Origin of the sequence: Streptomyces sp. NBC_00554, assembly GCF_041431135.1 — a bacterium.
GTDB lineage: Bacteria > Actinomycetota > Actinomycetes > Streptomycetales > Streptomycetaceae > Streptomyces.
This window is the reverse complement of record NZ_CP107799.1, coordinates 8,572,501-8,630,171: the sequence shown is the minus strand read 5'-3', so window position 1 is coordinate 8,630,171 and position 57,671 is coordinate 8,572,501. Positions and strand designations below refer to the sequence as shown.

Annotated in this window: 49 protein-coding genes, 2 rRNA genes, 1 pseudogene and 1 riboswitch (2 of these 53 only partly in view); of the genes and pseudogenes, 15 read left to right on the top strand and 37 right to left on the bottom strand. The window is 69.1% G+C overall.

The genetic code is table 11. From position 1 onward, the window contains the following. Positions 1–278 (top strand): annotated as a pseudogene (locus OG266_RS38105) (MFS transporter); its annotated part reaches 751 nt to the left of the window's first position; the annotation flags it as partial. 107 nt (positions 279–385) lie between these two features. Here OG266_RS38105 and OG266_RS38100 read toward each other — a convergent pair. The 5 genes from OG266_RS38100 to OG266_RS38080 all read right to left on the bottom strand — a co-directional run bounded on the left by OG266_RS38100 (position 386) and on the right by OG266_RS38080 (position 5,375). Then, positions 386–1,738, bottom strand: coding sequence for a hypothetical protein (locus OG266_RS38100; RefSeq protein WP_371551296.1), 1,353 nt, complete (start codon positions 1,736–1,738; stop codon positions 386–388). A 186-nt stretch (positions 1,739–1,924) separates the two neighbouring features. Further along, a complete protein-coding gene (locus tag OG266_RS38095) occupies positions 1,925–3,124 on the bottom strand; it encodes a sensor histidine kinase (RefSeq protein ID WP_371551294.1) in 1,200 nt (399 codons plus the stop codon). A 19-nt stretch (positions 3,125–3,143) separates the two neighbouring features. Continuing rightward, positions 3,144–3,821: a response regulator transcription factor gene (locus OG266_RS38090; protein ID WP_371551292.1), complete on the bottom strand. Its 678-nt coding sequence runs from the start codon at positions 3,819–3,821 to the stop codon at positions 3,144–3,146. 544 nt (positions 3,822–4,365) lie between these two features. Beyond that, the gene (locus OG266_RS38085; protein ID WP_371551290.1) at positions 4,366–4,692 is read right to left on the bottom strand and encodes a hypothetical protein; all 327 of its coding nucleotides are present in this window, start codon (positions 4,690–4,692) and stop codon (positions 4,366–4,368) included. A gap of 467 nt (positions 4,693–5,159) precedes the next feature. Further along, positions 5,160–5,375 (bottom strand): hypothetical protein, encoded by a 216-nt coding sequence (locus OG266_RS38080; protein ID WP_371551288.1) that lies wholly within the window; start codon positions 5,373–5,375, stop codon positions 5,160–5,162. A 262-nt stretch (positions 5,376–5,637) separates the two neighbouring features. Between OG266_RS38080 and OG266_RS38075 the strand changes: the two genes are divergently transcribed. Further along, a complete protein-coding gene (locus OG266_RS38075) occupies positions 5,638–7,038 on the top strand; it encodes a hypothetical protein (RefSeq protein WP_371551287.1) in 1,401 nt (466 codons plus the stop codon). A gap of 385 nt (positions 7,039–7,423) precedes the next feature. Here OG266_RS38075 and OG266_RS38070 read toward each other — a convergent pair whose 3' ends face one another. Further along, positions 7,424–7,549: a hypothetical protein gene (locus OG266_RS38070; protein ID WP_371553191.1), complete on the bottom strand. Its 126-nt coding sequence runs from the start codon at positions 7,547–7,549 to the stop codon at positions 7,424–7,426. 118 nt (positions 7,550–7,667) lie between these two features. On the opposite strand from OG266_RS38070, the gene OG266_RS38065 reads away from it, so the two are divergent. After that, on the top strand, positions 7,668–8,153 hold the full coding sequence (locus OG266_RS38065) for a Rieske (2Fe-2S) protein (protein ID WP_371551285.1): 486 nt from the start codon (positions 7,668–7,670) through the stop codon (positions 8,151–8,153). Positions 8,154–8,165: 12 nt separating this feature from the next. On the opposite strand, the gene OG266_RS38060 is transcribed toward OG266_RS38065, so the two are convergent. Further along, the gene (locus tag OG266_RS38060) at positions 8,166–8,816 is read right to left on the bottom strand and encodes a cysteine hydrolase (RefSeq protein ID WP_371551283.1); all 651 of its coding nucleotides are present in this window, start codon (positions 8,814–8,816) and stop codon (positions 8,166–8,168) included. Positions 8,817–8,944: 128 nt separating this feature from the next. Between OG266_RS38060 and OG266_RS38055 the strand changes: the two genes are divergently transcribed. After that, positions 8,945–9,409, top strand: a complete 465-nt coding sequence (locus tag OG266_RS38055) for a pyridoxamine 5'-phosphate oxidase family protein (RefSeq protein ID WP_371551281.1) — start codon at positions 8,945–8,947, stop codon at positions 9,407–9,409. Between the two features lie 14 nt (positions 9,410–9,423). Here the strand turns inward: OG266_RS38055 and OG266_RS38050 are convergent, their stop codons facing one another. Further along, entirely contained in the window at positions 9,424–10,326 is a 903-nt protein-coding gene (locus OG266_RS38050; RefSeq protein ID WP_266468058.1) for a LysR family transcriptional regulator, read from the bottom strand. Positions 10,327–10,400: 74 nt separating this feature from the next. Here OG266_RS38050 and OG266_RS38045 point away from each other — a divergent pair, with 74 nt between their 5' ends. Then, positions 10,401–11,342: a DMT family transporter gene (locus tag OG266_RS38045; RefSeq protein WP_329548870.1), complete on the top strand. Its 942-nt coding sequence runs from the start codon at positions 10,401–10,403 to the stop codon at positions 11,340–11,342. 29 nt (positions 11,343–11,371) lie between these two features. Here the strand turns inward: OG266_RS38045 and OG266_RS38040 are convergent, their stop codons facing one another. Further along, complete coding sequence (locus tag OG266_RS38040) at positions 11,372–12,703, bottom strand: aminotransferase class I/II-fold pyridoxal phosphate-dependent enzyme (protein WP_371551278.1); 1,332 nt, start codon at positions 12,701–12,703, stop codon at positions 11,372–11,374. A gap of 23 nt (positions 12,704–12,726) precedes the next feature. Here OG266_RS38040 and OG266_RS38035 point away from each other — a divergent pair, with 23 nt between their 5' ends. Continuing rightward, positions 12,727–13,428, top strand: coding sequence for a pyridoxamine 5'-phosphate oxidase family protein (locus tag OG266_RS38035; protein ID WP_371551276.1), 702 nt, complete (start codon positions 12,727–12,729; stop codon positions 13,426–13,428). A gap of 158 nt (positions 13,429–13,586) precedes the next feature. Here the strand turns inward: OG266_RS38035 and OG266_RS38030 are convergent, their stop codons facing one another. The 3 genes from OG266_RS38030 to OG266_RS38020 all read right to left on the bottom strand — a co-directional run bounded on the left by OG266_RS38030 (position 13,587) and on the right by OG266_RS38020 (position 16,470). Then, entirely contained in the window at positions 13,587–14,558 is a 972-nt protein-coding gene (locus OG266_RS38030; protein ID WP_371551274.1) for a DMT family transporter, read from the bottom strand. 206 nt (positions 14,559–14,764) lie between these two features. Continuing rightward, a complete protein-coding gene (locus OG266_RS38025; protein ID WP_371551273.1) occupies positions 14,765–15,790 on the bottom strand; it encodes a DMT family transporter in 1,026 nt (341 codons plus the stop codon). A gap of 131 nt (positions 15,791–15,921) precedes the next feature. Continuing rightward, complete coding sequence (locus tag OG266_RS38020; protein ID WP_371551270.1) at positions 15,922–16,470, bottom strand: Clp protease N-terminal domain-containing protein; 549 nt, start codon at positions 16,468–16,470, stop codon at positions 15,922–15,924. Positions 16,471–16,668: 198 nt separating this feature from the next. Here OG266_RS38020 and OG266_RS38015 point away from each other — a divergent pair, with 198 nt between their 5' ends. Both OG266_RS38015 and OG266_RS38010 read left to right on the top strand, forming a co-directional pair. Further along, complete coding sequence (locus OG266_RS38015) at positions 16,669–16,857, top strand: hypothetical protein (protein ID WP_266468038.1); 189 nt, start codon at positions 16,669–16,671, stop codon at positions 16,855–16,857. Between the two features lie 211 nt (positions 16,858–17,068). Continuing rightward, a complete protein-coding gene (locus OG266_RS38010) occupies positions 17,069–17,497 on the top strand; it encodes an SRPBCC family protein (protein WP_266468035.1) in 429 nt (142 codons plus the stop codon). A gap of 91 nt (positions 17,498–17,588) precedes the next feature. On the opposite strand, the gene OG266_RS38005 is transcribed toward OG266_RS38010, so the two are convergent. The 5 genes from OG266_RS38005 to OG266_RS37985 all read right to left on the bottom strand — a co-directional run bounded on the left by OG266_RS38005 (position 17,589) and on the right by OG266_RS37985 (position 21,757). After that, a complete protein-coding gene (locus OG266_RS38005; protein ID WP_266468033.1) occupies positions 17,589–18,233 on the bottom strand; it encodes a PadR family transcriptional regulator in 645 nt (214 codons plus the stop codon). 199 nt (positions 18,234–18,432) lie between these two features. Beyond that, the gene (locus tag OG266_RS38000; protein WP_371551268.1) at positions 18,433–19,812 is read right to left on the bottom strand and encodes a diacylglycerol kinase family protein; all 1,380 of its coding nucleotides are present in this window, start codon (positions 19,810–19,812) and stop codon (positions 18,433–18,435) included. 115 nt (positions 19,813–19,927) lie between these two features. Next, positions 19,928–20,374, bottom strand: a complete 447-nt coding sequence (locus tag OG266_RS37995; RefSeq protein ID WP_371551266.1) for a hypothetical protein — start codon at positions 20,372–20,374, stop codon at positions 19,928–19,930. Positions 20,375–20,407: 33 nt separating this feature from the next. Then, positions 20,408–20,881 (bottom strand): SHOCT domain-containing protein, encoded by a 474-nt coding sequence (locus tag OG266_RS37990; RefSeq protein ID WP_371551264.1) that lies wholly within the window; start codon positions 20,879–20,881, stop codon positions 20,408–20,410. 213 nt (positions 20,882–21,094) lie between these two features. Further along, the gene (locus OG266_RS37985; RefSeq protein ID WP_266468025.1) at positions 21,095–21,757 is read right to left on the bottom strand and encodes an HdeD family acid-resistance protein; all 663 of its coding nucleotides are present in this window, start codon (positions 21,755–21,757) and stop codon (positions 21,095–21,097) included. Positions 21,758–22,030: 273 nt separating this feature from the next. On the opposite strand from OG266_RS37985, the gene OG266_RS37980 reads away from it, so the two are divergent. Further along, positions 22,031–23,440, top strand: coding sequence for a DUF2252 domain-containing protein (locus OG266_RS37980; RefSeq protein WP_266468022.1), 1,410 nt, complete (start codon positions 22,031–22,033; stop codon positions 23,438–23,440). 40 nt (positions 23,441–23,480) lie between these two features. Here OG266_RS37980 and OG266_RS37975 read toward each other — a convergent pair whose 3' ends face one another. The 5 genes from OG266_RS37975 to OG266_RS37955 form a co-directional block, all read right to left on the bottom strand. Then, complete coding sequence (locus OG266_RS37975; protein ID WP_266468019.1) at positions 23,481–23,678, bottom strand: hypothetical protein; 198 nt, start codon at positions 23,676–23,678, stop codon at positions 23,481–23,483. A 211-nt stretch (positions 23,679–23,889) separates the two neighbouring features. Then, the gene (locus tag OG266_RS37970; RefSeq protein WP_266824487.1) at positions 23,890–24,411 is read right to left on the bottom strand and encodes a hypothetical protein; all 522 of its coding nucleotides are present in this window, start codon (positions 24,409–24,411) and stop codon (positions 23,890–23,892) included. Between the two features lie 16 nt (positions 24,412–24,427). Next, positions 24,428–26,056 (bottom strand): MFS transporter, encoded by a 1,629-nt coding sequence (locus tag OG266_RS37965; RefSeq protein WP_371553099.1) that lies wholly within the window; start codon positions 26,054–26,056, stop codon positions 24,428–24,430. A 190-nt stretch (positions 26,057–26,246) separates the two neighbouring features. Beyond that, complete coding sequence (locus tag OG266_RS37960; RefSeq protein ID WP_371551260.1) at positions 26,247–28,934, bottom strand: LuxR C-terminal-related transcriptional regulator; 2,688 nt, start codon at positions 28,932–28,934, stop codon at positions 26,247–26,249. A 151-nt stretch (positions 28,935–29,085) separates the two neighbouring features. After that, on the bottom strand, positions 29,086–30,906 hold the full coding sequence (locus OG266_RS37955) for a glycoside hydrolase family 15 protein (RefSeq protein WP_371551259.1): 1,821 nt from the start codon (positions 30,904–30,906) through the stop codon (positions 29,086–29,088). 279 nt (positions 30,907–31,185) lie between these two features. On the opposite strand from OG266_RS37955, the gene OG266_RS37950 reads away from it, so the two are divergent. Continuing rightward, positions 31,186–33,282, top strand: a complete 2,097-nt coding sequence (locus OG266_RS37950; protein ID WP_371551257.1) for a SpoIIE family protein phosphatase — start codon at positions 31,186–31,188, stop codon at positions 33,280–33,282. Between the two features lie 104 nt (positions 33,283–33,386). Beyond that, the gene (locus tag OG266_RS37945; protein ID WP_371551254.1) at positions 33,387–34,220 is read left to right on the top strand and encodes a PhzF family phenazine biosynthesis protein; all 834 of its coding nucleotides are present in this window, start codon (positions 33,387–33,389) and stop codon (positions 34,218–34,220) included. Between the two features lie 67 nt (positions 34,221–34,287). Here OG266_RS37945 and OG266_RS37940 read toward each other — a convergent pair whose 3' ends face one another. Continuing rightward, positions 34,288–35,088, bottom strand: a complete 801-nt coding sequence (locus tag OG266_RS37940) for a CPBP family intramembrane glutamic endopeptidase (RefSeq protein WP_266468002.1) — start codon at positions 35,086–35,088, stop codon at positions 34,288–34,290. Positions 35,089–35,273: 185 nt separating this feature from the next. On the opposite strand from OG266_RS37940, the gene OG266_RS37935 reads away from it, so the two are divergent. Further along, positions 35,274–37,037, top strand: coding sequence for a substrate-binding and VWA domain-containing protein (locus OG266_RS37935; RefSeq protein WP_266467998.1), 1,764 nt, complete (start codon positions 35,274–35,276; stop codon positions 37,035–37,037). Positions 37,038–37,086: 49 nt separating this feature from the next. On the opposite strand, the gene OG266_RS37930 is transcribed toward OG266_RS37935, so the two are convergent. Next, the gene (locus OG266_RS37930) at positions 37,087–38,604 is read right to left on the bottom strand and encodes a glutamate-cysteine ligase family protein (protein WP_266467995.1); all 1,518 of its coding nucleotides are present in this window, start codon (positions 38,602–38,604) and stop codon (positions 37,087–37,089) included. Positions 38,605–39,148: 544 nt separating this feature from the next. Between OG266_RS37930 and OG266_RS37925 the strand changes: the two genes are divergently transcribed. Beyond that, positions 39,149–39,733 carry a hypothetical protein gene (locus OG266_RS37925; protein ID WP_266467992.1) on the top strand — a complete coding sequence of 195 codons (585 nt, stop codon included), beginning with the start codon at positions 39,149–39,151 and terminating at the stop codon, positions 39,731–39,733. Between the two features lie 360 nt (positions 39,734–40,093). Next, positions 40,094–40,300 carry a DUF5999 family protein gene (locus OG266_RS37920; protein WP_266467988.1) on the top strand — a complete coding sequence of 69 codons (207 nt, stop codon included), beginning with the start codon at positions 40,094–40,096 and terminating at the stop codon, positions 40,298–40,300. A gap of 135 nt (positions 40,301–40,435) precedes the next feature. Here OG266_RS37920 and gcvP read toward each other — a convergent pair whose 3' ends face one another. Continuing rightward, the gene (gcvP, locus tag OG266_RS37915; RefSeq protein ID WP_371551252.1) at positions 40,436–43,321 is read right to left on the bottom strand and encodes an aminomethyl-transferring glycine dehydrogenase; all 2,886 of its coding nucleotides are present in this window, start codon (positions 43,319–43,321) and stop codon (positions 40,436–40,438) included. A gap of 183 nt (positions 43,322–43,504) precedes the next feature. Continuing rightward, positions 43,505–43,601, bottom strand: a riboswitch (glycine riboswitch). Between the two features lie 115 nt (positions 43,602–43,716). On the opposite strand from gcvP, the gene OG266_RS37910 reads away from it, so the two are divergent. Then, a complete protein-coding gene (locus tag OG266_RS37910) occupies positions 43,717–44,088 on the top strand; it encodes a PRC-barrel domain-containing protein (protein ID WP_266467979.1) in 372 nt (123 codons plus the stop codon). Positions 44,089–44,178: 90 nt separating this feature from the next. On the opposite strand, the gene OG266_RS37905 is transcribed toward OG266_RS37910, so the two are convergent. From OG266_RS37905 to OG266_RS37850, 12 genes are all read right to left on the bottom strand, one after another. Next, complete coding sequence (locus tag OG266_RS37905; protein ID WP_371551250.1) at positions 44,179–45,549, bottom strand: DNA polymerase IV; 1,371 nt, start codon at positions 45,547–45,549, stop codon at positions 44,179–44,181. A gap of 90 nt (positions 45,550–45,639) precedes the next feature. Continuing rightward, positions 45,640–46,278 (bottom strand): MerR family transcriptional regulator, encoded by a 639-nt coding sequence (locus OG266_RS37900; protein WP_266467973.1) that lies wholly within the window; start codon positions 46,276–46,278, stop codon positions 45,640–45,642. A gap of 218 nt (positions 46,279–46,496) precedes the next feature. Further along, positions 46,497–46,970 carry a bifunctional nuclease family protein gene (locus tag OG266_RS37895; RefSeq protein ID WP_006123076.1) on the bottom strand — a complete coding sequence of 158 codons (474 nt, stop codon included), beginning with the start codon at positions 46,968–46,970 and terminating at the stop codon, positions 46,497–46,499. A gap of 85 nt (positions 46,971–47,055) precedes the next feature. Next, positions 47,056–47,799: a MerR family transcriptional regulator gene (locus OG266_RS37890; protein WP_266467968.1), complete on the bottom strand. Its 744-nt coding sequence runs from the start codon at positions 47,797–47,799 to the stop codon at positions 47,056–47,058. 42 nt (positions 47,800–47,841) lie between these two features. Then, the gene (locus OG266_RS37885; RefSeq protein ID WP_266467964.1) at positions 47,842–48,810 is read right to left on the bottom strand and encodes an FHA domain-containing protein; all 969 of its coding nucleotides are present in this window, start codon (positions 48,808–48,810) and stop codon (positions 47,842–47,844) included. Positions 48,811–48,871: 61 nt separating this feature from the next. After that, complete coding sequence (locus tag OG266_RS37880) at positions 48,872–49,729, bottom strand: DUF881 domain-containing protein (protein ID WP_371551248.1); 858 nt, start codon at positions 49,727–49,729, stop codon at positions 48,872–48,874. 5 nt (positions 49,730–49,734) lie between these two features. Then, positions 49,735–50,067 carry a small basic family protein gene (locus tag OG266_RS37875; RefSeq protein ID WP_003988855.1) on the bottom strand — a complete coding sequence of 111 codons (333 nt, stop codon included), beginning with the start codon at positions 50,065–50,067 and terminating at the stop codon, positions 49,735–49,737. Further along, positions 50,064–50,969 carry a DUF881 domain-containing protein gene (locus tag OG266_RS37870; RefSeq protein WP_371551240.1) on the bottom strand — a complete coding sequence of 302 codons (906 nt, stop codon included), beginning with the start codon at positions 50,967–50,969 and terminating at the stop codon, positions 50,064–50,066. Before OG266_RS37870 ends, OG266_RS37875 begins: the two co-directional genes overlap by 4 nt. A 98-nt stretch (positions 50,970–51,067) precedes the next feature. Continuing rightward, complete coding sequence (locus OG266_RS37865) at positions 51,068–53,563, bottom strand: mannose-1-phosphate guanyltransferase (RefSeq protein WP_266467956.1); 2,496 nt, start codon at positions 53,561–53,563, stop codon at positions 51,068–51,070. A 114-nt stretch (positions 53,564–53,677) separates the two neighbouring features. Then, on the bottom strand, positions 53,678–54,286 hold the full coding sequence (locus OG266_RS37860) for a CDP-alcohol phosphatidyltransferase family protein (RefSeq protein WP_266467953.1): 609 nt from the start codon (positions 54,284–54,286) through the stop codon (positions 53,678–53,680). 151 nt (positions 54,287–54,437) lie between these two features. Next, positions 54,438–54,554 (bottom strand): 5S ribosomal RNA (gene rrf, locus OG266_RS37855). Between the two features lie 87 nt (positions 54,555–54,641). Then, positions 54,642–57,671 (bottom strand): 23S ribosomal RNA (locus OG266_RS37850) (it continues 94 nt past the right edge of the window).

The following is a 57,671-nucleotide window of genomic DNA, read 5'->3' as shown; positions in this document are numbered from 1 at the left end:
CCCTGGCGGCCTCCACCCCCCAGGAGCGTCTCGGTCAGACCATGGGTTCCGCCGAGCTCGGACGTGAACTCGGCGACGCGGGCGGTCCGTTGCTGGTGGCCGCGGTCGCCACCTTGGCCACCCTCACCTACGGCTACGCGGCTCTCGCCCTGCTCCTGGCAACAGGCCCGGCCATCATGCTCGTTCACAGTCGCCGAGCCGGGCACCGCCGCACGGCACCCGCGCGCTCGAGCGAGGCCGAGAGGCAGCCGCGGGGCGAACACGGACACGGGGCTTGACCGAAGGCCGGGTCGGTCTGCCTGCAGGGTAACTGCGCTGCACCCGGCAGGACCGGGGCAAACGAGGCACTTGGACTGCGGCCCCGCACAAGCCCCCCTGCAGGCGGCTACTTACCCTCCAACTCCGCGATGTGCTCGGTGAGTTCGGGCACGAGCCGCTGTATCTCGGCCGTGTCCTTGCCATCGGCTGCCGCGCGGAGCTTCTTCAGGTCCGCGTCCACCGGTACGGCGTCCAGGACCGGGTGCCGCATGCGCTCCCATGCGAGCTCCAGGGCCGTCACGTCGCCCGCGACGGCGCCCTCGTTCCCTGCTTTCGCGTCGATCGTCAACTGGCGCGTCCAGAGGGCGAGTCGGTCCCGGTCGACCGTCGGCACGGGCTCGTAGCGGAGCCGCAGGTCCGTCACGTTCTGGGCGACGCGGAGGGCCGGGTCCACCGCCTGCGCACCGTCCCCGGCCTTCTCCAGGGCGACGAGGTCACGCTCCATCTGCCGCTCCAGCAGCTGCGCTACGGCGTCGGAGGCACGGTACGCGTCCCACGCGGCGCGGACCTGCCGGACGGCGGCGGCCCCGGGCGACTCGTGGGCAGCAACGGCAGCACGGTCCAGGGCGGTCAGCCGGGCCGGCAGCGGCCCGGGCGTCGCGTCGGTGGGCACCGCGAGCGACACCGCCTCCAGGTCGCCGCCCTCGGCGCCGGTCGAGAACTCCCCGTACCCCGGCGCGAACACCTTGTCCTCGGTCGAGCCGTCCATGTGCAGTTCACGGACGGTCATCGCGCCCTCGACCTCGCCGTACGGCCCGTCGACCGTCTGGTCCACGGCTCGTACGGTGACTTCCTCGAAGACGATCTCCGGGAGGTTCTCGGGACAGTAGACGTCACCCTTCTCCGGGTCCGCGGGCATGATCATCGCTGCCGGTGCGTTGTCGCGGCCCGCCTGCCAGGTGCCTTCGGTGTCGGCGACGACCCCGTTGTCGTAGTTGAAGACGTCCTCGCCGAGGTACCAGACGGAACCGTCGTCGGCCTGTGCGTACCAGTCGAGGGCGACCTCCTGGATCCGGCCGTCGGAGAAGGCCGCGTACTGGCTGATGCGAGCCTCGACCGGCTTGCCGTTCACGTCGATGGTCTTCGTGCCGGGCAGCAGGCTGACCTCGGTACGGAAGGGTTTGCCGTCCACCTGGCCGCCGTAGATCGTCTGGGTGACCTCGCTGGTGGGGTGGAGCGGGTTCGTGATCCGGGTGGGGTGCGTGAAGCGGGGCTCGGTGAGGTCGGCCCGGTCCGCTGCGGGCGCCGTGGGCAGGCAGGCGTCGCCCGTCTTGCCCGATCCTTCCTCGACGACGTGAACGCAGGCGCTCGGCTCCGTTTGGCGGTCAGCGGTGTCGGCGGCTCCCGAGCACGCACCGGCCAGGAGTACGGCGGCGGTTACGGATGCTCCGGTCAGCAGGATGGGGCGGTTGGTGCTCATGGCAGCCTCCCTGGGATGTGGCCTGCGACGAGCGTCCCGCTGACCCTCTGAAAGGACGCTGAACACACCTGAACGGGCCGTCAGGCGGCGCAAAACGGGGCATTCGGTTTGTGGACGGCTGCGGGTTCGTGATGACTCGTCGCGCCCCACGCGGCGAGGCCGCACAACGTCACAGCCCCGCACCCCTCAGTGGGTGGCCGGCAACCTCACCGTGAAGCACGCTCCGCCCAGCTCCGGCGCCGTCCCGACCGTCACCGTGCCCCCGTGCGCGGCCACCAGCTCGGCCACGATCGCGAGGCCCAGGCCGGCTCCGCCCTCTCCCCTCGCGCGGGACTCGTCCAGGCGTACGAAGCGTTCGAAGATCCGGGCCCGCTCCCCCTCCGGCACCCCGGGGCCGTCGTCGTCGACGTCCAGCCGTACGGTTGCGCCGACCTCGCGGAGCGTCAGGGCGACCCGGGAGCGGGCGTGGCGGGCGGCGTTCTCGCCGAGGTTGCGGACCACGCGGCGCAGGCCGTCCTCATCGCCCAGGACCCGCCCGGCCGAGACCCCGCTACTGTCGACGCGCGGGCCATCCTGCCGTTCCCGCAGCCGCCGAGCCTCCTCGAAGACCAGGTCGTCCAGATCGACGGGGCGCCGCGGCGGCCGGATCGCGTCCTCGTCGGCGCGGGCGAGGAGAAGGAGATCCTCCACCAGGCGCTGCATGCGGACGGCCTCCTCCAGGACCGTCCCTGCCAGCACCCCGGCATCGGCGCGCCCCGGATGGGCGAGGGCCACCTCGGCGTGCTGCCGGACCGTGGCGACGGGTGAGCGCAGTTCGTGCGAGGCGTCCGAGACGAAGTGCCGTTGCGCCGCCTCGGCGCGTGCGACCCGCCGCAGCGTCCGCCCCACGGCGGCCCAGGTCGCGGCGGCTGCCAGGGCCAGCAGCACGGGCAGGCCGATGAGCAGCATCCGGGTGACCGTGGAGGTGGCCTCGGCGACCCCGGCGGGTGTACGGCCGTCCAGGACGGTCAGGCGCCGGTCGCCGTCCCGCGCCGCGACCGCCACCACCAGGAACGGGTCCTCGTCGATCGGGGTGTCGACCTCGGTGCTGCCGCCGGACCGGAGCCGAGCCAGCGCCGGGAGTCCCTCAATGTTCGAGCTCGCCGCGACAACCGTCCCCCGCTGGTCGACGACCTGCAGGAACTCCTCGTCGGGGTCGGCCACGCTGACCTCGGGCACCCCTCTCCCCGCCTCGATCACCCGAGCCACCTCGCCCGCGCGGGTCCGCGCGGCGTCCCGCACGTCGTTGCTCAGCTCGACCCGCAGCCCGAGCACCAGGGCGGCGCCTCCGGCGATCAGCGCGAGCCCCACTGCCAGTGCGGCGATCACCGTGGCCCGGATGCGCACAGTCCGCAGGCGCCGCCGTTCACCCGCCATCCGGCACCAACCGATATCCGTGCCCCCGCACGGTCCGCAGGGAGTCCCTCCCGAAGGGACGATCAACCTTGTTGCGCAGGCGCCGCACATACACCTCGACGATGTTCGGATCGCCCTCGAAGTCGTCGCCCCACACATGGTCGAGGATCGTCCGCTTGCTGACGGACTCGCCTGTCCGCCGCATCAGGAACTCCAGCACGGCCAACTCCCGTGCCGTCACCTCGACCTGACGCCCGGACCGGGTCACCGTGCGCGCGGCCGGATCCAGCCGCAGGTCGCCCACCGCGAGCACCGCGGGCCGCTCGCGTGCCTCCCGCCGCAACAGCGCCCGCAGCCGGGCGAGCAGCACGGCGTACGAGACGGGCTTGGTGAGGTAGTCGTCGGCGCCGGTGTCGAGGCCCTCGATCTCGTCCCACTCGCCCTCCTTGGCGGTGAGCATGAGGATCGGCGTCCAGTTGCCCTCACCACGCAGCGTCCGGCAGACCCGGTAGCCGTTGAGCCTCGGCAGCATGATGTCGAGGACAATCGCGTCGTACGCGCTCTCACGCGCCATCCACAGCCCGTCCACCCCGTCGAGCGCCACGTCCACGGCGAATCCCTCGGCCTCCAGACCGTCCCTCAGCCCGGCCGCGAACCGCTCCTCGTCCTCGACGATCAGCACGCGCATACGGTCCACGCTACGGGAGCCCCGGGCGGTGACAAGCGGGAGTGGAAATGCAGGCGGAGCAGTGTGGCCCCGCCTTCGGAGCCCGGATGGCAGTGCCGCTCGAGTCCGACATGACCCTTGACCTCACACAGTCCCCGCGTCACATTCCTCGCTCCACATCGAAAACAGAGGCGCCCCCGCCCCATCGCTTCCGAGGGAACAACACGGCCTCCCGCCCCATCCCCGACCTGGCTGGGGCGACCTGCCATATCCACGCCTGCGGCCCCGCGAAGGCTCGCTCCAGCCCGAAGAGTCCGAGTTGCTCGCCGGTGCTCGCCCGGCATCGGGGGGAGCGGCCGTATCCGGCAAGCCGCTGATGCCAGAGGTCAGGGACGAGAACTGATTCGGCTCCACCAACACCCGCCACCGCCTCATCGATGCGGCCGATTCGTCCTCGCGTCCGGCCCGGCTGCCACGAATCACCAGCTATGGACACGGCCATCGGCTGGAGCCCTGACCGGCGCCGCACCTGGCAACGGGCGCGGTCCGATGCAGCGCTCCGGGATCAGTCCTTGTCGTTCGGCTCGTCTCCGCCGTCCACCTGACTGCCGAGGACCTTGAAGTCCTTGTCCAGGTGTACGTCGGCCTGCTTGCCGTTGTCGAGCGTGACCTCGACCTCGTAATAGCCCTCCTCGTCGCCGACCTCGGAGTCCGTCACCTTGCCTTCTCCGGTGTACGCGAGTGCTGCGGCGCTCGCCTTCTCCAGCGCAGGCCCCGAGATGGGTGTCTCGTTGTCGTCAGCACCGGTCGTTGCTACAGCGATGCCGGTACCACCGCCGATGAGGGCGGCCGAGAGCCCGGCCCCCACGATCCAATTGCCCTTGCGCTTCATGCCGCATCCTCTCGCCGCATCCTCCGGCCGCTGCGTGCGGCCGAGCTGACTGCCTCAGGGTGCGACAGGCCCGCTGAACAGACGCTGAACCAACCTGAACGAGCGGTCAGCCTCCGAGGCATGTCGGATCGCCTCGCGCCGGACCGGCACGCCGAGCACCACCAGCACGGGAAACAGGCCCAGCCACACGGTCAGGAGCCGGTGGCCGAGGACAGCGGGGGCTGCCCTGTATGCCGACAACCGTCAGCCCGAGGGCAAGTGCGACAACCAGGAAACCGTCTCCGCCCGGGCTGGGCAGGAGCAGGGCGGCAGGGCACGGCGCAGCAACTGGCCGTTCGGCCGGCCAGGAAGGTCCCACAGCATCGCCACAGTCACAGCGGTCAGTGCGTCGCTGACCTCGTCCCGGGTCTTCGCCGCCCTGCCAGGCCAGTGTGCCTGCGCGTACTGGGTCGCGAAGGCGTACCAGCTCAGCTGAGACGGCCCCTGGGACCGTGCGCCGAGCTGTTCCCCTGGGCCAGGCCCACGCGGATGGCTCGCACCAGCTCCGCACCGAACTCGCCCGCCAGATCCGCGACCGCGCAGTCGCGGTCCTGCCGTCCCTCACCCTGCAGCTGTGCTGGAGATCGGCCCGCCGGCTGCTCGGGGTCCGGTGTGGCACCGTTGTGATGCTCGTTCGGGTCCATGCCCGCCTCCTTCTCATCGGCGGGGGCATGACTGCCCGGCTCATCCACTCGAACATCCCCCGGGACGAGGGCACTTGGGCGGTTCCCAGTTGACGAGTGCGGATTGTCGGACGGTCGGCATGGCTTCTGTCATCGCTGGTCATACCCGGTCCCAGTGTGGCCAGTTCTGCACCATGGCTCACCATGCGCACTTGTATGCGCCCCGATGCTCCGAATTACCGTTCACGGCTGGCCAGGGCACGCGGACACCGTGGGGGGACGCATGGCAAGAACCGCGCGACAGATCCTCAACGAACTCAGCCTCCAGACGAGCATCCACGTCCGTTCGACAGCGGACCTGGTGGAACACGCAGGGAAAGCGGCGACAGCCATCGACGCACAACGGCGTGAGAAGGGCCAGGAGTCGGGGCGCAGAAAGCCCGATCTGCAGCCCGTTACCCGGACCGAGTGCGGCCGGACCATCGAACTGACGCCATGGCGGGTACTGCATGCCGTAGCGCGCGGCTACGCGCTGGCCGGCCAGGGAATGGCGCGCGGACTCGCCGAACACTGGCAGAGCCTGAAGTACTGCGAGGCCGTGCACGGCGACCGGGCGGGAGCCGTGGAGCTCACCGTCAAGGGCCGCACGCCTGAGCGCAGGTACAAGGCCATGCAGTCCCAGGAGTTGGGCGTCGGCTTCGGACTCGCGGTGGCAGAACACATCGTGAAACGGCAGTACCCCGACCGCGTGGTCTCGGTCGTGGACACGAGCACGGTGCTGCGGGCCGGCTGGGCCTTGGGCGGCTCGGAACGCTCGAAGGGCTCACGGCCCCGGCCGGACTACCTCATCGAGGCATGGAAGCCCGGCGAGCCGTCGATCGTCACCTTCGTGGTGTGCAAAGGAAACCACCAGAAGCCGAGCAAGCGGACCAGCCGTTCCCGCAGCACCACGGCCCGGCAGCTGGCCAGGGGCTCCGAGCTGGCCGAGGGCATGCAGATCGGCCCGTGGAACACCGTGCAGTGCCTGCTGCTCTCCACCGAACTCATGGGCCAGGGCGGAGTCGTCGTCAACGCCCTGCAATCCCCCGGTGAAGCACTCCTTCCCGAGCGCATTCCCGGCGCACCGCGAAACGCCGACCTCTCGGCGGAAGACAAGAGCGGAATCCCTTACCCCAACGCGATCCGCATACCCGCCCACGAGGGTAGGAGGGCACGGACCGCCGACGGATTTCAGGTATCCGATGAGGACCTCGCCTGGTTCGGACAACTCCTGGCCCGCACCGGGAGCGCCGGCCTGACCGCATTCGCCGGCGGAGGACCCCGGACAGCCCAGTACCTGACGAAGGGCCAGGGCCGACAGCATTACGACGTGCCCGCCTTCGCCGCCACGTCCAGCGTCCACGACGCACACATCATGATCGGCGGCACTAAGTTCGTCGGCACCGATCACGTCTTCCGCATGGAGACCGTACGGATCGAAGCATTCTCCGGCATGGCCGAGGACCTGTACGACTTGATCAGCAACGGGCGCATCGAAGAATACCGGCATGCCGCGTACAAACTCCGCTCCGACTGGAACGGCACGAATGCAGCCAGACACTGGAACGGCCCGATCTCCGTCCACGAGGACGGGACCGTCATGGCCCTGAGCGTCCTACCCATTCGCAGAAGGCGCCCGCTCTGAAACACCCTCCTGGCACCCACTGCGCCCATCGAGCAAACGATCCCCGGTTGGCCGAACCGGGGGTCGCGTGCAGCAGGACTCCGTCCCCTGGCCAGCGCTCTTCCACGTTGGGCAGGCTCGAAGATGCCAGTGAGAAGGCCGCCCTGCTCGTGCATGCCGTGGCATCCGGGAGTCACGCACGGCGAATACCGCACCCGCTTCAAAAGCGCGAACACCGGGCGCACTGACCCCCTCCCTCCGCGCTCCCTTGGAGAGAATCTGGGGAGTACGGGCGGCGCTGGGGAGCGCGTGGGGAGAATCGGCTGCGTAACGCGGCGCACCCCTGAAAGACCCCGAAAGACCCATCTGGGCAGGTCAGAGGCGCGGACGACTGGATTACTGCAGGTCAGCGCCACCCCGTAGACAACTTCATGACGTACGTACCGAGATCGTCGGCCTCGACGAGCCCCGGCAGCGAGCCGCCCTCACGCAGGGGCGTGATGTAGCGGGTCGCGATGACTTCCTTGAGCATCGCCCCAGGCTACTGGGATCTCGATCGCGTCAAGAAGCGCGCTCGCCCTGAACAGCACCCGTACCCGGGCCGTACTCCTGTACGGATCAACATTACGTACGGTGAAGGGAAAGTCAGCATGATCAGCGAATCGCTCCAGTCCGTATCGGCACCGTCCCGCCGCACAGTCGTGGCGGCGGTCGGCGCGGCAGGAATCGCCGTCGCGCTGACCGCCTGCGGGTCGGAGGACGATTCCTCCGGCTCCTCCGGCTCTTCGGACGTGCAGGACAACAGCAGTGCGGGTGCCGCCGGGGAGGACACCGCCACGGCCGGCGGGGGCACCGTAATCGCGAAGACCTCGGACATCCCCGAGGGCGGCGGCAAGGTCTTCGAGTCCGAGGGTGTGGTGGTGACCCAGCCTGCGGCGGGCACGTTCAAGGCGTTCTCGTCCAAGTGCACCCACCAGGGCTGTGCCGTGAAGGGCATCGCCAACAACGTCATCACCTGTCCGTGCCACAACAGCCAGTTCTCCGCCGAGGACGGCAGCGTGACGAAGGGCCCGGCGACGCAGCCCCTGGCCGCCGCGAACATCACGGTGGACGGGGACTCGATCACGCTGGCGTGAACAGGACCGGGATCAAGCCCGCGGAACGCGCCGCGGCCGCTTGAAAACGGCCAGCAGATCGTCGGTCGACGTGATCACGGCGACCAGGGCCAGCGTGTTGCGGATCATCGCTGGGGTGTAGTCCGAGGGCACCCCGGCGATCGCGTCCGCGGGCACCACGGCCGTGTAGCCGCGGTTCACGGCGTCGAACACGGTGTTGGGGATGGCCACGTTGGCCGAGACGCCGGTCACCACGAGGGTGCGGCAGCCCAGATTCCGCAGCAGCGCGTCGACTTCGGTGCCCGTGATCGGCGACAGCCCGTGCAGTCGCCGTACGACGAAGTCCTCTTCGGCGACCTCGATGGGCGGCACGATCCGCACCGCCGTGGTCCCCGTCAGCTGCTGGACCGGGAGCCGCTCGGCCGCGCGGAACAGCCTGGCGTTGCGATTGGCGCCCCGGCCGTCCGGGCGGCGCTCGGCGATCGCGTGGATGACCTGCACCCCGCTCTCGTGCGCGGCGGCGACCAGCCTCGCGACGTTCGCCAGCGCCCCCGACGACCGTGCCTCCTTGGCGAGTTCGGGCAGTGCGCTGTCCTGCCCCACGACTCCCTGCTGGCACTCGACGGTGAGTACTACCGTGGTGGCGGGGTCGAGGAGCTCACTGAGCTGTTCGTACGACGGCATGGCTGCCCCTTGTCGTCGAGGGTCGGGGCGGGCGAGCGTAGCGACCATTGCGTGGGGACGGAAGACGCCCCATGCTTTTCTGACGCAATGTCAGAGGATCTCTGTCGACGTAGGGGAAGAGGGACCGCATGGCCGTAACTCAGCGCAGGGGTCGGAAGATCATGATGACACCCGGCGAGCTGGACGAGTTCCTCACCACCCAGCGCACCTGCCGCGTCGCGACCGTGTCGAAGGACGGCGTTCCGCATGTGAGCGCCCTGTGGTTCGCCTGGGACGGCACCTCGCTGTGGCTGTACTCCGTGGTGCGCAGCAAGCGTTGGGCGGAGCTGCGCCGCGATCCGCGGATCGCGGTGGTGATCGACACCGGCGAGGAGTACGGGGAGCTGCGGGGCGTCGAGCTGTCCGGCACGGCGGATTTCGTGGGCGAGGTCCCCCGCACCGGGGAACTGCGTGCCGAACTCGACGTCCCGGAGACCTTGTTCGCACGCAAGAACTTCGGCCTCGAGGAGATGCCGCACGACGGCCGCCACGCATGGGCGCGGCTGACGCCGACGTCGATCGCCTCGTGGGACTTCCGGAAGCTGCCGCAGTAGTAGGACCCGTCCGCTCAGGAGACCGCTTTCCCAGCTCTGCGCAAGGCCTCGACCGCCGCTCTGATGGAGGGGCGGCGGTCGGCGTCCGCCCGCCACACGACGTAGACATGTCGCCGCACCCGCTGCCGCAACGGCACCGTGACGACTCCCTCGGGCATCGGATGGCGCCCGAGCAGCGGCGCCACGCACACCCCGAGCCCCGCGGCAACCAGCCCCAGCTGCGTGTGGGTCTCCGCGGCGCGATGGGCGATGTGCGGCTCGACGCCCTTGGAGCGGAGCGTGAACATCAGCCACTCGTGGCAGAACTCGCCCTCGCCCCACGTGATCCACTCGTCGTCGGCGAACTCGCCGAGGTCCACCTCCGCACGGCCCGCGAGCCGGTGACCGACCGGCATCGCCACATCGGCCGGGTCGTCGAGGATCGCCGCCTTCACCAAACCGTCGGGCAGCGGCATCGGCTTGTTGTACCAGTCGAGCACAACCGCCAGATCAAGATCGCCGCGCACCACCCCGGCGACCCCGGCCTCCGGCTCCAGCTCGCACGAACGCAGCCGCAGCCCGGGATGATCGGCACGGAGAGCGGCGAGCACGGTGGGAAAGAGCCCCCGCGCGGCCGTCGGGAACGCGGACAGCCGCAGCTCGCCCACCACTTGCCCCCGCTGTGCCTCCAGGTCGGACTGGGCCAGTTCGACCTGGGACAGGATCCGCGCGGCATGGTCGGCGAGCAGCCGTCCGGCGTCGGTGAGGCGCACCCCACGCCCGTTCTTGGCGAGCAGCTGCTGCCCCACCTCGCGCTCCAGCTTGGACATCTGCTGGGAGACGGCCGACGTCGTGACGTGCAGTCCGTCGGCCGCACCGCTCACCGAACCGTGCCGGGCGAGGGCGTCGAGGGTGCGCAAGCGCTCCAGATTCAACATGTAAGCAATGCTACGAGATATCGATCCAGAAATCTCGCTTGTACTACGAGATCGTTCTGCCCCATCGTGGGGTCATGACCACCGCTGCCACTCCCCGTCCCGGCACCCTCACCCCGACCGACGCGGCCCCCCGCCGCCGAACCGCCCTGGACTGGCGGATCCGCTTCGGTGTTCTCTCCCTGATCTGGGGCTTCAGCTTCCTGCTCATCAAGGTCGGTACGCAGGGCTACGCGCCGTTCCAGGTCACGCTCGGCCGGCTGGTGTTCGGGACCGCGGTGCTCGCGGCCGCGATGGCGGTGAGGCGGGAGCGGCTGCCGCGCGGTGCGCGGACCTGGGCGCATCTCACGGTCGCGGCCTTCCTGCTCAACGCGCTGCCGTTCTCCCTCTTCGCCTACTCCGAGCTGACGATCCCCTCGACGCTCGCGGGCATCTGCAACGCGACCTCGCCGCTGTGGGGCATGGCGCTGTCCCTGGTCGCCCTCTCCGAGGACCGGCCGACCAGGCGCAGGGTCGCGGGCCTCGGCATCGGCTTCATAGGCGTCCTGACGGTCCTCGGCGCCTGGCAGGGCTTCCAGGGCCTGGACGCCACGGGCACGGTGATGGCCCTGATGGCCTCGCTGAGCTACCCGATCGGCTGGATCTACGTCCGCCGCACGCTGGCCGGCTCCGGCCACTCGCATCTGTCGATGACCGGCGCCCAGTTGCTGCTGGCCAGCGTCCAACTCGCCCTCATCACCCCGCTGTTCACCACACTGCCGGACCACTTCCCGCTCGTCCCGTTGCTCGCGATCGCCGCCCTGGGCACCCTCGGCACGGGCCTCGCCCTGCTCATCCAGTACGGCCTGGTCGCCGAGGTCGGCCCGACTACGGCCCAGATGGTCACGTACTTCATCCCGGTCATCGCCACCGGCGCCGGCGTGGCGATCCTCGGCGAGTCGCTGGCCTGGTCGACCCCGGTCGGCGCGGCGATCATCCTGGCGGGCGCGGCGCTGACCCAGGCCAAGGGGCGCCGATGACTCGGTGGTGATGACTCAGCGGTGACGGCTCATACGTAGCGGCGTGCGGGTCCGGGGCCGACGGCGGAGGCGACCGCGTCCGCCAACGGCTCGATGTCGCCCGGCGTGAGGGGCGAGACGGTGATCCGCAGACCCGGCGGCGCACTCATCCGGAAGCGCGCCCCGGGCGCGACGGCCCACCCGGCGTGCAGCAGCCGCGCGACCGCCCCGGTCTCGTCCGGGACGGGAATCCACACGTTCATTCCACTGCGCCCGTACGCGGTGACACCCCGCTCCCCGAGAGCGCCGATCAGCGCGTCGCGCCGCCGCTCGTACGAGGCCGCCACGGCCTGTGCGTCCACCGCGCCGCTGGTCCAGAGGTGGACGACCGCGCGTTGCAACAGGTGGCTGACCCAGCCGGGGCCCAGCCGCTGCCGCCCGTGGACGCGGTCGACGGTGACGGGGTCCCCCGTGAGGACGGCGAGCCGCAGGTCGGGCCCGTACGCCTTGGCGACGGAGCGGACCAGGACCCAGTGGCGGGTCGTACCGGCCAGCGGATGCAGCGGCAGGTCGACGATCCGGTGTCCATGGTCGTCCTCGATGAGCAGGGTCCCCGGGTACTCCTCGAGCACGGAACGCAGTGCACGCGCGCGTGTGGCGCTCATGGCGGCGCCGGTCGGGTTCTGCGCACGGTCCGTGACGACCAGGGCCCGCGCACCGGCCTCCAGTGCTTGCCGTACGTCGTCGGGGACCGGGCCCTCGTCATCGACACCCACGGAGACGACGCGCAGCCCGAGCGCCGGCACGAGGTCGAGCAGACTGCCCCAGCCGGGATCCTCGACGGCGACCGCGTCCCCGGGTTTGAGGTGGGTCACCAGCACGCGCTCGATGGCGTCGAGCGACCCGGAGGTGACGACGACGGGCCCGTCGGGCACCCCGTCGGCGTCGAGTTCGGCACGCGCGAGCCGCGCCAACTCCGGTTCGACGGCGGCCTCCCCGTACATCACGGGTTCACGGTCCGACCGCTCCGCCGCCGCCGCGAACGCCTCGGCGAGGCCGGGCAGCAGTGCGCGATCAGGGTTCCCGTCGGCCACGTCCCGTACGCCGTCCGGCACCTCGACCCGAATGTATTCGCGTCCCGTCGTGGCCGGCTTGGAGCGGATACGACTGCCCCGGCGGCCCGCGGTCTCGATCACCCCGCGCTCCCGCAGCGTGCGGTACGCGGCCGCGACGGTGTTGGGATTCACTCCGAGCTGCTCTGCCAACTCCCGCATGGGCGGCAGCAGTTGACCCGGCTCCAGCTCGCCTGACCCCACCGCACCCTCGACGCTCGCGGCAATCTCAGCTGCGCGACGCCCTTCGATCCGATACTCTCCTAGCACAAAGCAGAGTATGCACTAATACAATGGAGAACGCAATGCCGGAGACGAGCACTCAGCCTGGGACGCCGCAACCCGCTGCCTACACCCCGACCGACCGCACCGTCCCCACCCGATCCGCGAAGCGCGCCGCGTACGACCACGAGTCGGTGCACTCGATACTCGACGAGGGCTACGTCTGCCACCTCGGCTTCGTCCGCGACGGCGCCCCGGTCGTACTCCCCACCCTGTACGGACGCGTCGGCGAGCGCCTCTACGTGCACGGTTCGACCGGCTCGCGCCCCCTGCGGATGACCGGCCAGGCCGATCCCGGGCTGCCGGTCTGCCTGACCGTCACACACGTGGACGGCCTGGTGCTGGCCCGGTCCGCCTTCCACCACTCGATCAACTACCGCTCCGTGGTGGTGCACGGCATCGCCCACCAGGTGACCGACCCGGACGAGCGGCGGACGGCCCTGGACGCACTCGTCGACCACGTCGTCCCCGGGCGCTCGCAGGACTCGCGCCCCGCCAACGCCAAGGAGCTGGCGGCCACCGCCGTGATCAGCCTCGACCTCAACGAAGTCTCCGCGAAGGTCCGCACCGGCGGCCCGAACGACGAGCCCGAGGACCTCTCCCTGCCCTACTGGAGCGGAGTCCTCCCCCTGGCCAAGGGATATGGCGCCCCCATTCCCTCGACGGACCTCGCCGCCGAAGTCGAGCTGCCGGACTATCTGGCATCGCGTTGATGCCGATCCTCTGAGGGAGCGGATCTCGGACGGGGCGCCTGGAGGATGGGGTGCGCGCTGGAGCAGCGCGCCCCACTCCGCACAATCCCGCGCGCACGTGTCCCGCACGCGCCCCCCAGCGCACGCGGGACACGGCCGTCCCGAACCGCCGCCCCGGGTCAGATCAGTACCTTTTCCCCCACCCCTCCTTCCAGCGTCCGCCGCTCGGCCGCCGCGCGCCGAGCCTCCGCCACCGCGAGCCCAGCGACCGACCCCAGCATCAAAGAGGTGCCCACGAGAGTCGCCGCGGTGAGCCGTTCGCCGAGCAGTGCGACGGCCAGTACGGCGGCGCTCACCGGCTCCAGGAGCATGACTACGGAGACGGTGGCGGACCGGACCACGGCGGCCCCGGCGAAGTACAGGCCGTATGCCAGGGCCGTGGGGACGGCGGCGATGTAGGCCAACAGGGCGAGGACGTGCGCCGGTTGGGCGGTGTGCGGGACCAGACCTTCGACCAGGCCGAAGGGCAGCAGGCAGGCGGTGGTCACCGCGAAGGCCCAGACGGTCGTATGGGAGGCGTCGGGCCCGCCGTCGCGGCCCCACCAGCGCGTGAGCAGGGTCATCAGGGAATATCCGGCCGCGGACACGACCGCGAGCACCACGCCCCAGGGGCGCACTGTCGCACCTCCGCTGCCGAGCACCAGCACCGCGAGCCCGCCCAGCGCCCCGGCGACGGCGGCCAGCCCGCCACCGCCGAGCCGCTCACCCATGGTCAGCCGCGCGCCGAGCGCGATGAGCACGGGCCCGGCGCCCAACGTGACGACGGTCGCCACGGCAAGGCCGGTCGCCTCGACGGCGGCGAAGTAGGCGGTCTGGAAGACGGCAAGTCCCAAGCCCGTGACGCCGATCCGCAGGACCTTTCGGTTGAGCGGCTCGCGCACGGCGGGCCTGACCCGGCGGCGCGGCAGGCGCACGGCGAGCAGCAGGACGAGTCCGCCCGCGCAGCGCCAGAAGGACAGGGCGATCGGCCCCATATCACTGGCCCGGTAGACCAAGGACGCGGCCGCGCCCGCGGTGCCCCAGGCGGCACCGGCGACGATCAGATAGAGAAGGCCTCGCCCGATGGGCAGACCGGAGACGGCATTCGACACGTGTTCTCTCCGCAGATGTGCAGAAGTTCAGGAAGGGACCACGTCGCGGCCGGTGCGCGGCGGCACCGGCGTACGGGAGGGTCCTCGGACTTCATCTGCGGGCAGCACCGTTCCGCCCGGCGGATCGGCCGGGCGTGGATTCCGGAGGCCCGCCTCAGGCGGCCGGAGGCGGAAGAACGAGTGCGTCCGAATGCATGATCAACACCCTAGACGGCGCTCCCTCGGGCCGACAACTCCCTTTCGGAGCCGTCTGGACCGTCCTGTCCCACGCCTCCGGCGACCGCTCCCTCTGAGGCCTTGGCCGGCGCCGACGACTGCGCGATGAACGCACCGACGAGCACGACCGCGCCGCCGACGATCTGCGGCGCCGAGAGGTGCTCGCCGAGCAGCACCCAGGCGAGGACGGTCGCGATGACCGCTTCGAGGCAGGCCACGACGCCCGCGACCTGCGGCGAGAGCCTGCGCACGGAGAGCACCCCGGTGACGTAGGCGACGACGGTGGCGATCAGCACGATCCAGCCGAGGAGCAGCGAGGCGGCGACGGCGGTCCCGTTCATGTCCGCGGTGCCCCCGAGCACGGACCAGTCCATGTTCCAGGGGCGGGCGACGACGGTCAGCACCAGGGCGCCGACGAGCAGGCCGTACGCGATGACTCCGAGCGGGTCGGGCGCTTCGTCGCCCGCGTCGCTGCCCTGGTCGGACAGGACGAAGTAGCCGACCTGGCAGCAGGCGGCACCCAGCGCCAGCAGCAGTCCGACCATGTCGAAGCTCAGCCCCGACCACACCTCGACCACACAGGCGAGCCCGCCGACCGCGAGGACGACCCCGAGGGCCGCGGCCCGCGTCACAGGCCTGCGCTGCACGAACCGCACCCAGCCGAGCACGAGCGCCGGCGCGAGGTACTCGACGAGCAGCGCGACCCCGACGGGGATCCGGGAGATGGCGGCGAAGTAGCAGGCCTGCACACCGGCCACGGCGAGCAGCCCGAACCCGGCGAGCAGCGCGGGGCGGCTTCGCACCAGGGCTCGGTGACGTACGGCCAGCGGCAGCATGAGAAGCGCGGCGCCCGCGACCCGCAGCCACACCACGTGGAGCGGATCCAGACCCGCCTCGATCAACGGCTTGGCCGCGACACCCGATCCACCGAAAGCAACCGCCGACGCGAGCGCGAGGCCCAGGCCGACGCCCCTCCCCCGGTTCCCCTGACTGCCCTGAGACGTATGCACCGGCACATGATGACAGGCAACGACATGAGCGTCACCCCCGATGACACCTGTCTCAACGACTGGACGCCGACCCGAGGCGAGAGCAAGCTCCCGGGCCCCAGCGCGCTGCCGTCAACGCACGGGCCCGTCCGCCGGACTCAGCACCCGGAGTCGCCCCCACCCGCGTACTCGTCGAACCCGGCCTCGATCCGCGCCAGCAGCTCTCCGGCGTCGACACCCGCGCGCCCGAGCACCTCGACGGCCCGCGACTGGGGATCTGCGACGACCGCGGCAAGGAGATCGAGACCGCAGGCCCGCAGGTCATCCCGTAGAACGGCCCGCTCGCACGCGTCCTCCATGGCGCCGGCCGCCACCGGGGACCAGCCCGCCTCGGCCACCATCGGTACGGCACCGGAGTCCTCGACGGTGCTCTGCCAGCGCAGCCCGTAGCCGATGCTGCGCTGCACGAGGTAGCCGAGCAGCCGGGCGACCTGCGGCCCGCTGTCGAAGACCGCGCGCACGTCGGGGTCGGATTCCAGCAAGGAGTGCAGCAGATGGGCCGTGTCGATCTGCCGGTCCCCGTCCCTGAGTGCTCTCCTGCGCGCACCGGAGACCACCGAGGCCAGCTCGTCGCTGAGCCTGGCATCGAGTTCGGCGCGGTACGGGCCGCTCTCGGCGGCGGGCTGCTGGGGGATACGGGATTGCACAACCCCTACCTCATCAGTCCCTGCGAGCCGGGTCATCCTCGGCGGGCAGCATTTTCGCGTCCGACAGAAGGTGGGCATGGATGCGCTGGTTCTCCTCCTTACGGATGACATCGCGCCGTTTCATCCCAGGGGCGCGCGCCGCCTTGCTTCACGCCCGGCACGCAACCGCGGCGCCTCCGGCGCTCGTCCCTCAGGGACATGGAAAGCAGGTGCTGGCTGGTGGCCCTGCCTGCGGTCGACGGCAGGCAGTACGTGTACCGGGTGTACGCCCCCGAGGACGCGCTGCTCGCCGACCTGTTCTGGGAGGCGTGGCACTGCCACGACGAAGGACCGTTCCCGCGCGCGTGGGACCTGTTCGACGCGGCGGTGATACAGCGGCTGGGCTGATCCCTCGCGCTGTACGGCCCTCGCACTGCGCGGCCCCCGCAACTGCGGCCCCTGCCCTGCCCGGCGGCCTCTTGAGCCGTTTCCGCCGTCTCCGCCGCCTCCTCCACAATTCCTGACGGTTCATCAGTATTGAATGTTGACGGACCTGAGGCTACGTTCCGCGACACCGTAGCTGCGCCGGGCGCAGCGCCCGACACAAAGGGGTGGTCGCATGGCCGAAGTCAGCGCGGAAGCACGCATCGAGGCGCCTGCCGAGAAGGTCTGGGCGCAGCTCACGGACTTCTCCTCGTACGGCGAGTGGAACTCGACCCACACCAGCTTCCCGAAAGGCGGCCCCGCCTCACTCGAGGTCGGCGCCACCTTCGAGGAGAACATGAAGCTCATGGGCTTCCCCGCCGAGGTCAACTGGACCATCGACGAACTGGAACCCGCCCGCACCCTGGCCATCCACGGCAAGGGCCCGATGGCGGTGAACGTCAGCACGCGCTACACCCTGACCCCCGACGGCGACGCCACGACGGTTCGGATCGACGGGGAGTTCACCGGTGCGGCCGTCTCCCTGATGGCGGGCAAGCTCAAGGACTCGGCGACGGCCGCTCTCGACGAGTCGCTGCGCAAGCTCGCCGGGCTGGTGGCCTGAGCGCACCACTGCCGCACACGGAGAAGCGCCCCGCGGAAATGGCTTCCGCGGGGCGCCTTCAGGTACGACAGCTCGCTGCTGTCGGCCCTCATCAGTCCTCGTCAGCGAGGATCAGGTACAGCTTCTTACGGGTTTCGTTGATGACCGCCAGCGCCTTGTCGCGCTGGTCCTTGCTGCCGGTCTTCCAGACCTGGCCGAAAGCCTCCATGAGGCCGAAGCCGGCCTGCCGGATCTCGTGCAGCGTCTCCCAGTCGACCCCGCGCCCGGCCTCTTCCCAAGGCGCGTCGGGACCCTCGTCGGCCGCGGTGCGGCCGGCCTCGGTCAGCGAGAACAGCTTCTTGCCACCCTCGGCCGCACTGGTGATCAGGCCCTCGTCCTCCAGCAGCTGAAGGGTCGGATACACCGAACCCGGGCTGGGCTTCCATGCCCCGCCGCTGCGCTCGGCGATCTCCTGGATCATCTCGTAACCATGCATGGGCCGGTCCTTGAGCAGAGCCAGGATCGACGCGCGCACGTCACCGCGCCGCGCCCTCCCCCTCGGTCCGCCCCGACCGCCACGTCCACCCCAGGGGCCAGGGCCGAAGCCCGGTCCACCGAAGCCGGGGCCACCGGGACCACCCGGTCCGAAGGGCCCGAAAGCCCCGCGCCGCCCCTCGAAGCCGCCCCGACCTCGATGGCCGGACCCGCCTTGTCCCTGTCCACGCTCGTATCCGAATTCCTGTCCATGGGAACGCATCGCAATCACTCCATTCCATCGTTGATCGGTCGCGATGCGTCAACGATATATCGGTAAGACTCGTTTGGCAACCCTCCGCCGACTGACGTCGAGTGCGCTCGCGCTCGGCGTCTCCTGCGGGCTCAGGACCATGGGGAATTCGCATGGCGCCGGGGACCATGGCGCCGCACCGGCCGCCTCGGCTCGGGCCGCCTTCGGGTCAGGCGGTCGGCCGAGTCCGTCTCCTGCCCGCGGCCGGCAGGCCCAGCGCGAGCCGCGTGACACGCGGCCAGTCGACCCCCGGCCTGCTCGGTGGGGTACCCGGGCGGTCGCGCGGCACGCGGATCCGCAAGGCCCCGGGAGCGATCCGGCAGACCACCGGTGCGGGGAGCAGAACGTGTTCCCCGTCGATGCCGGCCGGGACGGTGTCCGTGTCCGCTTCTACGACGGCCTCCTGCGCAGTGAGCCGCAGGAGGCTCGCGGAACGGCTGCCGCGCACCATCCCCGCCGCCTGCGCCGTGTTGTCGACCCGCACGCACAGCACCCCGAGCAGCCCGGAGTCCAGCCGCTCCCTGCGCCCCGGACGGCTCGAGTCGACGGCCCGCAGGTAGGGGTTGTTGCTGACGAGCAGCGCCTGCAGTCCGTCGGCGCGGACATCGCCGGCCCGCAGCCGCAGCCTCGGCGCGTCCGGGTCGGTGAGGAGTCCGGGCAGCGTCCGCAGGATCGTATGCGCCTTCCCTTCACGGTAGGCGGGCTCGCCGACAACGGCCGCGTACGTTCCGAAGGAGGCGTTGTTGACGAACACCCGGTCGGCGGCGAACCCGAGGTCGACGCGGAGTTCGACGCCGCTCGCGAGGGCGTCCAGGGCCGCGGCCGGATCGTCGCGATCGAGGCCGAGGTCGAGGGCGAAGTGGTTGCGGGTGCCCGCGGGAATCACCAGGAAGGGCAGGTCGTGCCGCGCCGCCACCTCGGCCACCAGAGCCTGGGTGCCGTCTCCGCCCGCCACCGCCAGCAGGTCGGCCCCCTCGGCCACTGCCTGCCGGGCCAGCTCGGCCGGGCCCTGACCGCCGGGACCGAGCAGGACGACGCGGGCACCCGCTGCCCGCGCCTTGTCGACCAGATCGAAACGCCCCACCTTGCCGCCACCGGAGCGCGGATTCATCAGAATCCAGGGGTGGCGCGGCGCCTCGGCGGGCTCGCGCTCACGTACGGAGGGGAGGTGCCCCGGTGCGCTGGCGACCCGGGCCGCCGCCGTGGCCAGGATGCAGAGGGCCAGGGCAAGAAGGGCCGGCACCAGCATGCCGGACGCCGCGTACAACGCCAGGACCGCGACCGGCGCGCTCACACACAGGCCCACTCCGGCCAGCCGCACCACGCCGGTGTGGGCCAGGGTCCACCAGACTCCGACAGCGGTGAGAGCCAGTCCGGCGATGCCGACCAGCGCCCAGAGGACGCTTCGCAGACCGGCGGCCACGAGGGGAACCAGCACGCTCGCCACCAGGGCGAGCAGTGCCAGACGCGCCCATCCGGCACGGCCCTCGACCACGGCCGATGCGGAGCGGCCCCCCGGCCGCTCCGCATCGGTGCTGTGTCGTTCCACGTCGCGCCTTCCCCGCGGCTCCTGCTACCGCGGTTTCCGCCTCCGGTGCACGGCCCGTTCCGGGTCTCTCCTCCAGATCTCGTTCACGTGCCGGGGCTCTCCGTCAGGTCTCTGTTCACACGTCGCGCGGCGCGCCCTCGGACGAGTCGGCCGACTCGTCCGACCGGACCACGCACAGCGCCCAGATGATGAACCCGGAGAAGGCGATCATCACGATCGACCAGACAGGGGAGTACGGCAGGGAGAGGAAGTTGGCGATGATGATCAGTCCGGCGATGGCCACTCCGGCGACGCGCGCCCACAATGACGACTGGAAGAGTCCGAAACTGACGATCACGGCGAGGGCGCCCAGAACCAGGTGGATCCAGCCCCAGCTGGTGAGGTCGAACTCGAAGACGTAGTTGCGTGTCGCGACGAAGACGTCGTCCTCTGCGATCGCCATGACGCCCCGCAGGATGTCCAGTACGCCTGCGATCATGAGCATGACGGCTGCGAAAACCGTCAAGCCTTCGGCCCATGGGCGCCCGGTCGTCTGGACATGCGCGCTGTGTGTCGCGGTCATGGTGCTACCTCGTTTCAGTGTCGTGCGGTGCCCTCAGTGACCGGAGGCGGAGGAGGCGCCGGCACCCGCGCGTTGCGCCGGGCCGTGGTCGCTGAGGACCAGCTCCTTCGCCCTGCGGAACTCCTCGTCCGTGATGTCGCCGCGGGCGCGGATCTCGGACAGCTTGGCGAGTTCGTCGGCACTGCTGGGCCTGCCGTCGCCGCCCTTGGCGGTCTCCCGGACGTAGCTGTCGAAGGCCTGCTGCTGCGCGCGAGCCTGCGCCACCTCCCGGCGGCCCATGTTCTTGCCGCGGGCGATCACGTAGATGAGGATGCCCAGGAAGGGCAGGACGATGACGAACACCAGCCAGCCCGCCTTGGCCCAGCCGCTCATGGCGTCGTCCCGGAAGATGTCGACGACGATCCGGAAGAGCAGAACGAACCACATGATCCACAGGAAGAACCACAGCATGGACCAGAAGACGCTCAGCAGCGGATAGTCGTACGCGAGGTACATCTGCCCACTCATGTCATTCCTCCGTCCCGGGCGTTCGCCCGGCAGCCGTTTTTGCCGTCTTCAGCGTGACCACAGCGAGGTCCGGGCACCTCACCCGGGGCGGGTGAGCGGACGAGCCGTGGACCGTCCCCGGTCGGCCGTCCGGAGGACGGCGCCGACCAGGAACAAAGGGGGACGTGGCGTCCAGGGGTCCCGACGGACCGCCACGGCGTCCGGCGCGGGGCATCAGACCGTCTCGTCGGATCCGTGCGGTTCCGCGACACCGGACCTGCGGAGTGCCGCTCGCCATGCGAACGCGAGGGCCACCTCGACCAGGCCGAGCAGAACGAGCCAGAGGCCGAGCAGCCTGGTCAGGGCCCGGGCCGACTCGGTCGGCAGGGCCAGCACCACGATGCCCGCCAGGATGGCGATCACCGCGCCGCCGATGACGAAGCCGCGGTGAGGCAGGTCCTTGGCGGCGATGGCCGTGAAAAGGGTGAGGATGCCGGACACCAACCAGACGATCCCGACGATCAGCGAGAGCGCGGCGATGGTCTGCAGCGGGTTCCTCAGGCACAGCACCCCGGCCAGCACGAACAGCACCGCGAGGAGCAGACCGGGCAGCCGTTCCCCGCTCTCGTCCCTGGCGAAGGCCGCCACGAACCGGAAAGCCCCGGTCACGAGCAGGTACAGGCCGATGAGGACCGCCAGAACGTGCAGGGTCTCGTCCGGCCAGACCAGGACAAGGATGCCCGGCACGAGCGTGGCGATCGCGGAACCCAGGATCCACTGCCAGGAGCGCCCGAGTCCGGCAAGCACGTCCGCAGGGTCGGCGGCCGGTGCGGGGGCCGCCCCGCCGGGCATGTGTTCCGGTCCGGTACTGGGCGCCGGACCACGCGACACGGTCATGGCTCCTCCTCACGTGATCGGGCGAGTCGTTCCCGGACCGCCGACGGGGCGGTGTACGGGGATCTCACCGGGCCAGCGTCTCTCCCACCGTCGGCCGCCGGGTCACCCTCGGCGGGTGATCCGTGCGCTCGCACCCTCACGCCGACCACGTTCACCACCGCCGGGTACGGCGACGTCGCCCTACTAGTGCTCCCGGCGCCAGGACTGCCGGCGAGTCGCCGCCGGAGTGGCACGGCTGCACGATGGAAGAGAGAGGTCCAGGAGGTTCGAGCCATGACCATTCCGAGCGCATTCACAGCTTCCCTGTCCCCGGCCGAGAGAACGGCGTACGGCAGGAGCGCACGCAAACGGGCCTCGCGTTCGTGTCACGGCTGGTTCGAGGCAGACGAGAAAAGGCCCGACCCGGTCGAGGTGATAGGGAGTCAGTCCGACTCGCGGGTGCCGGAGTTGGTGCCGATCCGCTACGGCCGCATGCTGGAGGCCCCGTTCCGCTTCTACCGTGGTGCGGCCTCGATCATGGCCATGGACCTCGGTCCCACCCCGAACACGGGCCTGACGGTGCAGCTGTGCGGAGACGCTCACCTGCTCAACTTCCGGCTGCTGGCCTCGCCCGAGCGTCATCTGGTCTTCGACATCAACGACTTCGACGAGACCCTGGCCGGGCCGTTCGAATGGGACGTCAAACGGCTGGCGGCCAGCTTCGCGATCGCGGGCAGGGCCAACGGGTTCTCGGTCAAGGAGCAGAACGACGTCGTGCGGACATGCGTAGGGACCTACCGGGAGCGGATACGGGAGTTCGCCGGCATGCGCACCCTGGACATCTGGTACGCACAGGACGACGCCGACCGTCTGCGGGCACTGATGGCCTCGTCGATGGACAAGGAGTCCAGGCACCGCACGGCCGAGGCGACGTCGCGAGCCCGTACACGCACGCACCTCCAGGCCTTCGCGAAGCTCACCCGGGTCACGTCCGAGGGTCGGCGCATCGCACCGGACCCACCGCTGATCACTCCGCTCCGGGACCTGCTCACGGACTCCTCCGAGGACGCGGAGGAGAAGGAGCTCAAGACCATTGTGGCCGGGTACGCGCGGACCCTGTCGTCGGAGCGCCGGCATCTGCTGCGCCACTACCGCCTGGTCGACATGGCCCGGAAGGTGGTGGGCGTCGGCAGTGTCGGCACCCGCTGCTGGGTCCTGCTCCTGCTCGGCAGGGACGACGGCGACCCCCTGCTGCTGCAGGCCAAGGAGGCAGAGGAGTCGGTCCTCGCCGCCCACACGGGCGGCGAACCGTACGACAACCAGGGCCGGCGCGTGGTGGCGGGACAGCGGCTGATCCAGACGACCAGCGACATCTTCCTGGGCTGGACCCATGTCATCGGCCTCGACGGACGCGGTCGGGACTTCTACGTCCGACAGTTGCGGGACTGGAAGGGCATCGCGCGGCCGGACACCATGGACCCCGGCCTGCTGAGCCTGTTCGCGCAAGTGTGCGGAGCCTGTCTCGCGCGGGCACACGCCCGCTCCGGCGACCCCGTCGCCATCGGCGCCTACCTGGGCGGGAGCGACCGCTTCGACCGCGCGCTCATCGAATTCGCCCAGGCCTACGCCGATCAGAACGAGCGGGACTTCGAGGCGTTGGGCGCCGCCGCCCGCTCCGGCAGGATCCACGCGGAGAGCCTCTGAGACCCCCGCACCCCGCAGCATGCCGAACGGAGCGTGCGAGCTACTCCGGCAGCTGACGCATCTCCAGGACCCGTAGCCCCAGCGACTGGCAGCGTGCCAGCAGCCCGTACAGGTGTGCCTCGTCGATGACGTGCCCGAACAGGATGGTCTGACCCGACATGACCACGTGGTCCAGTTCGGGAAAGACTTTGGTCAACGTCTCTGACATGTGTCCGTCGACACGGATCTCGTAGCGCATGAGCTGCTCTCCCCCGGGAGGCCTGGGACAGGCGGGCTGCGCCCTTCCATCTGATCCTCCGCCGCCGAGGCGCCGCCCGGCCTCACCCCGTACAGGTGATAGACCGCCCGGCACGCGCTCCACCTGCGTCGACGCTTCCGGAAGATCAGTTCCTCGGCTCAGGAGGATCAGCGCTTCGGATCAGGAGGTTCAGGTCTTCGGATCAGGAAGATCAGTGCTTCAGGAAGATCTTGAACGAGATGATCAGCAGACCCAGCAGCAGATTCACCGAAGCCGTGACGGCCACCAGACGCCACGAGGCACCGGCACGCCGCGCCGCGGCTGCCGACCAGCCCACCTGACCCGCCACGGCGACGGAGAGCGCGAGCCAGAGGGCGCCCGCCACGTCGAGCCCCAGGAGGGGGCTGACGGCCACGGCCAGGGCGGGCGGGACCGCCGCGTTGACGATCGGCCACTCGTCACGGCACACCTCGAACACGACCCGGCGGTTCAGGCTGTGCTCCGCCAGGCGCGCTCCGAACAGCTGGGCGTGCACATGTGCGACCCAGAACGCCACGCCGGTGAGCAACAACAGCAGCACCAGCTCCAGGCGCGGGAACGAGCCCAGGGCCCCGGCGCCGACCACTACGGAGGCGGCGAGCATGGATCCGTAGACGCCACCGGTGTAGTCGGCACGGGCCCGGCGCTCCTCGACATTGCGCGCTCGGCCCGTGGCGTGCTCCGTCCTGGACATCGCGCCCTCCTCGGAGTCAGCCGGCCGAGCCGATCGTGTCGGCCGGTGCGCCGGTGTCTGAACCCTTCGGACGGCCGGCCCGGCGGTTCGGCAGATGCGAAGTGACCAGGAAACTGGCGAGTGTGATTCCGCCGGTGGCAAGGATCGCCGCCTTCAGACCGTCGAGCTGCGCCGACGCGTAGGAGTCCGCGAGGGCGTCGACCTCGGACGGCGGCAGCCCGGCCTGTTCGGCCGCCGAGCGCACCTCATCTGTCGGCACGAAAGTGATCCCTGCTTCGAGGGCGACACCGGTCTGCTGACGGGCTTCCTCCGACAGCCCCGGGTGGTCCTCCACCTGCGTGGTGAAGGCCTGGGCGAGAGCACCGATGAGCAGCGAGCCGATGAGCGCGGTGCCCAGTGCGGAGCCAAGGTTCTGGGCTGTGAACTGCAGCCCGCCGGCCTCGCTGCGTTCGTCCTCACTCACACTGGACTGGACGACGTTGCCCAGCTGCGAGGCGAGCAGGCCCATGCCGACGCCCAGCAGTGCCATGGCGCCGGCGAACTGTGCATCGTCGATGACCGGGTCGATGGTGGCCAGCAGCCACACGATGGCCCCGGCCAGGGTCACCAGAGCCAGTCGGACCACCGTGCGCGGTCCGGCCACTCGTGCCAGCCGGGCGGCGCACATGGAGGCCGCGAGCATGGTCACGGACACCGGGAGCAGGCGCAGACCGGTCTGGAACGCGTCGAAACCCTGCACCACCTGCAAGTACAGCGGGATGGCGAAGAACAGTCCCAGCAGGATGAGGTTCTGGCTCAGCAGTGACATCAGGCCGGAGCGCAGCGCGGGCTTGTGCAGCAGTGGCAGATGGATCAGGGGCTCGTCGCCGCGGGCGTCCCGCCGCCTCTCCCAGTGCACGAAGAGGGCCAGTACGGCCACCCCGGCGCCGATGACGAACAGCGTCGGCGCGAAGCCCAGAACGGTGAAGGGCGGGTTGCGGGGCTGCACCCATCCCCAGGTGCCGCTCTGCAGCACACCGAGCACGCCCAGCGCCAGTCCCGTCGCCGAGAGCGCGGCGCCGACGCCGTCCAGCCGGGGGTGCGGACCGGTCCGCGGTGATTCCGTGATCACCCGGTGGCAGCACAGGACGGCGATGACGACCACGACCTCACCGGCGAACACCAGCCGCCAGGTGAGGTACGTCGTCATCCAGCCGCCCAGCAGCGGGCCGACCGCGATCCCGGCCCCGGCGAGACCGCCGATGACGCCGTAGGCGACGGCCCGGTCCCGCCCGCGGTAGGACTCGGCCACGAGGGCCGCCATGGCCGGCAGCACCATCGCGGCACCGAGTCCTTCGATGACCGACCAGCCCAGCGTGAGAACCCAGAGGGTGGGAGCCACGGCGGTCAGCGCCGACCCCGTGCCATAGACGGCGAGGCCCACGAAGAAGAGGCGGCGGCGCCCGAAGATGTCTCCGAGCCTGCCGCCGATGATCATGAACGCTGCCATGACCAGCGCGTACAGCGTGATGACCGCCTGGATGGCGGTGACCTCGGTGTCGAAGTCCTCGACCAGCTGGCTGATCGACACACTCATGACAGATGTGTCGAGAACCATCAGGAACTGGGCGGTACCCAGGACGATCAGCGCCCGCCAGTGCGTCACGGTGTCCACCTCCGAGTCGGCCCGGGACGCCGGCGGAGTCGGCCGGGCAGCGGCGGGTACGTTCCCTGCCACCACCCCTATCGCAGCCGAAGAACTCCCCCTGCGCCTCACCCACCACGGGCGAGCCGGACGAGCCGCGCGAGCCCGTGCACCGCTCACCGCTCACCGCTCACCGCTCACGCCGGGACGGTCACAGCAGCCCCAGCTCGCGCCCGCGGAGCACCGCATCGTGACGCCGATTGACCGCCAGCTTCCGGTAGACGCTCTTGAGGTGGGTCTTGACCGTGTTCACCGAGACATACAGATCGGCGGCGATCTCGTCCGTCGACATCATCTGGGCCAGCCGTTGCAGCACATCGCGCTCGCGTCCGGTCAGCTCCTCCACGACAGGCGCGGGAGGCTGGTCCTTGGGCGGGTGCGGACCGCCGCGCGGTGTCGGACCAGGCGTGAGCCAGCCCGCGGCAAGACCGCGCATCGGTACGAGGCACAGCAGAGGCCGGATCCACGGCCCGGCTTCGATGAAGGGACGCCGCAGCCGCTCACGCCGGGCCTCGTGGAGGGCCTGGACGACGAGCCTGCGCGAGGCGGCGAAGTCCCCCGCCTCGTCGGCGGCACGCGCCCTCACCAGCGAGGCCCGGACGGTCACCGCGGGGCCGAGGCGGCCCTCGGGGTGCAAGCCGTCGAGCAGGTCGATCGCCTCGGCGGGCCTGCCCGCGGCGAGCTGAGCCCGCGCGGCCCCCACGACGCACGCCACCTGGCCGTCGGGCACCGCCTGCAGCAGCTCGGCGGCAGTCTCCGGCCTGCCTTCCGCCAGGTGTACGGCGGAGGCGACCAGCGCGGTGTGTCCCACCGCCCAGGGGGAGACCACGTCGGCGGTGACCGCCTGTTCCGTCGCTGCGAGCGCGGCTTGCGTGTGACCCTTCGCAGACAGCAGACCGGAGGTGGCGATGGACCGCCCCGCTTCCGTCACCGGGTCCCGCATCTCGCGGTGCGGGTCGGCGGCCTCGTCGAGGAGGTCCTGAGCCTCACCCAGTTCGTTCCGGTCGACCGCGACGGCGGCCAGGACCAGTAGGCCGAGGCCGGAGCCGGACGCCCGAGGCAGACTGAACCGCTCCGCCGTGTGCAGCGCCGCCAGGGCCTTGCGTTCCGCCCTGCCGAGCCAGCCGTTCAAGTAGTCGATCAAGGCCAGATGCCCCAGGGACTCCCCGCGCGGAAGGGCCGTCGACGCTCCCCCGGAGGAGCCCGCCGCCGTGGTGAGAGCGGCACGTGCGCCGTCGAAGCGCCCGGCCCACAGCCGCGTCGAGCCGAGATGGGTCATCAGGAGAGCGGTGAGTTCGGGATGCTCTTCAAGGAGGCGGGTGGGTATCCGCTCCTGGAGTCTCTCGGCCGCCTCCGCCGCCATTTCCGCCCTGTCCGGCGAACCGGTCAGCCGGGCCGCCAGGGCTTCCAGGAGGGCGCAGCTCAGCTGGGCCGCCGCGAGGCCGGTCGAGCCGTCCCCGGCCGGCATCTGCTGCCCCGCAAGACTCTGCTGGGCGTGCTGCAGGTGGGTCAGGCCCCGGTCGAGGTCGCACCCGGACAGTTCACGGGCCGCGTGGACCAGTTCCGTGGCGGGGCTGGTGGCCTCGGGCCCCATCCGCGAGAACAGTTCGGCCAGGTCGTCGCGGCGCAGGCCGGTGAAGAGCTGGCCGATGGCGAGATCGTCGACGAGGGCACCGGCCGTGAACTCCCAGTCGCCCGCGGCCGCACCGTGACCGAGTGTCTCCGCGAGGGATCCGGAGTCCCGCAGCCAGACCGCGGCCCGCCGGTGGAGTTCGGGCTCGAGGCCGGGAGACCGCGCCCGCAGATGGGCACGGAGGATCTCCCCGAACAGCGGGTGGAGGCGGTACGAGGCGTGCCCGAGGTGCTCGACGAACGCGTTCTCGCGGTGCAGCGCGGCCAGGATGGACACCGCATCGGTTCTCTCCGTCAGCGCGTTGGCCAGCTCGGGACAGAAGCGCTCGAGGACGCTGACCCGCAGGAGGAGGTCCTGCGTCTCGGGGCTCTGCCGCTCGAGCACCTCCGCGAGCAGGAAGTCGGCGACCGTGGTGTCTTCGGCCTCGAACTCCTTCAGATACCTCTCGGGATCCGGGCTCTCCCGCGCGGCCAGGGCGCACAGCCGCAGTCCGACGGCCCATCCCCGGGTGCGCTCCACGAGCGTGCGCGCAGCGGGCACGGGAAGGCGCAGCCCGTGCGACTCCAGCAGTACGGCCGCTTCGTCGAGGGTGAAGGCCAGCTCGGCGTCCCTGATCTCCGTCATGTCGCCGGCCGCTCGGTAACGGTGCAGCGGCAGCAGCGGTTCGGTGCGGGTGACGAGAATCAGGCGCATGCCCCGTCCCGAGTGGTGCAGGACGAACTCCAGCTGCTCCGCGATCTCCGGGTCGGTCACCCGGTCGTACGCGTCGAGCACCACGATCGCGGGCGCGTCCCGATCGCTCAGTGCGGCGGCGAGCCGCGCCAACAGCGCGTGGTCCACACGGCTCGCGTCCGCGGGGAACCCGACCTCGGCGGGCAGCGGCACACCGGAGACGCGCAGGGCCTGGAGCAGATACGCCCAGAACGTTCCGCACCCCTGGTCCGCTTCGGTGGTGAGCCAGGCGACGGACGTGTCCCGTGCCGCGGTCCAGTCGGCGACCAGCAGGGTCTTGCCCGCCCCCGCGGCTCCATTGACCACGGTCAGCGGTGTCAGAAGTGCCTGGTCGAGGTGGCTGACCAACCGCTCCCGCCGCAGGAACGTCGCAGGGGGCGTCGGTATCGCGAACCGCGTCCGCAGAAACGGGTCTCCCCTGGGATCGGCGCCCGGCGTGGCCGCTTCCTGACCGTTCTCCGCCAACCCAGCCATGGAACTCACCGCCGTTGTTCGTCAGGTCATGGGCAGCGCTCCTTTCAGCATCCCAGCGTTCCTGCGCATGTGCGCGCCGGGCCCGGTGCCTCGCCCGGAGGCCCTGGGCCCAGCGCACGCTTCTGCGGGTCCGTTGAAAGACCCGCGGCCTTCAGCGGGCGGCGTCCATCTGGTGATCCAGCGAGAGGGCGGCCGTGATCAGCGCCAAGTGCGTGAAGGCCTGCGGGAAGTTCCCGAGCTGGTCCCCCGTGGGACCGATCTCCTCGGCGAACAGACCCGCGTGGTTGGCGTAGGTGAGCATCTTGTCGAAGGCATACCTGGCCGAACCGAGCTGCCCCGCCTGCGCGAGCGCGTCGACGTACAGGAAGCTGCACAGGGAGAACGTGCCCTCGCTGCCGCGCAGTCCGTCCGGGGACGCCGCCGGGTCGTACCGATGGACAAGGCTGTCGGAGACGAGTTCCTGTTCCATCGCCTCCATCGTGGACAGCCAGCGCGGATCCTTCGGCGAGATGAAACCGACGGAGGGCATGAGCAGCAGGGAGGCATCGAGGGTGGTGTCCCCGTACTCCTGCACGAACGCCCGGCGCTCCGTGCTCCAGCCGCGCTCCATGACCTGGCCCATGATGTCGTCCCGTGCCGCGCCCCATCCCGCGGTGTCGGCGGGCCGGGCGAATTCACGGGCCATCCGGATGCCCCGGTCGAAGGCGGTCCAGCACATGACGCGGCTGTAGGTGAAGTCCTTCTGTCCGCCCCGGGTCTCCCAGATCCCCTCGTCGGGCCGGTCCCAGGCCTTCACCAGCCAGTCGAGCACCCCGGACAGGGCCTTCCAGCCCTCGTACGGCGGCACTTGGCGAGCGTCCTCCACCCCTTGCGCCAATGCCAGCGCCGCCTCACCGTAGATGTCGAGCTGGAGCTGGCCCGCGGCGCCGTTGCCCACCCGTACCGGGGCCGATCCCTGGTAGCCCTCGAAGTGGTCGAGAACCTCCTCCGGCAGGTCCGGTTCCCCGTCGATGCGGTACATGATCTGCAGGGGCTCGCCGCTCACAGTGCGGCCCGCCCTGACCCGGTCACCGAGCCACTTGCTGAACGCGTGAGCCTCCTCGAGGTAACCGAGTCCCAGCAGAGCACCGACCGACAACGAGCCGTCCCGTATCCAGGTGTAGCGGTAGTCCCAGTTGCGTGTGCCGCCGATCTGCTCGGGCAGCCCCATGGTGGGCGCCGCGACGGGCGCTCCGGTCGGCGCGTACGTGAGCAGTTTCAGCGTGATGGCCGACCTGTTCACCATGTCCTGCCAGCGCCCGCGGTACCGGCTGCGGCGAACCCACGCGTGCCAGAAGTCCCGGGTCCCCTTGAACAACGTCCTCACGTCCGCCTCCGTCAGCGGCGGCAAGGGCGCGTCGTCCGCATCACCCACTGTCAGCACTACGGCGGCGAACTCGCCCTCGGCCAGGGTGAGTTCGCTGCGTACGTCGTCCCCTTCCCTGCTCCACCTGATGGGACCGGCCGTCTGCAGCGACGCCTGGGCGCCGGGAGCGTCGAAGCGGACCGCGTCCTCGCCCACGTCGGTGCGGTGCCCGGCTCGGCCGTAGTCGAAGCGGGGCCGGCACTCCAGGGAGAAGCGGACCTGGCCACGGGTCGCCCTCAGGATCCTGACCAGCCGGTGCCGGGCCGCCGGGCGCTCCGGGTGGTCCACCGGCATGAAGTCGATCACCTCGCCCACTCCCGCCTCCCCGAGGAAACGGGTCACCAGGATCGCGGTGTCCTGCAAGTACAGCTGCACCGGGGGGCGTTGGGTGTCGGCGGCGACGGTGAAGTGCCCGCCGCGGTCGTGGTCGAGGAGCGAGGCGAACACGCTGGGCGAGTCGAACCTGGGCGCACACAGCCAGTCGACCGTGCCGTCGGAGGAGACCAGCGCGGCGGTCTGCAGGTCTCCGACCAGCCCATGGTCCGCGATCGGGGGATAACGTCGCATATCAGTGGTTCCTTCCGGCAGGAGCGTCCCGGGCACCCGAGCGTCCCGGGCGCCGTGCGCCCCGCATCCGCCACCCTCGCCGCGCCGGGGCGCGCCGGCCTCCCCCGGCACGGGTGAGTTCTCCGGCGCCGGAGAACGGGTCGTCCCGCCAGCTCCTTCAGCGCGGCCGGGCGCTCTGCGGGTGCGAGCGCGCCGACCGCGGAGCACGCTGGAAGCGCGCCCGGATGTGGGGCAGCCGTGCGCCGGAGCAAGCGCAATGGGAGCTCGGAGGTGGTCCCCGTGGCGCACGACCCCGGCCGGCAAGTGGACGAGACGGCGATCTCGATGCTGGAGGCGCTGTTCACGCAGTCACCGATCGGGCTCCACCTGCTGGACACCGATCTGCGGGTGGTACGGGTCAACACCGCCACCCCCCTCATGCGTGGCGGTCCCTCGGACGAACTGCAGGGACGCCCGGTCCGCGATGTCTACGACATCGTCGAAGGCGGCGCCCTGGAGGCACTCCTGCGCGAGGTGCTGGACAGCGGAGCCCCCCTGCTGCAGCGCGTCGTCCGGGCGCGTGTCAAAGGGGACCCACCGCAGGAGCGGCACTTCGAGATCAGCGCGCTGCGCCTGCAGAGCCCGCGCGGGTCGGTGCTGGGAGTGGCCGTCACCGCGATCGACGTCACCGCACGGGAACGCGCCCGTACCCGAAGCGAGGTGCTCGACTCCGTACGCCGGTACGTGGGACGCACTCTGGATCCGGCCGTGACCGGCGAGGAACTCGTCCCGACCGTGGTCCCCGCGTTCGCCGACATCGCGATCGTGGAGGTGGTGGAGGCCGTGATCCGCGGTGACGACCCGCCGCAGGCCCCGCTGCCCACGGGCACGCCCCTGATGCGCACCGCGTTCCGCAGCAACCGGGCACGGCCGCCGCAGGCCCATCCGGTGGGCGACGTCCGCCGGCTGCCGGCTCCGACCCCTTTCACCCAAGCCCTGACGGACCTGCGTCCACGCGTGGTCGCGCTCCGTCCGACCGCACCGTGGCTGTCCGTCGATCCCCCGCGCGCGGAGGCCATCCACTCCTCGGGGGCCCACTCCCTCCTCGTGGTTCCCCTGGCGCTGCGCGACGCGGCCCTCGGCGTGGTCAGCCTGTACCGCAGCGGAAACTCCCCTCCCTTCGACGAGGGCGACCGGGAGCTCGCGGCCGAGCTGGCCACACACACGGCGTTGTGCATCGACAACGCGCGGCGCTACATCCGGGAGCACACGGTCGCCGCCACGGTCCAGCGCCAGCTGCTGCCCCGCCGCCCGGTGACCCACCCGTCGCTGGAGACCGCCTACCTCTCCGTCACCGGCGCCGATCCGGGCGCCTGGTACGACACCATCGCCCTGTCCGGCGCCCGTACCGCCCTCGTCGTCGGCAAGGTGTCGGGGCGCGGTCTGAACGCGGCCGCGACCATGGGGCAGCTGCGCACCGCCGTACGCTCCCTGTCGGCGTTCGACCTCGCCCCCGACGAACTCCTCGCCCGTCTGCACCACACGGCGGGACAACTCGCGGCCGAACGGTCGCATCTCCCGTTCGGCGATCCGCTGCGCCGCGAGGCGCTCACCGCCGACTGTGTGTACGCGGTACACGACCCTCTTACCGGCATGTTCACGATGGCGGCAGGCGGCCACCTGGCTCCCCTCGTCGTGCGCCCCGACCGCACGGTGACCGTCCCCGGCGCACCTGCCGGGCCGCGGCTGGGCACGACGGAGGGCGCGCCCTTCGCCGCCGTCGACGTCGAGGTGCCGGACGGCAGCGTCCTGGTGTTCACGAGTGACCCGCTGCTCACCGCGTATCTCGCGGAGTCCTCAGGTCCGTTGCCGTCGGCGCCGGACTACCGCGAGCGCCCGCTGCAGGACCTCTGCGACGCCCTCGTCTACGCGCTCCCGGCAGGTCTGGGCGCCGGCGATGCCGCGATGATCGTCGCGCGCACCCGGTCCTTTCCCCCCGACCGGTTCGCCGCGTGGCCGCTCGACCCCGACCCCACGGCCGTGGCCCTCGCCCGACGCCGCACGCGCGGGCAGCTCGCCGCGTGGCACGTGGACGACGAGACTGCCTTCAACACCCAGCTCATCGTCAGCGAACTCGTCACCAACGCGGTCAAGTACGGCAGCCCGCCACTTGAGCTCCGCCTGATCCACGACCGCACCCTGACCTGCGAGGTACGGGACGCGGGCACGGCCGCACCACACCTGCGCCACGCGGGCATGGTCGACGAGGGCGGACGCGGCCTCTTCATCACCGCGCAGGTCGCACAGACGTGGGGAACCCGCTACACGGCCCCGGGCAAGACGATCTGGACCGAGCAGGCACTGCCGCGCGTCACGAACCCCGACAGCATGCGCTGACCTCACGGTGCGGGCCCGGCCAGAGCCCCTCCCGCCCAGAACCGGTCCAGTACAACGGAATTGGCCTTGGCCGGCGGATTCGCGGGACGGTTAGCGTCGCTCCCATGCGCATTCGAATCGTCGACGCCTTCACCGACCGCCCCTTCACCGGCAACCCGGCCGGGGTCCTCCTCCTCGACCCGTCCCCGTCGGCGTCGGCGTCGTCCTTCCCGGACGACGCCTGGCTCCAGAACGTGGCGCTGGAGGTCAACCACGCCGAGACGGCGTTCGCCCACCGCCTGCCCAAGGGCGGCGAGGCCGACTGGGCGCTGCGCTGGTTCACCCCCGTCGCCGAGGTCGCGATGTGCGGGCACGCGACGCTGGCGACCGCCCACGTGCTGCACACCACGGGCGCCCACGAGGGACCCGTACGGTTCGCCACGCTCAGCGGCGTCCTCATCGCCACCCCCCACGAGGACGGTTCCATCACGCTGGACTTCCCCACCGCGCCGCTCACCCCGGTCGAGATCCCGGACAAGGTCGCCGAGGCCCTCGGTACCCAGCCGCTCTCGGTCTTCGACACCGGCCCGAACATCGGCGACCTGCTGATCGAGGTCGCCGACGAGAAGACGGTCCGCGGCCTCACCCCCGACCACAAGGCTCTCCCGCGATACTCCGAGCGCGGCATCATCGCGACCGCCCGCGCCGAAGACCCCTCCCAGGGCTACGACTTCGTGTCCCGCTGCTTCTTCCCGAACCTCGGCATCGACGAGGACCCGGTCACGGGCAGCGCCCACACAGCCCTCGCGCCCTACTGGTCCGAGCGCCTGGGCCGCCCGGACCTCACCGGCCTGCAGGCCTCCGCACGCTCCGGTCTCGTCCGCACCCGGCTGCGCGGCGACCGCACGCTCCTCACCGGCCGCGCGGTCACGGTCATCGAGGGCGAACTGCTCGCGTGACAGCACCGAAGGGGCGTACGAGAATGCCGTACGCCCCTTCAAGTTCCGTACGCGCTTCAGGACCGCCTCACGCCGTCGGCAGCCACCCCACCTTCCCCGCCAGCAGCGCGTACCCCACGAATGCCCCGATGTCGAGCAGCGAGTGCGCCACCACCAACGGCCCGACTCGCCCCCAACGCCGGTACAGGTAGACGAAGACCACGCCCATCGCCATGTTGCCGACGAACCCGCCGATGCCCTGGTAGAGGTGGTAGGAGCCGCGCAGCACCGAGCTCGCCACCAGCGCGGTGACCGGCGTCCAGCCCAACTGGCCAAGGCGGCGCAGCAGATACCCGACGACGATCACCTCTTCGAGGACCGCGTTCTGGATCGCGGACATGATCAGCACGGGGAATTTCCACCACACGTCGGGCAACGCCTCGGGCACCACCGTGAGGTTGGCGCCGAACCCCCGGGCCGCCAGATAGAAGGCGATGCCCGTGCTGCCGATCACCGCCGCGATCACGGCCCCGCGCCCGAGGTCCGGCCAGGGGCGCGTGCGGTCGAAGCCGATCACGCGCAGCCCCTCGCCCTCCCTCAGCAGGAAGTGCGCGACCAGCGCGACGGGCACCAGCGCCGACGCGATTCCGAAGAGCTGCCAGGCCAGATCCAGCCAGGGACGCCCGGGCGCGGCCGAGGCGTTCATGGTGGCCGCCTGATTCGCGAGCCCTCCTGGTTTGGTGACCGACCCGATAAAGCTGATCAGCGCGGAAACCCCGCTCGCGCCGAGCGAGAGCCCCAGGACGAGCAGCGTCTCATCCCGGAAAATCCGTCGTGTCAGCCCCTTCTCCCGAAAGGAATCGGCCACCGACCCCGCCTCCACCTGCACTCCCGCCTCCAGTTGAGTAATCCCGCCTCATCCCCATCTTCGCCCCGCTAGGGTCTCGAAAGAAGTTACGAAGATCGTGCGCGACTGGCCGTTGGGGGACGGGCGCCGTACGGGGCGTACCTCCCCCTTTTGTCTGCCTTGTGACCGTTTCACGGCTCAGGGCTCAACAGGGAGGCACCACCCTCATGGGACGACACAGCTTGCCCGACGAGTACGGGGCGGGCACCGCCGACCCCCGACCACGCGCGCGCCGTCGCACTGTGGCCATCGCGACGGCGCTCGTACTCACGGTCGCGGCAGGCACTGCGGTCGCGGTCCGCAGTGGCCTGCTCTCCTTCGGCTCCTCCTGCCGGGACGACGCGGTGCGCGTCAAGATCGCCGCATCGCCGGACCTGGCACCCGCTCTCACGGCCACGGCGGAGTATGCCCGTGAGCGCGACATCACCTCCGACGGCCACTGCCTCGACGTCAGCGTGACCGCTCGCGAGTCGTACAAGGTCGCCGACGCCCTGCTGACGGGCAAGAAGTCCGACGTCCAGGCGTGGGTGCCCGACTCGAATCTGTGGGTGCAGCGCGTCACCGGGGACAGCGACGCGACCCAGGTGAGCGACGTCGGCAACGTCGCGTCGTCGCCGGTCGGCGTCGCCATGATCCCGACGGCCGCCAAGTCGCTGGGGTGGCCGGACAAGACGTACACCTGGACCGAGTTGGCCGGTGCCGCGATGACGAGCGACCGCCTGAAGCTCGGCGCCGCCGACCCGGCGCGCAGTGCGACCGGTCTGCTCGCGCTGACGCAGCTGAGCAGCGCGGCGGCAGGGACCGAGGGCGGCGACACCCAGGCGGCCGCCATGGCCCAGGCGCTCTCGCAGCGCACTTCCGACAACGACAGCCAGGTCCTGGACACCCTCCCGCGCGACTCCTCGGGCACCGAGCAGGGCAACCCGAAGCGGAACCAGGCGCTGATCCTCTCCGAGCAGGCGGCGTTCGCGTACAACTCCTCGGCCGACAACGCCGACGGGCTCGACCTCTTCTACCCCAAGGACGGAACGCCGCTGCTCGACTACCCGTTCACGCTGGTCGACGAGGTACGGCTGAGCACCGACGAGAGCCGCGCGGCCCTGCGGTTCATGGCCCTGCTTGGCGAGAAGGAGCCCCAGAAGATCCTGGAGAAGCACGGCTTCCGCACGGACGACGAGAACCCCTCGGCCGCACTGGTCACCGAGGCGGGCGGACGCGCCCCGCAGCCGTACGCACGCGTAGCGGCCGAACCGGCCTCGGCGAAGGCGCTCCAGGAGGCCCTCGGCATGTGGACGATCACGGTGCAGAGCGCCCGTATCACCACGGTCGTCGACGCCTCCGCCTCCATGACCGAGCCGGTGCCGGGCACCGACCAGACCCGTATGGACGTCACCAAGGCGTCCCTGCTGCAGGCCCTCGCCACCTTCACCCCGGAGGACGAGATCGGCCTGTGGAAGTTCTCCACCCGTCTCGACGGCGACCGCGACTACCAAGTCGTGGTGCCGACCGAGCGGCTCGGCGACACCAAGGGCGAGGGCACCCAGCGGGACAAGCTGTCGGCCGCCTTCAGCGCCCTGGAGCCCGTCCCGGGCGGCTCGACGGGTCTGTACGACACCACGCTGGCCGCGTACCAGGCGGCCACGTCCTCCTACAAGAAGGAGAAGTTCAACGCGCTGGTACTGCTGACCGACGGCGTCAACCAGGACCCGGGAAGCATTTCGCGCTCGGCCCTGGTCGCCAAGTTGCAGGAACTCACCACCCCGGAGCGCCCGGTGCTGCTGATCGCGATCGCGGTGGGCCCGGACGCCGACCAGGAGGAGGTCGAGGAGATCGCCAAGGCGACCGGCGGTTCCGGCCACCAGGTCAACGACCCGTCGCAGATCCACTCGGTGATCCTGAAGGCGATCGTGGAGGCGGGCAGCCAAGGCTGACGCCCACCTCTCACGCCCGCCTCACCCCCCACGTCTCACCTCTCGCCTCTCACCTCAAGGAAACCGGCTCCGGCAGCCCCACCGGCCAGGTGTGCACGGGCTCCCCGAGATGCATCAACTCGCCGTAGCGCCGTGTGGTCGCGGCCAGCGCGTCATCCCGCCCGAGCCCCTTCTCCAGCGCCCGGTGGAAGGTCGCCGCCTGCCAGCTCGCCCCATTGACGCGCAGCCGGCACCGCTCCTCGATCACGCCGAGATAGAGGTCCCGGTCGGCGGGCTCGACCCCCCACGCGTCAAGCCCCGCCGCGGCGAGCGGCAGCAGCTCGTCCCGCACGAGCGCCACGGCCTCCACCTCGTGCGTCCCGCCGTACCGGCCACGCCTGGGCCACTCAAGGCGCGCGTCGATGCCATGGCGGCACGCGGCGTCGAAGTTGGCGGCGGCGGACGCGAAAGGCAACCGCGCCCACACGGGCCGCGCCTCTTCCGCGAGCGCGCGGACGAGCCCGTAGTAGAAGGCCGCGTTGGCGATGACGTCGGTGACGGTGGGCCCTGCGGGCAGCACCCGGTTCTCGACACGCAGATGGGGGACCCCGTCGGCGACCCCGTACACGGGCCGGTTCCAGCGGTACACCGTGCCGTTGTGCAGCACGAGTTCGGCGAGCTTGGGAATGCCTCCGGCGTCGAGGACACCCAGCGGGTCCTCCTCGTCGCAGATGGGCAGGAGGGGCGGGAAGAAGCGCAGGTTCTCCTCGAAGAGGTCGTACGCGGACGAGATCCACTGTTCCCCGAACCAGGTGCGCGGCCGTACCCCCTGCGCCTGCAACTCGGGCGGCCTGGTGTCGGTGGACTGCTGGAACAGCGGGGGCCGGGATTCGCTCCACAGCTCGTGGCCGAAGAGGAAGGGCGAGTTGGCGCCCACCGCGACCTGGGCCGCGGCGACCGCCTGCGCGGCGTTCCACACGTCGGCGAACCGACCCGGGGTGACCTGGAGGTGCAACTGCACGGAGGTGCAGGCGGCTTCGGGCGCGATGGACTTCGACGTACAAGTGAGTCGCTCCACACCGTCGATGTCGAGCGCGAAATCCTCGCCGCGGGCTGCGACTATCTGGTCGTTGAGCAAGGTGTAGCGATCGACGTCCGACAGGTTCGAGGAGACCAGATCGCTCTGTTCGAGCGTCGGCAGAATCCCGATCATCACGATTCCGGCGTCGACTTCCTTCGCTTTCCGATGGGCGTACGCGAGGGAGGTCCGCAGCTCCTCGGCGAGCCTGTCGAATACCCGCCCGCCCAATCGGTGTGGGGCTATGTTGATTTCCAGGTTGAACATGGCGAGTTCTGTTTGGAAATCGCGGCTCGCAATCCTTTCAAGTACTTGCGCATTCATCATTCTCGGGGTTCCGTCGGTCCCTGCGAGATTCAGCTCGATCTCCAGGCCCATGAGATTCTTCGGGCGGTCGAACCGCTCCTCCTCCAGCAGCCGCGCCAGCCCCGTCAGACACTGCCGGAGCTTGCCGCGGTAGTGCTGGCGATCGGACAGGGCGAACGGCCCTCCCACGACCTTCTCTCCCATCGAAGCGTCCCTCCTCGGATGGGCAGGCCGATACCCCGGCCCCTGGCGTCCCTGGTCACGGGGGATGATGCCCAGGCAACACGATCGATAACGTCCTGCGGACACCTGCCGCCCGCTACTCTGAACCGAGTGCCCCCAGGCACATTCACCAGGCATGGAGCAGTGCGCAGTTTCACTCGGGAACGATCTCGTGAAAAACGCCGACGAGAATCGGCCGACCGCTCCGGCGAAGCATTCCGAGGTCATCGCGGCGCTTCCGCACAGAACCAGCATAAACCTCTCGTTTCGCCGACCGAATAGTGCCTTGCTCTTCATATTCGAGGCGGCTAGACGAAACACCGTGAGAACACGTCTCGTATAAACTCCGCGAACGAGGCAGAGAGTTGGCGCTCGCGGTCCCAGGGTCCTGCCGTCCAGGTGACACAGGCAGGCGACACATGTGTCGGCAGATCCAGATCCCTCGCCCCTTTGACCCCGAGAGCTGACAGCGCCGTCCGCCCACGCCCTCGCGCCACCGTGCCTGTCGAATGAGAGGCGACCCACCATGCCGCTGCACGTACCCCCGGCTCCCGCGCCCGCCCTGCGCTCCGTCCTCACGGCACTCGGTTCCCCCACCGCCGTCCGCGAGGCGCGTACTCCGTCCCTACGCATGGCACAGGGACCCGTCACACCCGAACTCCCGCTTCCCGTGCACGTCCTGGACCGGATCGCCCCCGCGGGAGGGTCCGCCACCCGGCTCGCCGGGTGGCGCTTCCTGATCCGCTGCGGCGACCGCGCCGTCGCCGCGGCCGACACCATGCTGACCCCAGACGGCTGGGCCTTCTCCCGCTTCTTCGAGGGCCCGTACATCACCGCCACCGAACGCGCGCTGCGCCAGGCCGAGAGCATGAAGCAGTCGTACCAGGCCCGCCTGCTGTCCGTGCCCGAGCTGTACATGCTCACGCTCTGGCTGCACGGCGACGTCACCGCGGACGGCGCCACCGGCCACCCTGCCGCCACCGACATCCTGGTCCCGCTGGCGCCCGCCCCGCCCGGCATCGCCGCACACCGCCCGCACCGCGTCGCCGAACTGCTGCCGGTCCTCACCCACCGGCTCACTCCCGCCCCGCTGCTCAGCTCACCCGCGTAGCACAGCTACCCGCACCAGCGTCCGTGCCCCGCCGCCGCTCTGCCGGCGCGGGGCACTTCGCTCGTTCGGGCCCCAATGCGCTCGTACGAGGGAAATCGCGCCCTGCGCCCGACCTGACTAGCCCCATTCGGCCACCGCGAACCACCCGAAGAGACAACGCAGTTGGAATGAACCGTCCGCACGGGTGATGCGTCATCAACCTGTGAGAAGTGCTGCCGCGAAATCCCTGCGGATTGACGCCCGTGGGGCAACACTGGGTTCCATACAACACATCAACGGGGGGCGGCCATGACCACATCGAGCCGCGGGACAGACACCACAGCCAACACTCACATCTCAACCCAGCGAAAGATCCCATCCATGTGCCAGCACAAGCCGCCGTGTCCGCCAGCCGAATCCGCCGACCGGGAGTCCGCCCGCCTCGCGGCGCACCACCCTGAGCAGGGATGGAGCCTCCTGTGCAACGGCGTTCTGCTCTTCGAGGACACCGGTGAGCTCCTGCCTGACGGCCAGATCATCGCCCCGCACCGCCCGAAGGGCAGCGAGCACGTGATGACGGCGGCCTGAACCGCACGACCGGGTGGCGCCCGCAAGGCCGCCCAGACATAAGAGGGGCCGGCCCGGAGACGCACTCTCCGAACCGGCCCCGACGCGTATCCGAGGGTGGTTACTCCCCGTAAGCGTCCAAGTCCTGAACGCTGATCAGTCCTCGTAGGCATCCAGCGGCGGGCAGGAGCAGACCAGGTTCCGGTCGCCGTACGCCTGGTCGATGCGGCGCACCGGCGGCCAGTACTTGTCCGCGACCGAGACACCGGCCGGGAAGACGGCCTCCTCACGGCTGTAGGCGTGCTCCCACTCCCCGCCGAGCGAGGCAGCGGTGTGCGGAGCGTTGCGCAGCGGATTGCCGTCCGCCGCCCACTCGCCCGAGCCGACCTTCTCGATCTCCCCGCGGATGGCGATCATCGCCTCGCAGAACCGGTCGAGTTCCACCAGGTCCTCGGACTCGGTCGGCTCGATCATCAGCGTGCCGGCCACCGGGAACGACATCGTCGGCGCGTGGAACCCGTAGTCGATCAGCCGCTTGGCGATGTCGTCGACACTCACGCCGGTCGCCTTGGTCAGCGGCCGCAGGTCGATGATGCACTCGTGCGCGACGAGCCCGCCGGGACCGGTGTAGAGCACCGGGAAATGCGGCTCGAGGCGCTTGGCGATGTAGTTCGCGGAAAGCACGGCCACCTGCGTGGCGCGCTTCAGCCCCTCGCCTCCCATGAGCCGGACGTACGCCCACGAGATCGGCAGAATCCCGGCGGAGCCCCACGGAGCGGCCGAGATCGGACCGACACCCGTCTCGGGACCGGCCGCCGGCTGCAACGGGTGGTTCGGCAGGTACGGCGCCAGGTGCGCGCGCACACCGACCGGCCCGACGCCCGGACCGCCGCCGCCGTGCGGGATGCAGAACGTCTTGTGCAGGTTGAGGTGCGAGACGTCGCCGCCGAAGTGCCCCGGCTTGGCAAGCCCCACCAGGGCGTTGAGGTTGGCACCGTCCACGTACACCTGGCCACCCGCCTCGTGGACCTGCGCACAGATGTCGGCGACGTGCTCCTCGAAGACGCCATGCGTCGAGGGGTACGTGATCATCAGCACGGACAGCTCGTCGCGGTGCTGCTCGATCTTGGCGCGCAGATCCTCGACGTCGATCTCGCCGTCGTCCGCCGTCTTCACGACGACGACCTTCATGCCGGCCATCACGGCGCTCGCCGCGTTCGTGCCGTGCGCGGAGGACGGGATCAGACACACGGTGCGCTGCTCGTCACCGTTCGCGCGGTGGTATCCGCGTACGGCGAGCAGGCCGGCCAGCTCACCCTGCGACCCGGCGTTGGGCTGCAGCGACACCTTGTCGTACCCGGTGACCTCGGCGAGTTGCTCCTCCAGCTCACGGATGAGCGTGAGGTAGCCCTGCGCCTGCTCGGCGGGCGCGAAGGGGTGCAGCTGTCCGAACTCGGGCCAGGTGACCGGCTCCATCTCCGTCGTCGCGTTGAGCTTCATCGTGCAGGAGCCCAGCGGGATCATGCCGCGGTCGAGCGCGTAGTCACGGTCGGACAGCTTGCGCAGGTAGCGCAGCATCGCCGTCTCGGAGCGGTACTGGTGGAACACCGGGTGCGCGAGGTACTCGTCGGAGCGCAGCAGCGCTGCCGGAAGAGTGTCCTCGGCGGTCGAGTCCAGCGCCTCGACATCACCCTCGACACCGAACGCGGCCCACACGGCGGCCAGTTGCCTGCGCGTGGTGGTCTCGTCGCAGGAGATCGACACCCGGTCGGCGTCGACGAGGTGCAGGTTGACCCCCCGGTCACGCGCGCCCGCCACGATCTCGGCGGCCCGGCCCTGGACGCGTACGGTCAGCGTGTCGAAGTAGGCGCCGTGTACGACCTCTACTCCGCCGGCCTTCAGACCCTCGGCGAGGATCGTCGCGTACCGGTGCGTACGCCGAGCGATCGTCTTCAGCCCCTCGGGACCGTGGTAGACGGCATACATACCGGCCATCACGGCGAGCAGCACCTGAGCCGTACAGATGTTGCTCGTCGCCTTCTCACGGCGGATGTGCTGCTCCCGCGTCTGCAGGGCGAGGCGGTACGCCTTGTGCCCGTCCGCGTCGACGGACACACCCACGAGCCGCCCCGGAAGGCTGCGCGCGAACTTCTCGCGCACCGCCATGTACCCGGCGTGCGGCCCGCCGAAGGCCATCGGCACCCCGAACCGCTGCGTCGTACCGACCGCGATGTCCGCGTCCAGCTCGCCCGGCGAGGTCAGGAGGGTCAGGGCGAGCAGATCGGCGGCGACGGTGACGACCGCACCCAGCTCGTGCGCCTGCTCGATCAGCGGCTTGATGTCGCGTACGGCACCGGAGGCGCCCGGGTACTGGATCAGCACGCCGTTGATCTCACGCCCGGCGATCTCGGCGGGAATGCCCTCGCTCAGGTCGGCGACGACGACCTCGACACCGGTCGGCTCCGCGCGGGTCTGGATGACGGCGACGGTCTGCGGCAGCGCGTCCGCGTCGACCAGGAAGAGACCCTTCTTGTTCTTGCCCATGCGCCGGGACAGCGCCATCGCCTCGGCGGCCGCGGTGCTCTCGTCGAGCAGCGAGGCACCGGAGGTCGGCAGGCCGGTCAGCTCGGCGACGACGGTCTGGAAGTTCAGCAGCGCCTCGAGCCGGCCCTGCGAGATCTCCGGCTGGTAAGGCGTGTACGCCGTGTACCAGGCCGGGCTCTCCATGACGTTCCGCAGGATCACCGGCGGAGTGAAGGTCCCGTAGTAGCCGAGCCCGATCATCGAGTCGAGCACCTGGTTGCGGTCCGCGAGGGAACGCAGTTCGGCCAGTACCTCGGCCTCGGTACGCGCGCCCGGCAGCTCCAGCGCCTCGGCGTTCTTGATCACGTCCGGTACCGCGGTGGCCGTGAGCTCGTCGAGCGAGCCGTATCCGACCTGCGCGAGCATCTTGGCCCGTGCCTCGGTGTCGGGCCCGATATGGCGCTGCTCGAAGGGGATTCCCTGTTCGAGCTCGGAGAGCGGAATGCGAGGGGCGGTCATGGCGGAGGCCTCCTGGTCAGACGCGACCTTCGAGGGGCACCCCGGCACGGGTACCCCGACGGCCTCCCCCTCTGTCATCTCAACCTGAGAGCTTCACCGGACCGCCCGCCCACTGCGACCCGACTTTCACCGTCGGTGAGAGCGGGAGCCATCATCGGCACCCGCTCTGCTTTCCAGAGTGACCTCGTCCGTGCGGTACGTGGGCCTGAGAGATTCCGGGGAGGATTTGCTCCTTCGGCGTCCTCCGATGGTGTCTGGAGGACTCTCCCGCGCGGGGTCAGCAGCCGCTTGCCAGCGTACCAGCGAGGGCAACGCCCGGGCCTTCGAGTGGCCACCTTCCTGAATCTGCTCTTTTGTAGTGCTTACGGATGAGTTGCGACCAAATGGAGGGCACCGTGCAGACCGACATCGATCCGCGCAACCTGATCGGCCGCAAGGCATTCGACCGCAACGGCGCCAAGATCGGCACGATCGACGAGGTCTACCTCGACGACGCGACCGGGGTCCCGGAGTGGGCGGCCATACGAACGGGCCTGTTCAGCAGGGATGCCTTCGTACCCCTGGAGCCCAGCGAACTCATCGAAGGCACTCTGCGCATCCCCTTCGAACGGGCACTGATCAAGGACGCCCCCGACTTCGGCGTCGGCCGCCACCTCTCCCCCGAACAGGAACTCCAGCTCTACCACCACTACGGACTCGACGTGGCCTCCCCTCCGCCTCCACCGGACCGCGACTTCGGCCGCCTTGCGGGCACGGACGAGGCCTGACAGACCAACTCGGGCCCGGGTGACGCGCCCCTTTAGGGGCGCGGGGAACTGCGCGACCAGCCACTGACAGCCCGCAGCGCCCAACCGGGCTCAGCCGTCATGGCGGCGGCCGACGGTATCGACCACCAACGGCAACGGATCCGCCGGCTCCAGCTCCGGATCGTCGGTCCGGAACGTACGTACCCGCCCGGGCTCGGAGTACGGAGTCTCGAACCGAACGGTCACCCTCCCGAGCCCGCTCCCCTGCACCCACCCGTGCCCGAACTCGGCATGCCGCACATCGTGCCCCGCGGGCCACCGCCGCTCGGCGGGCGGCACCGGCTCGACAGCGCCGTCCTCCGGCGACTCCTCCTCGGCATGCTCCTGAGCCGCAAGCTCTCCCGCGGCGGCCTGGGCCTGCGCGAACAGGTCCTCCTGCGTGTAGTCGGCCAGCCCGGAGACGCCCACCCCGAGCAGCCGTACCCCACCGGTCGTGTCCACCACCTCCAGGAGCCGCGCGGCCGCCTCCCGCACCACCGCGGGGTCGTCCGTGGGCCCCCGCAGCGTCTCGGACCGCGTCAGCGTCGAGAAGTCGTACTTCCGCACCTTGAGCACGATGGTCCGCCCTGACAGCCCGGCTCCCCGCAACCGCTGCACACACCGGTCGGCGAGCCGCTGCACCTCCAGTCCGACCCGCACCCGGTCATGGATGTCCACGTCGTACGTGTCCTCGACGGACACCGACTTGGTCTCCCGCTCGGCCACCACGGGCCGGTCGTCGTGGGCCAGCGCCATCGCGTACAACGAGTGCCCGTGCGCCTTCCCCACCAGCCGTACGAGCTCGTCCTCGCCCGCCTCGGCAAGCTCCTCGACGGTGGTGATCCCGGCCCGCCGCAGATGGTCCCCGGTCGCGGGCCCCACACCCGGCAGCGTCCGCACCGACATGGGCCCCAGCAAGGCGCGCTCGGTCCCCGGCTCTATCAGCACCAGACCGTCGGGCTTGGCCTGCTCCGAGGCGATCTTCGCGAGCATCTTGGACGCGGCGAGCCCCACCGACCCCGTGAGCCCCGTGACGGCCCGGATGTCCGCACGCAGCTTCGCCCCGGTCAGTCGTGCCGATGCCTCGTCCCAGGCCGCTCCCTCGGCCTCCAGATCGACGAACGCCTCATCCAGGCTCAGCGGCTCCACCAGCGGCGACAGAGCCCTCAGTAGCCGCATCACCTGCTCGCTGACCTCCCGGTAGATCCCGAAGCGCGGCACGAGATACGCGGCGTTCGGTGCGAGCCGGCGCGCCTGGGCCATGGGCATCGCCGAGTGCACCCCGAAGACCCGTGCCTCGTACGAGCAGGTGGCGACGACTCCACGCGGTCCGAGCCCGCCCACGACGACCGCTTTCCCGCGCAGGCTCGGCTTGGCCGCCTGCTCCGCCGAGGCGAAGAAGGCATCCATGTCGAGATGCAGGATCGTGGGCGCGGTTCTCACATCTCCGATGCTGCCCTACGCCACTGACAATGCCCCGGCAAGCCGGGGCACCATCAGTCGGTTCCGCTCGGTTCCGTTCGGTTCCGCTCGTCAGACCGCGCGATTGCGCCGTCTCGCCAGCTCGTCCGCGGGGTTGTTCCCGAGGAGCGTCTCGCCGGTGTCCACGCGCTCGCCGTGCAGCTGCGAGAGCGCGCTCTCGACGTCCCGCCACACCACGCCCACGGCGATCCCGAAGACCCCCTGGCCGCCCTGGAGCAGCGCGTGGACCTCGTCCGGGGACGTGCACTCGTAGACCGTGGCCCCGTCGCTCATCAGCGTCATCCGCTCCAGATCCCGGAAGCCGCGCTCCCTGAGGTGCTGGACCGTGGTGCGGATGTTCTGCAGCGACACCCCGGTGTCCAGGAACCGCTTGACGATCTTCAGGACGACCACGTCCCGGAAGCTGTACAGCCGCTGCGTCCCCGACCCGTAAGCGGGCCGCACGCTCGGCTCGACCAGCCCGGTCCTCGCCCAGTAATCCAGTTGCCGATAGGTGATGCCCGCGGCAGCGCACGCCGTGGGACCGCGGTAGCCGATCTCCTCGGAAACCGCTCCTCCCTCACCCGGCACTGCCGTCGGCCGCCGCGGACTGTGATCGGCCGCCGCGCTGCCATGAAGCGGGTACGGGCCGCTCTCCCCCAGACCGCGTCCGGGGGCACCCCCAGCCGTACCGTCGCCGCTGCTTCTCACGCCGACCTCCGTCCTTGACCTGCCTTCTCGACGGTAGGCAGTCACCAGGGGTGCGTCAACGATCGCCACACTCGGCACGCCGAGTGATAATCACCCTAGGAGTGGTTTCCCGCACCCCACCGCGGGGAAAGGCTAGCCGAATGCTCTCTGAGCGGGCCGCGGCACACCACACTGGCCGCTGGCAATTGCCGCTCGGAGCCCTCCGAGGCGCCGCGCCATCACTGGCTGTTGGTGCCGAAGTCCTCGGGCGAGATCTGGTCGAGGAACTCGCGGAACTTCTCCACTTCGTCCTCCTGCTCGTCCGGGATCGCGATACCGGCGTCGTCGAGCACGCCGTCACTGCCGTAGATCGGCGTCCCGGTACGCAGGGCCAGCGCTATGGCGTCAGAGGGCCGGGCACTCACCTCGACCCCGCTGGCGAACACCAACTCGGCGTAGAACACGCCCTCACGCAGGTCCGTGATGCGCACTTCGGTGAGCTCCTGGCCGACGGCTTCCAGCACGTCCTTGAACAGGTCGTGGGTCAACGGGCGCGCCGGGGCCATGCCCTGCTGGGCGAAGGCGATCGCGGTCGCCTCCCCCGGTCCGATCCAGATGGGGAGGTAGCGATCGCCTCCCACTTCACGCAGAAGCACGATCGGTTGGTTGGAGGGCATTTCGACCCGGACACCTACGACATCGAGCTCGTTCACACAGCAACCCTAGGCCGTGCCCGGGACGTTTGGGTAGTCGGGCACGGAACAGGTGGGCGATCCGACGCCCGCCGAGCGCCCGGAGTCAGGGCAGACGCACGCCGAGCGCGGTCTGCACTAGCGCGGCGTGCAGCTTCACCGTGAGCCCCGCCAGCTCCTTCGTACGCGCCTCGGCGTGCGCCCTTGTCTGCGGATTGCGGTGCCGCCGCAGCGGGGCCACCACCTGGTCGACCAGCCCGGCGTCACGCTCGGCCGCGGCCTTCATCGCACGCAGATGGCGCGGCTCGATCCCGAACCGCCCCAGCTCGACGACGAGCGCGGCGACGGTCACCGCCTCGGCGTCGTACGCCCCGTCCGACAGCGGCGCGATGAGCCCGTACGACTCCCACTCCTCGAGTTCCTGATCACCGATCTCGGCGGCGGCCAGCAGCTCGGCACGGCCCACCCGGGCGGCCGTGGGCGCTTCGGGCCCGCCGAACAGCTCCCCCTCGCCGGAATCGCGCTGACGCCCCACGGACGGCAGCCGGACCGGCTCACCACGCTCCAGGGCGTCCAGGTACTCACGGATGACCTTCAGGGGCAGATAGTGGTCCCGCTGCATCCTCAGCACATGGCCGAGGCGCTCGACGTCGTTGGCGCTGAACTTGCGATACCCCGAGGGGGTCCGCTGCGGCTCGATGAGCCCCTCCGACTCCAGAAACCTGATCTTGGAGATCGTGACTTCGGGGAACTCGTCGCGCAGTACGTTGAGCACCGTGCCGATGCTCATCAGCCCACTGTCCACGGCGGCGGTACCGGTGTCGGCACCGCCGCTCGGTGTTTGAAGCATGGACCTTCCTGGGGGTCCCCCCGGACGCAGCCCGGGGGAGGGTCAGATGCCCCGCTGGCTCGCGTAGAAGACCAGCCGGTACTTGCCGATCTGCACCTCGTCGCCGTTCGAGAGGGCGACCGAGTCGATCCGCTCCCTGTTGACGTATGTGCCGTTGAGGCTGCCCACGTCTGCCACGGTGAATGAGCCGTCACCGACGCGGCGGAACTCCACGTGGCGGCGTGACACGGTCACGTCGTCCAGAAAGATGTCGCTCTGCGGATGACGCCCGGCCGTGGTCAGCTCGCCGTCCAGCAGGAAGCGGCTGCCCGAGTTCGGGCCGCGGCGCACCACCAGGAGCGCCGAGCCGAGCGGCAGCGCGTCGACGGCCGCCTGCGCCTCCGGGGAGAGCGCCGGCGAGAGCGTCTGGCCCGTCACCTCGGCGTCGTAGGCCTCGAGGCCCGAAATGGAGATCGTGGACGTCGTCTCGGACGGACGCTCCGGGGTCACCCCGCTCCGCAGCGGAGCACCGCAGTTGGAGCAGAAACGGCTGTTTTCCGCGTTGCGGTTACCGCACCTCGTACACACCAGGGCCGACATCGACGGATCCTCCTGCCGCGGCTGCCCTCCAGGGGCATGGGACGCGTACGGGTCGGAGGGAAACCCTCCACCCGTACTTGAGGCTGACGGGTCCCCGAAACCTATGCGGCCGGACTGGGCAGGGTCAACAGACGGCGCGCCCTGACCACCGGAAATGTCACCACCGACCTGGTCCCGGAACAGCGGGCGCTCGCCCCCCTGGTCCTCCGCGTCTCCATGGCGTGGTGCACGATGGCGGGCAGTGGCGTTGTCGCCGCCCTCTCCTCGTGCGCTCTTGCCGAACAACTTCCCAAACAACTTCACGGGCGATTCCCCTTGACCGAAATAGACCCGCCCGTGGGGCAGGACGAACCCTGACTGAACACACCGGTCGAGCCGGACACCCTCACAACGTCCGTATCCACCTGACAGTTTCCACCACGCACCACCCATTCGGTGCGCCGACCCCCCGCAACCTCATGCCCTGGCCGGGTGCCCCTCATGCGGCCCCGCCTCACTGGGACGACCGAGCGTAGTCAGGCTGCTTCGCCGGTCGCAAGGCGTCCACCACGATCTTCGTCGAGGGCTCCACCGTGACGGTGGCCTGCTCCTTCTCCAGTGTCTGCACCACGCCTCCGGGGATGTTGAGCGCCGGCTCCAGGTCCTGCGACTTGCCGATGACCTTGAAACGGTAGGGCTGGGTGATCTTGTTCCCGTCCACGTTCACCCCCTTGTCGGAATCCGTCAGATAGGTGCTTGCGACGACCCGTACACCGTTCACCTGGATCGCCTCCGCACCTGCCGCACGCAACTCCTGGATCGCGTCGAGCAGCATGTCCGCCTCGACCGTCCCTTTGCTGTCGTTGATCGTCAGAGTGATGCCGGGGCCCTGCGCGGCCACCGTGCCCGCCAGAATGCCGAGTTGCTTCTCCCTCTCGACGGTCTGCTTGCGAGCCTCCTCGGCCTGGTCCGAACTGTTCTCCAACTCGGTGCGCTGATCCTCGAGACCCTGCTTCTCGTCCTCAAGACGCTGTGTACGGCTGTCCAGTTCATCGAGGATGCGTACGAGATCTTCCTGACGTGCGCCGCGCAGGGCACTACCACTGTCGCTGTTGGACGCCACCTGGACGGCCAGACCGAAACCGAGGCCGAACAGCAGCAGGGCGACGATGAGTTGCGCGCGCGACACGCGCGGCGGCCACAGCCCCTTCACCAGTCGCTGACGGCCGGTCAGCGTCGGCTCGCCGCCCGCTTCCTTCTCCTCCGGCACCTTTGGCGCGGGAGCCGTGGCCCGGATCTCTTCGGGAAGTTCCTTGCGCAGACGATTCTCCGGAGTCCCGGAGGCCGTCGATGCCTCGTCGTCGTTGCTCATCGGCCTCACGCCCGGAACACGTGCCGGCGGATCGCCGCGGCATTGGAGAAGATACGGATGCCGAGGACGACCACGACGCCGGTGGAGAGCTGGGCGCCCACACCCAACTTGTCGCCCAGGAAGACGATCAGCGCGGCCACGACCACGTTCGACAGGAACGACACCACGAAGACCTTGTCGTCGAAGATGCCGTCGAGCATCGCGCGCAGGCCTCCGAACACGGCGTCGAGCGCCGCCACCACGGCGATCGGGAGATAAGGCTCGACGACTGCCGGAACCTCGGGCCGGACCAACAATCCAGCCACGACTCCCACGACGAGGCCCAGTACGGCGATCACGATGTGCCCTTCTCTGTGCTCGGCTGTGCTGTACGTACGATCACACTCGGTGCGGCGGCCAACCGGACGTCGTCCTGGACGGAAATGCTGGTCCGGATCCCGTAGTTCTCCTGCAGGGCATGCAGATACAGCCCGTCGGCACTGTTCTGGAACCGGGTGCTGAGCCGCTGACCGTCTCCCACCGCGAGCACCGTGTACGGCGGCACCAGCGGCTTGTTGTCGACCAGTATCGCGTCACCCGCTGCCCGGATCGCCGACAGGGCCGTCAGCCGCTGACCGTTGATCGAGATGGCCTCGGCACCCGACTCCCACAGCCCGTTGACGACCCGCTGCATGTCACGGTCACGCACACGTCCGGTGTCGGAGAACCCGGAGGTCTCCCGCGGGTCACCGTCGCCGTCCTGGCTGGCTTCCTTGGCGTCGTCCACGACGAGCTTCACGCCGGGGCCGTGCACCGCGGTGGCGCCCGACAGAATGCCCACCAGATCGGCCTGCTCGCCGCCCCCGTCCGACTTCAGCGCTGCACGCTGCCGCGCGCTCACATCGGCGCGCAAAGTATCGACATTGTCTTCGAGCTTGTCCGCGGCCGAGGTCTCGCGCTCGATACGGTCGATGAGTTCCTGGCGCTCCTTGGCGATGACAGGCGCCGAGATCCGTGCGTTCGCCGCTCCCAGGGTCACCACCAGGGCCGCCAGGACGAGGCCGGCCGCCAGACCGAGCTTGGCCCGTACCGTCTTCGGCATTCCGCCAGCGCCCTCGGCCTGCTTCCGGGCAGCCGCCTCGGCGTAACCGTCGTCGAGGCTGTGGTCCATGACATTGGTGAGCAGCGACATGGAGGCGTCCGGGCGCGACGGGCGCGTAGGACTGCTCCGAACGGGGGGCTGCTGCGGCATGCCGCACATCGTCGCACGTCGCGGGCGCTACCTCCGAATGGCCCCACCGGCGTGCCGGACAGGCCCCCTTGGGGGCACTTGTCCGACACGCGCGCGTGCTAGGTGTTTCAGCGACCGGCGCTGTCCACGACCGCCGACCACTCGTCGAGCAGGGCCTCCGCGGAGGCATCGTCAGGACCTTCGGCCCACAGATGCGTAACCGCCTCGGCGGGATCCGGAAGCACCATCACCCAGCGCCCGTCTGTCTCCACCACCCGTACACCGTCGGTCGTGTCGACAAAGCGATCACCGGCCTCCTCCACGACCCGGCGCATGACAAGTCCCTTCACAGCCCAGGGAGTCGCGAGATCCCGCTTGAGCACATGCGCCCGCGGAATCCGCGCATCGATCTGGCTGAGCGTGAGCTGCGTCCGCGCCACCAGCCCGATCAGTCGTACGAACGCCGCCGCGCCGTCGAAGACGCTGCTGAACTCCGGAATGATGAAGCCACCGCGGCCGTCACCGCCGAAGATCGTCGACTCGTCCCGCCCGACTCTCGTCAGATCGTCCGGAGACGTCGTCGTCCAGTCCACCTGTGTCCCGTGATACGCCGCTACCTGCTCCGCGATCCGGGTGGTGGTCACCGGCAGCGCCACCCGCCCACTGCGCCGCTCCGCGGCCACCAGGTCGAGCATCACGAGCAGAGCCCGGTCGTCCTCGACGATCCGCCCCTTCTCGTCCACGAGCGAGAGCCGCTCACCCACCGGGTCGAAACGCACCCCGAACGCGGCCCGCGCGGACGCCACGATCTCACCGAGCCGCACAAGCCCGGACCGCCGCGCATCCGCCGTCTCGGTCGGCCTGGACTCGTCCAGACCGGGATTGATGACAAGCGAGTCGACCCCGAGCTTGCCCAGCAAGCTGGGCAGCACAAGCCCCGCGCTACCGTTCGACGCGTCCACGACGACCTTGAGCCCGGACTCGGTGATACCCGTCGTGTCGACATTCCTCAGCAACGACCCGGTGTACGAGTCGAAGACACTCGCCGGGAAGTGCAGATCCCCGATCTCACCGGGGAACGCACGCCGATACTCCTGCCGCGCGAACACCCGGTCGAGCTTCCGCTGACTCGCCTGCGACAGATCAGCACCCTGCCCGTCGAAGAACATGATGTCGACGGAGTCCGGCACACCGGGCGTCGTCCGGATCATGATCCCGCCGGCGCTTCCCCTGGCGGTCTGCTGCCGGGCCACCGGCAGCGGTACGTTCTCCAGATCGCGTACGTCGATGGCGCTGGCCTGCAGCGCCGAGATGACCGCCCGCTTCAGCGCACGAGCACCTCGGGAGTGATCACGGGCCGTCGTGACGGTGGAGCCCTTTTTGAGCGTCGTCGCGTAGGCTCCCGCGAGCCGCACGGCGAGTTCCGGGGTGATCTCCACATTCAGGATCCCGGACACTCCACGGGCGCCGAAGAGATGCGCCTGGCCCCGCGACTCCCAGATCACCGACGTATTGACGAAGGCGCCGGCCTCGATGGTCTTGAACGGGTAGACGCGGACATTGCCCTGGATGATCGATTCTTCACCGACGAGGCACTCGTCACCGATGACGGCGCCGTCCTCGATCCGCGCGGCCCGCATGATGTCGGTGTTCTTTCCGATCACGCAGCCACGCAGATTGCTGTGCTGACCGATGTACACGTTGTCGTGCACAACGGCCCGGTGAAGGAAGGCTCCTGTCTTGACGACGACGTTGGAACCGATGACGGTGTGCTCGCGGATTTCGACGTCCGCCTCGACCTTGGCGTAGTCGCCGATGTAAAGCGGTCCCCGCAGAACAGCGTCGGGGTGCACCTCGGCACCCTCGGCGACCCATACGCCCGGCGAGATCTCGAAGCCGTCGATTTCGACGTCGACCTTGCCCTCCAGGACATCGGCCTGCGCCTTCACATAGCTCTCGTGGGTGCCGACGTCCTCCCAGTAGCCCTCGGCGATATAGCCGTAAACAGGCTTGCCTTCTTTCATCAGCTGAGGGAAGACATCGCCGGACCAGTCGACGGAGACATCGGCCTCGACGTAGTCGAAGACCTCGGGTTCCATGACGTAGATACCGGTGTTCACCGTGTCCGAGAACACCTGGCCCCAGGTCGGCTTCTCCAGGAAGCGCTCGACCTTGCCCTCTTCATCCACGATGGTGATGCCGAACTCAAGAGGATTCGGTACGCGCGTCAAGCAGACGGTGACCAGCGCGCCCTTTTCCTTGTGGAAATTGATGAGGTCGGTGAGGTCGAAGTCGGTCAGGGCATCACCGGAGATCACTAGGAAGGTGTCGTCCTTCAACGCCTCCTCGGCGTTCTTGACGCTCCCGGCAGTACCGAGTGGCTTCTCCTCATTGGCATAGGTGAGCTCCATGCCGAGCTCCTCGCCGTCACCGAAGTAGTTCTTGACGAGAGAGGCCAAGAACTGAACAGTTACGACGGTCTCGTTGAGCCCATGCCTTTTGAGCAGCCGTAGCACATGCTCCATGATCGGGCGATTGGCCACGGGCAGGAGCGGCTTGGGCATGCTTGAGGTCATGGGACGAAGGCGTGTGCCTTCGCCTCCGGCCATCACGACGGCCTTCATGTCGGAAGCGTCCTCCTTGAAGAGACGACGGTCTAGCCGACTTCACCCGTCCAAATTGTCCCGCACTTTTCGTCCGCGGGCCATCGAGCCACTACAGCCGCGCAATGGGCGAGCTCAATCGGTTGTGGCGTCCACCCTGACAAGGCGGCGGACCTGAACCACGTAGAGGACTCCTGCCCACCAGTAGAGCGTTGTACCCCATCCGGCGAACGCCCATCCGAAAATAGCACCGAGTGACGCGATCCATCCACTTGCGTCGCTGAGCAGCAACAACGGGAAGGCGTACATCAAGTTGAAGGTGGCCGCCTTCCCCAGGAAGTTCACCTGCGGCGGCGGATAGCCGTGGCGTCTGAGGATGCCCACCATCACCAACAGAACCAGTTCACGCGCCAGTAGGACAGCGGTCAACCACAGCGGGAGAATCTCACGCCAGGTGAGGCCCACGAGAGTGGACAGAATGTAGAGCCGGTCGGCTGCGGGATCGAGTAGCCGGCCAAGGCTGCTGATCTGGTTCCAGCGGCGAGCCAGCTTCCCGTCCAGATAGTCACTGATGCCGCTCAGCATGAGCACCAGGAGTGCCCATCCGTCGCTCTTGGGGCCGCCGAACTCAGGCCAGAGGATCAGCCACAGGAAGACGGGCACACCGACGAGGCGCGCCATGCTGAGGATGTTCGGGATGGTGAGGACCCGGTCTGTCTGGACGCGAGTCTCCTGGACCTCCACCCGGGGGCCTCCTGTGGGAAACGAGCCAATGATGCCCCCTGACCTTACCCGCAGCTCTGACGCTGTTGTACGGAGGGGTGGAGGCGTCACCAGAAAACAAAAAAGCTCCGGCTCTTGGGCGATTAGCCCAAGAGCCGGAGCTCTAAAGATAGTTCGGCGGCGTCCTACTCTCCCACAGGGTCCCCCCTGCAGTACCATCGGCGCTGTGAGGCTTAGCTTCCGGGTTCGGAATGTAACCGGGCGTTTCCCTCACGCTATGACCACCGAAACACGGTGAAACTTGTCAACCGGAGCCGTGGCATGGCTACGACGGTTGTTCGTGGTTTCAGAACCAACACAGTGGACGCGAGCAACTGAGGACAAGCCCTCGGCCTATTAGTACCAGTCAGCTTCGCCCATTACTGGGCTTCCACATCTGGCCTATCAACCCAGTCGTCTACTGGGAGCCTTAACCCCTCAAGGGGGTGGGAATACTCATCTCGAAGCAGGCTTCCCGCTTAGATGCTTTCAGCGGTTATCCCTCCCGAACGTAGCCAACCAGCTATGCCCTTGGCAGGACAACTGGCACACCAGAGGTTCGTCCGTCCCGGTCCTCTCGTACTAGGGACAGCCCTTCTCAATATTCCTGCGCGCGCAGCGGATAGGGACCGAACTGTCTCACGACGTTCTAAACCCAGCTCGCGTACCGCTTTAATGGGCGAACAGCCCAACCCTTGGGACCGACTCCAGCCCCAGGATGCGACGAGCCGACATCGAGGTGCCAAACCATCCCGTCGATATGGACTCTTGGGGAAGATCAGCCTGTTATCCCCGGGGTACCTTTTATCCGTTGAGCGACGGCGCTTCCACAAGCCACCGCCGGATCACTAGTCCCGACTTTCGTCCCTGCTCGACCCGTCGGTCTCACAGTCAAGCTCCCTTGTGCACTTACACTCAACACCTGATTACCAACCAGGCTGAGGGAACCTTTGGGCGCCTCCGTTACTCTTTAGGAGGCAACCGCCCCAGTTAAACTACCCATCAGACACTGTCCCTGATCCGGATCACGGACCCAGGTTAGACATCCAGCACGACCAGACTGGTATTTCAACGACGACTCCACCTGAGCTGGCGCTCAAGCTTCACAGTCTCCCAGCTATCCTACACAAGCCGAACCGAACACCAATATCAAACTATAGTAAAGGTCCCGGGGTCTTTCCGTCCTGCTGCGCGAAACGAGCATCTTTACTCGTAGTGCAATTTCACCGGGCCTATGGTTGAGACAGTCGAGAAGTCGTTACGCCATTCGTGCAGGTCGGAACTTACCCGACAAGGAATTTCGCTACCTTAGGATGGTTATAGTTACCACCGCCGTTTACTGGCGCTTAAGTTCTCAGCTTCGCCACCCCGAAGAGTGACTAACCGGTCCCCTTAACGTTCCAGCACCGGGCAGGCGTCAGTCCGTATACATCGCCTTACGGCTTCGCACGGACCTGTGTTTTTAGTAAACAGTCGCTTCTCGCTGGTCTCTGCGGCCACCCCCAGCTCAAGCAGCAAGTGCTATCACCGGTGATGGCCCCCTTCTCCCGAAGTTACGGGGGCATTTTGCCGAGTTCCTTAACCATAGTTCACCCGAACGCCTCGGTATTCTCTACCTGACCACCTGAGTCGGTTTAGGGTACGGGCCGCCATGAAACTCGCTAGAGGCTTTTCTCGACAGCATAGGATCATCCACTTCACCACAATCGGCTCGGCATCAGGTCTCAGCCTTAATGTGCGACGGATTTACCTATCACACGGCCTACACCCTTACCCCGGGACAACCACCGCCCGGGATGGACTACCTTCCTGCGTCACCCCATCACTCACCTACTACCAGCTCGGGTCACCGGCTCCACCACTTCCCTCAACTCCGAAGAGATCAGGACGGCTTCACGGGCTTAGCATTACTGGATTCAATGTTTGACGCTTCACAGCGGGTACCGGAATATCAACCGGTTATCCATCGACTACGCCTGTCGGCCTCGCCTTAGGTCCCGACTTACCCTGGGCAGATCAGCTTGACCCAGGAACCCTTAGTCAATCGGCGCACACGTTTCTCACGTGTGTATCGCTACTCATGCCTGCATTCTCACTCGTGAACCGTCCACCACTAGCTTCCGCTGCGGCTTCACCCGGCACACGACGCTCCCCTACCCATCCCAGCCCCCGTTGGGGGTATGTGCTGGAATGACACGACTTCGGCGGTACGCTTGAGCCCCGCTACATTGTCGGCGCGGAATCACTAGACCAGTGAGCTATTACGCACTCTTTCAAGGGTGGCTGCTTCTAAGCCAACCTCCTGGTTGTCTGTGCGACTCCACATCCTTTCCCACTTAGCGTACGCTTAGGGGCCTTAGTCGATGCTCTGGGCTGTTTCCCTCTCGACCATGGAGCTTATCCCCCACAGTCTCACTGCCGTGCTCTCACTTACCGGCATTCGGAGTTTGGCTAAGGTCAGTAACCCGGTAGGGCCCATCGCCTATCCAGTGCTCTACCTCCGGCAAGAAACACACGACGCTGCACCTAAATGCATTTCGGGGAGAACCAGCTATCACGGAGTTTGATTGGCCTTTCACCCCTAACCACAGGTCATCCCCCAGGTTTTCAACCCTGGTGGGTTCGGTCCTCCACGACCTCTTACAGCCGCTTCAACCTGCCCATGGCTAGATCACTCCGCTTCGGGTCTTGAGCGCGCTACTAAATCGCCCTATTCGGACTCGCTTTCGCTACGGCTTCCCCACACGGGTTAACCTCGCAACACACCGCAAACTCGCAGGCTCATTCTTCAAAAGGCACGCAGTCACGAGAGTGCATGCAAGCATGCACTCCGACGCTCCCACGGCTTGTAGGCACACGGTTTCAGGTACTATTTCACTCCGCTCCCGCGGTACTTTTCACCATTCCCTCACGGTACTATCCGCTATCGGTCACCAGGGAATATTTAGGCTTAGCGGGTGGTCCCGCCAGATTCACACGGGATTTCTCGGGCCCCGTGCTACTTGGGTGTTTCTCAAACGAGCCGTTGACGTTTCGACTACGGGGGTCTTACCCTCTACGCCGGACCTTTCGCATGTCCTTCGCCTACATCAACGGTTTCTGACTCGTCTCACGATCGGCAGACCGTGAAAGAGAAATCCCACAACCCCATATACGCAACCCCTGCCGGGTCTCACACGCATATGGTTTAGCCTCATCCAGTTTCGCTCGCCACTACTCCCGGAATCACGGTTGTTTTCTCTTCCTGCGGGTACTGAGATGTTTCACTTCCCCGCGTTCCCTCCACATACCCTATGTGTTCAGGTATGGGTGACAGCCCATGACGACTGCCGGGTTTCCCCATTCGGAAACCCCCGGATCAAAGCCT

Coding starts and splice junctions, on each gene's coding strand:
- OG266_RS38100 (WP_371551296.1), bottom strand. CDS start 1,738: ATGAGCACCAACCGCCCCATCCTGCTGACCGGAGCATCCGTAACCGCC.
- OG266_RS38090 (WP_371551292.1), bottom strand. CDS start 3,821: ATGCGCGTGCTGATCGTCGAGGACGAGGAGCGGTTCGCGGCCGGGCTG.
- OG266_RS38085 (WP_371551290.1), bottom strand. CDS start 4,692: ATGAAGCGCAAGGGCAATTGGATCGTGGGGGCCGGGCTCTCGGCCGCC.
- OG266_RS38080 (WP_371551288.1), bottom strand. CDS start 5,375: ATGGACCCGAACGAGCATCACAACGGTGCCACACCGGACCCCGAGCAG.
- OG266_RS38075 (WP_371551287.1), top strand. CDS start 5,638: ATGGCAAGAACCGCGCGACAGATCCTCAACGAACTCAGCCTCCAGACG.
- OG266_RS38070 (WP_371553191.1), bottom strand. CDS start 7,549: ATGCTCAAGGAAGTCATCGCGACCCGCTACATCACGCCCCTGCGTGAG.
- OG266_RS38065 (WP_371551285.1), top strand. CDS start 7,668: ATGATCAGCGAATCGCTCCAGTCCGTATCGGCACCGTCCCGCCGCACA.
- OG266_RS38060 (WP_371551283.1), bottom strand. CDS start 8,816: ATGCCGTCGTACGAACAGCTCAGTGAGCTCCTCGACCCCGCCACCACG.
- OG266_RS38055 (WP_371551281.1), top strand. CDS start 8,945: ATGGCCGTAACTCAGCGCAGGGGTCGGAAGATCATGATGACACCCGGC.
- OG266_RS38050 (WP_266468058.1), bottom strand. CDS start 10,326: ATGTTGAATCTGGAGCGCTTGCGCACCCTCGACGCCCTCGCCCGGCAC.
- OG266_RS38045 (WP_329548870.1), top strand. CDS start 10,401: ATGACCACCGCTGCCACTCCCCGTCCCGGCACCCTCACCCCGACCGAC.
- OG266_RS38035 (WP_371551276.1), top strand. CDS start 12,727: ATGGAGAACGCAATGCCGGAGACGAGCACTCAGCCTGGGACGCCGCAA.
- OG266_RS38015 (WP_266468038.1), top strand. CDS start 16,669: ATGGAAAGCAGGTGCTGGCTGGTGGCCCTGCCTGCGGTCGACGGCAGG.
- OG266_RS38010 (WP_266468035.1), top strand. CDS start 17,069: ATGGCCGAAGTCAGCGCGGAAGCACGCATCGAGGCGCCTGCCGAGAAG.
- OG266_RS38005 (WP_266468033.1), bottom strand. CDS start 18,233: ATGCGTTCCCATGGACAGGAATTCGGATACGAGCGTGGACAGGGACAA.
- OG266_RS37995 (WP_371551266.1), bottom strand. CDS start 20,374: ATGACCGCGACACACAGCGCGCATGTCCAGACGACCGGGCGCCCATGG.
- OG266_RS37990 (WP_371551264.1), bottom strand. CDS start 20,881: ATGAGTGGGCAGATGTACCTCGCGTACGACTATCCGCTGCTGAGCGTC.
- OG266_RS37985 (WP_266468025.1), bottom strand. CDS start 21,757: ATGACCGTGTCGCGTGGTCCGGCGCCCAGTACCGGACCGGAACACATG.
- OG266_RS37980 (WP_266468022.1), top strand. CDS start 22,031: ATGACCATTCCGAGCGCATTCACAGCTTCCCTGTCCCCGGCCGAGAGA.
- OG266_RS37975 (WP_266468019.1), bottom strand. CDS start 23,678: ATGCGCTACGAGATCCGTGTCGACGGACACATGTCAGAGACGTTGACC.
- OG266_RS37970 (WP_266824487.1), bottom strand. CDS start 24,411: ATGTCCAGGACGGAGCACGCCACGGGCCGAGCGCGCAATGTCGAGGAG.
- OG266_RS37960 (WP_371551260.1), bottom strand. CDS start 28,934: ATGGCTGGGTTGGCGGAGAACGGTCAGGAAGCGGCCACGCCGGGCGCC.
- OG266_RS37955 (WP_371551259.1), bottom strand. CDS start 30,906: ATGCGACGTTATCCCCCGATCGCGGACCATGGGCTGGTCGGAGACCTG.
- OG266_RS37945 (WP_371551254.1), top strand. CDS start 33,387: ATGCGCATTCGAATCGTCGACGCCTTCACCGACCGCCCCTTCACCGGC.
- OG266_RS37935 (WP_266467998.1), top strand. CDS start 35,274: ATGGGACGACACAGCTTGCCCGACGAGTACGGGGCGGGCACCGCCGAC.
- OG266_RS37930 (WP_266467995.1), bottom strand. CDS start 38,604: ATGGGAGAGAAGGTCGTGGGAGGGCCGTTCGCCCTGTCCGATCGCCAG.
- OG266_RS37925 (WP_266467992.1), top strand. CDS start 39,149: ATGCCGCTGCACGTACCCCCGGCTCCCGCGCCCGCCCTGCGCTCCGTC.
- OG266_RS37920 (WP_266467988.1), top strand. CDS start 40,094: ATGTGCCAGCACAAGCCGCCGTGTCCGCCAGCCGAATCCGCCGACCGG.
- gcvP (WP_371551252.1), bottom strand. CDS start 43,321: ATGACCGCCCCTCGCATTCCGCTCTCCGAGCTCGAACAGGGAATCCCC.
- OG266_RS37890 (WP_266467968.1), bottom strand. CDS start 47,799: ATGCTTCAAACACCGAGCGGCGGTGCCGACACCGGTACCGCCGCCGTG.
- OG266_RS37885 (WP_266467964.1), bottom strand. CDS start 48,810: ATGGGTGGTGCGTGGTGGAAACTGTCAGGTGGATACGGACGTTGTGAG.
- OG266_RS37880 (WP_371551248.1), bottom strand. CDS start 49,729: ATGAGCAACGACGACGAGGCATCGACGGCCTCCGGGACTCCGGAGAAT.
- OG266_RS37870 (WP_371551240.1), bottom strand. CDS start 50,969: ATGTGCGGCATGCCGCAGCAGCCCCCCGTTCGGAGCAGTCCTACGCGC.
- OG266_RS37865 (WP_266467956.1), bottom strand. CDS start 53,563: ATGAAGGCCGTCGTGATGGCCGGAGGCGAAGGCACACGCCTTCGTCCC.